We start from the raw sequence: 53,267 nt of genomic DNA, 5'->3' as shown, positions 1-53,267 counted from the left end.
ACGTCACCAAGTCCACGGAGGGCCGGGGGCGATTCGCTATCGGTGCTCAGGCGAAACTCTCCGCCCTGGACGGTGCCTCATTCCTCGTGGAGCCGCTGGCCCCCCTGGGGGTGGGAATGGCCGGCAAGCTCGCCGTTCGGATCGGCAAGGATCGGCCCGGGCGGGTGCGACCTCACGGCGGGAGCTGGCGGAAGTCGGACCGCACTCAGGCCGTCGCCGTCGCCCTGATCGACTCGACGGACCCGGGGCGGATCGCGTTCACGCTGGAAGCCCCGGCGCGGGAAGTGGCCCCCGAGGTGCACGCCGCCCAGGTGGACGCCGACCGACGTGCCGCCGTCCTGGCATGGGTCCGTGACTGCCCGAGCCCGCCGAGCCTCAACAGCATCTGCTCAGCCGTTCCCGGGCGGAAGCAGGACACGACCGCCACGGTCCGCGAACTCGTGGAAGCGGGGCAGCTGCTCACCTCTCCCGGTCCGAATCGCTCGACCCTCCATCACCTCCCCGCCTGATGGTTCCCCGAGTGGTTCCGGTTCCCGTCCTAAAGAGACGGGACCGGAACCACTCACGGGAACCACCTCCCGGTGGTACCGGAACCACTGGGAACCACCGGGAACCACTTAGGCACCTCCAGACGGCCCCGAGCATCCCCGCGATGCCGGGGCCGTCGTCATCCCCGGAAAGGACATTCGCCCATGAGTGACACCGCCCCGACCGCCACCACCGACCGGCCCAGCGACCTCGACAACATGCGCCAGCAAGTGCGCTTCCACATGGACCGCGCCGAGCGTTTCCGCATCCGCGCCGAGAAGGCCGAGGCCGAACTAGCCCAGCTGAAGAAGGAGCCCCACCCGTGAGCACTTCCTCCCGGCCTACACCGAAACACGCCGCCGTCACCGCACTGGAACGCATAGCCGCTGAACTCTCGTACCTGCGGAATGAGTGCGACAGCATCCGCTACGCCCTCGACCGATCCCGGGAGCGCCCATGAGAGCCCGCCCCACGTACACCGATGCCGACGTCCGCCGGTTCGTAGCCCTCGCCCGTGGTGGCCGGGACTCCCGGCGCGAGCGTCACGCGGCCATGCGACGGCACCCGGCCGGTACCGCCCTGGACACGGGTACTCGCGTGCTCACCGGCCCGGCGCCGATTCCGCGTGACTGGCCCGAGCTGCACAACCCCGAGCCCGTCACCACGCGCCCACGGCCCACCCTGACCGCCGCGGACGGCACCGCCGAGCCGCCCCTCCCCGCGTCCGATCCCAGCGAACCGGGGGACCAATGAGGCTGCTCCGTTTAGACGCCGTGCGCCCCTGGCAATGGCGCATCGGCACCCGCACCGAACCCGGTGTCGGCCTGTTCTACCAGGGCCGATTGGTCGGCCACCTGAATACCGCTGAGGCCCGGCAGATCGCCGACGCCCTGCACGACGCCGCCGACGCCGTAGAGACCCCCGCCCCTGACACCAACCCCGAGGACTGAACACCATGACTGAGAAGCAGATCCCCACGCCCGCCGACCTGGAGCGCATGGCCCGTGAGCACGGGTTCCGCCCCCGCGTCGCGGAGACCCCCGAGCCCGCGCCCGAGCTGACCGCCGAGCTGCGCCGCGAGATGTTCGCCGCCTACTTCACCGCCGACGCCGCGAAGGCCGGCTTCGACGGTGAAGCCCTGGCCCCGTACTTCAACCCGGCATCGTTCGCCGGTGAGGATGGACGGCTCGACCGGGAGAAGGTGCGCGCGTTCGTGGCCAGCATGCCCGCTGCCGCCCAGGGCCCCGCCTGGTGAGGGCGCGCCCCGGATCGTCCATCGCCCGGGCCATGACCGCCGGAGTGCCGGGCGCAATGCCTGGCCCCGGCGCCAACGCTGCCCGGGATGCCCTAATCCAACGGCGGATCGCAGACGGCTACGCCCGCCAGGCTGCCACCCGTGAAGCCGAGCATGAGCGCGCCCAGGCCGAGACCCCAGCCGAGCGTGCCGCCCGTGTGAAGGACCAGTACGCCGAGCAGCTGGACCGTGCCGCTGAGCAGAAGCGGGCCACGCGCGCATGGGAGGCCGTGCACGGGCCGACCCCGACCGGACTGCCCGAACGTGCGCCCGGCTCTGTGGAACGCGGCCGCGCCCTGTGGGCCGACCAGCAGCGCAAGCACGCATGAGCCCCGACCGCCCGACCACCATCACCCCGACGTCCGAGGAGGACACGTTGACCACCACCACGCGCACCAAGCGCACCACCAAGACCGCCCCCGAGTTCCCCACCGCCGAGGACATCGCGGGCGCCGTCCATGAGCACGGCGCCGAGGAACGCCGCGACCAGGAGGCCGCCGAGGCCATGCACCGGCTCGCGCGCAAGGCCCACATGAGCGCCACCGATCCCGAGCCGGACGTGACGGCCGCCTATGAGGACGCCCGCGTGTCCGGCGACTGGGACGCGTTCGAAGCCGTCATCCGTGAGCACGTCGAATGGACCGAGCGGGACAACAAGCGTCTGCGCGTGGTCCGTGCTCTCACGGACCGCACCCGCCCTGTGGACCCTGAACGGCGCATCGCACTGCGCGCCGACGCCGGACGGCTCACGCTGGACTACCTGGCCCAGACGCTGCCCTCCATCCTGGCCGCCGCCCAGGCCCTCGACCTGGCCGGCATGCCCGCCTCTGCCGAGGCCGTGCTGAACTCTGGCCCGGAGATGGTGGAACGGTTCGGCAAGGCCCGCGCCGTCGTGGACGCCTACTCTGCGCTGCGTCGTGCTCAGGCCGTCGCCGTGCGGAACATCGCCGCCCGCGAAGTGGGCGGCGGAACGGACATGGGCGTGAGCACCACGGGGCAGTTCCGTGACGCAATCCACCTGGACGCGACATGGCTGAGCAACCGCCGCAACGGCATCACGCTGCTGAACAAGGACGCCACCCGCAACCATGTGCGCCGGTTCGCCCCGGGCGCCGAAGAGTTCTTCGACAACGCGCCCGACCCGCTGTTCGGTTCCATCACCGCGGACGGCTTCCCGGCCGAGTGCAAGACCATCCCCGCCCGGGCCGCATGGCTGAAGAAGTGGGCCGGGCGACTGGAGTTCTTCGTCCCGGACTTCGACCAGCTGCACCTGCTGCACCGGGCGTACTCCGAGGCCCTGGACGTGCGGAACTGGAAGGACCGGCGCGGTCTGGTGGTCCAGGGCGACATCAACAAGACGCCGCTTCCCGATGACGTGGACCTCACGGCGCTGGTGAACCTCACCTACGTGCGCCCTGACTGGGACGCCACGCCCGCCGAGGACGTCGCCCAGGTGGCCGACGCCGCCCAGGCCAACGCCCGAGCCGCCCGCCTGGCCCAGCATCCCGGCCTGGTCAACGACTGATCCCACCCGTTGCATGGGGCCGCGTGGTCGAGAGACTGCGCGGCCCTGTGTGGCCTTGTGAGGCACGCAGACGAGACAGACGACTAAGACCACGGCGGCACGGAGAACGCGCGCCAGAGGTGGCACGCAGGGGCGCTGGCCGCTGCTGCATAACTATGCATGCCCCCGTCCACCCCCCTGCCCCGGGGCCCCTTCTTTCCCGCCTCTGTCTGTGGCTGGCTGTGTGCCGGGTTCAGCCCATTTCGCTAGGACACGTAAATATGCCGACTTTGACCTGTCTGATGTGCGGGAACCGCATCATCCCGGCCGGCATCGGACGCCCTCCACGGTGGTGTTCCGACCCCTGCCGATACCGCGCGCACAACCGCCTACGTCACCTGCGCGTCAAGCTCGCCAGGGCCCATTCGGACGGCCTGGAGCGCCGGGCCGCCTACCTCACTGAATGGATCGACCGATTGGAGACCACCAATGCCTAACTACCCGAAACCGCAGAACCGCCGATCCCGTCAGCGACCCGGACCGGAGTTCCGCGAGCTGGAGATCGTCCCGTCCGCTCAGCCGGACCTCCCGCCGCGTGATCGGCCCTGGAGCGCGGCCACGCTGCGGTTCTGGGAGCGTCTGGGGGAGTCCTCCATCGCGCCCGAGCTGACTGCAACGGAGTGGGACATTCTCATGCTGGCGGCTGCGGCGTATGAGGAGATGTGGACGGAGAACAAGCTCACGCGGATTGACGGGTTCATGTCCATCATGGGCCGGTTCCCGTTCACTCCGCGCGACCGGCTGGCCCTGCGTGTGCAGGCGCTCACCGGCGTTCAGATGGAACAGCGAGTGCAGGACGGGATGGACCGCGCCCATGAGTCGCAGAAGGTCCGGGCTCGCGCGTCGTATGCCGGGCTGCGGACCACGAGCAACGGTCGGCAGTAGGTGCGACGGCGCCCCCAGCATGAAACGGGATCGCTGGGGGCGCCTAGCGCGGCCCACACGGAGGGGGGTTGGTGGGCGGCGCTGTGGCTCACGGTAGCTGGGGCCATGCACCAGACGCCACGGCCAGGCCCCAACCTGATGGCCGACTTGACACGCTCCGCTACCGTAGAAGTTGCAGGGTTGTACAACGACAACGACAACGACAACGACGGAGGGCGATTGGTGGGCACGTGGCCTAAGCACTCCAAGAAGGAACTGGAGCAACTGCTCGAACTGTTCGACTCGTGCGGATGGCGAGTCACTAAGGGCAAGAAGTACTACAAGGTGTACTGCCCGTGCGGAGATCACCAGACGACCGTCCATCTGTCACCCAGCAACCCAAACTACGAGCTCGACAAGCGCAAGTGGTTAGAGCGTCAACCCTGCTACTCCGGGAGGAACTCGTGAAGATCATCAGCTTCCACACTACGTTTGCCTTTCACGGCCCGCAGGACCGCGACTGGCTCGACCAGCAGACTGACGCGCTGGCGGACGCCCTAGTCGACATGGAGGGCACACCCGGGCACGCGGGCCTTCGTGATTCCTCGGTGTCCGTTGACTTCGCCCGCTGCATGGTGGAAGTCGACCTCACCGTAGAGCACGCAGGCTTGGAGGAGGGCGCCGCATTGGCTCAGTCCTGCCTGAATCGTGCCCTCACCCGCATCTCGAATGGTCCCGAGATGGACCGCGAGACGACCGCCCAGCACGCAGATCTGGTGGCTGTCTGACACCTAAAACACCGCGGCCCCGGCCCTCCCATGCGGGAGAGTCGGGGCCGTTTCGTCGTTCAGGGGGTGCGGACACACTCCGCCCCCGCCGGGGTGACTACTGCTCACGTCACCGCCAGGGGTGTGCAGAGTGTGCAGACCCTAGAGGGGCGTCGGCAGTACCGACACCCCGAGGGTGTCACCACTGCTGACGCCCTCAGCAGCCCTCAACCCCTCCGAGGACGTACACACTGTGGACGCCCCCAGGGGTCCGCACTGAGCGCGTACCCCTGGGCACGGCAAGGCCCGCCCCGTTGCCGAGGGCGGGCCGTTGTGCCGTTCAGGCTGCTTTCCGGTAGTCCGCCGCCTCACGATCCCAGCGCCGCACACGCTCCGCTAGGTCATGCCGCCCGGCGCGCTGGAGCCGCTTGTGCAGCGCCCCGAGGCTGGGAGCGCCGACCCGCTGGATGGCCTCGTGGACGCCGTTTCCAGCCGAGAGCAGGAACTCCACGTCCTCCACAACCGCGCGCGTCTCAGGCGTCACGACTGCCGCCCCTCACGGTACGTAGCCACAACCTCAGTCAGCGCCGCCGCGCTGATCCCGTTCTCATCCGCCGCCTGAAGGAGATCGGTCACGAGCAGACGGCGGCGGGAAGCAAGCTCACGGGCCACCCGCTCAACCTCCGGCGTGGCCAGCATGTCCAGCTCGCGCGTGACCGTGAAGATGCCCTCAGCGAGCTGGCGCGCCTGGGCCGGGGTGACGTCAACGCCCTCGCGCCCGCCCTCCCCGAGCCCGGCCAGGGCGACAGTGATACCGCGGCCCTCGTTCCAGGTGGTCATGGTGTTCTCCTTGTTCGGTGGCCGTGGTGGCCGGTTGGTGCTGCTGGTGCTGTTCTAGTGGTGGGGGGTGGCCGTTGCAGGCGGGGCAGGTGCCCTCACCTCTCAGGCAAGAGCGGAGGGCCCAGGGGCCGCCTTTGCTTGGTCCCTCACGCCGTCACTAACCCGCCGCCCCCGTCCACATCCGCGACATGCGCACGCCGAGTAGACCCCCCACCATCGGCAGGGTGTCTCGTGGTGTGCCCTGGTCCGTCCGTGCACTGGACGTTCCCAGCCCTGGCAGTTCAGGGCCGTTCGGGGTGGATAGTTTCGACTGCGCCGGAGCCTTTGGATCAGGTAGGCCGGCTGTCCCGCCTGGATAGTCACGCTGTGACCTCGTGCCGCCCACCGTCACGACGGCGGACAGGACGCGGCCCCGCGTGCGGGGGCCGTTCGGTCACATCGGGCCGGTCCAGATGGAGGGCAGGAACAGCACGGCAAAGCCCGCCGCCGTGAGCGTCAGAGAGACGGCACCACGGGCAACGGGCTGGAGGTGGTGAGAGAGGGGGCGGGTAGGCTGGGACATGGCGACACGCTCTTTCGTGTGGTCCGCGCCCCGGACGGCTGCAACCGTGCCGGGGCACTCGTTTACGGGTGGACCGGACCACTAGGGGACTAGCGGTCCGGGCTACTCATAAACGCCCATGTCAACGAGGGATTGACGGAGATTCCCCCCGTCTCCGCGAGGAAGGGCCGGGAACCGCGTGTTCCCGGCCCTTTTCGCGTCGAAGGACCCTCAGGCCCCGTGGCCCTCGCGGCGCTCCCGCATGCGGCGCAGGAGCTCGAACGCCTCCGGGACTGTGAGCTCCGAATGGGTGGACAGCTGCACGGCCGCGGACTCCAGGTTCCCATCCCGCACCATGGCGGCCAGCTGATCGCGCAGCCACGGCGGGAGGTCACGGGAGGAGACGCGCACGGATCCCTCGCCGCGCAGCACCTCCACCTCGAACGGCTGTTCCTCCGGCGCGGGATCGCCCATCCACTCGGTCGGGATCGTGAGGGGTTCCGCGCCGGCCGACGCCTCCGCGGGTGCCGGGACGGCGTCGGCGGAGCCGTCCGCCTCGCGCGGCGCCCCGGACGCCGCGCCCGGGGCCGCGGCGTGGGACCCAGCGCCGCCGCCGGCCTTGTCCGGGCCCTGGGTCTCCCCGACCCGGCGGGGTGCCCCACCCCTCTGCGTCCCGCCCCTCTCCTGGGGGGCAGACTCGGGCACCACGGGCTCGTCCCCACCTGCGGACGGCGTCGAGGCGTCCGGGCCGTCGATGTCCTCGAGCCCTGCGGGCGGGCGCGTCGGGTAGACCTGCGGGTAGGCGGCCAGGGACTGCACGTCCAGGACGGCGTCCTTCAGGCTCCGGCCGGTGATGCCCCGGTAGGCGCGGATGGCCTCCATGACGCGGCTCTGGGCGATGTGCCCGTAGACGGCGCGGTGGCCCCCCTCGTCGAGCAGGGACACGGCTTCCCTGGCCCGGGCCTCACTCGCCTCCGCCCGCTGGGTGGACGCCGGCGCGGCCGTCCTCCCGCTGTGGGCGCTGCGCGCCATCCGGTTGCCGACCGCCAGCGTGAGCACGCCGATCGCCAGCACGGCCAGGGCGGGAACGAGGTATTCCATGCCCGTCAGTCTAGGTCGGCGCTCCGGGGCCCCGGCGGCCGAAGAGCCCGCCGCGGCGAGGGGTCACACCTCCGTCACAGTTCCCGGGGAATCGCCCGCCGGGGCCCTCGGGTGTGCCTAGGGTGGACAGGCGGCCGCTGGACGGCCGCGGCACCGCGCGCGCGACCTCGCCCGCCCCGAACAGCAACGACACCACCGGCAGCACCGGCCACCACGCAGGAGATCACCATGCCCCTTCCCCCTTCGTCCCTCACCGAGCGCTCCGGGTCTCGGCGGCACCGCGTGTGGGGTGCGACGGCGGCCCTGGCCCTGCTCCTGAGCGGCTGCTCCGCCCCCCAGAGCGACGGCGCCTCACCCGGCGGTCCGGCTGCTCAGGGCGGCGATGCGTCCGCCTCGGCGACGACCGGCACGGGGCCGAGCGCGGACTCGAGTGCGGCGTCGTCCTCGGAGGCGGAGACCGAGGGCCCCTTGGCGGCCCGGTCCAACCCGGACGTGCCGATGCGCGCATACGGCGCGGACGAGCGCCCTCCGCAGTTCGTCCTGTTCTCCTTCGACGGCGGCAACCAGGACGCCCGCTGGAAGTCGTTCATGGAGACCGCGGACGAGGCCGGCGCCAAGTTCACCGTGTTCCAGTCCGGCATCAACCTGGTGGGCAGTGCGAACAAGGAGATCTACAGCGCCCCGGGCAACGAGCCCGGCGTGGTGCAGACCGAGTTCGGCGGACCGGAGGCCGAGGTGGCCCAGCGCGTGGAGAACATCAACGAGGCCCACGCCCGCGGCCACGAGATCGGCACCCACTACAGCGGCCACCTCTGTGCCTCGGCGGAGTACGGCGCGAACAAGTGGTCCACCGCCGAGTGGGAGCAGGAGATCGGGACGTTCTACGAGTTCCTGGACGACCCGCGCCGCGTGAACGGCTACGGGGAGGACTTCCCCGAGCTCGAGGTCGAGGCGGAGGACGTCAAGGGCGGCCGCCTGCCCTGCCTGGACGGGGAGTGGGACGCGCTCGTGCCGGTCTGGAAGGAGCACGGCCTGGAGTACGACACGTCGCACTGGGAGCGCAAGCCCGGGGTGGCCTGGCCCTACCAGAAGGACGGCATCTGGGAGTTCGACATGCCCACCGTCTACTCCCCCGTGCTCGCCGAGGAGGGCAAGAAGTACCCCATGGTCCTGGCCATGGACTACAACTTCTGGATGGACGGCAACGGCGGCAAGGAGGTCCCCGCAGACAAGGAGCGCCTCGGCAGATTCCAGCGGGAGACCTACCTGTACGTGTACGAGTCGGCGTTCAACGGCAACCGCGCCCCGCTCGTGTTCGGCAACCACTTCAACACGTGGAACGACAACACGTTCAACCCCGCGGTGGACCAGGTCATGCGCGAGGTCTGCCAGAAGGAGGACACGTACTGCGTGACCTACCAGCAGATGGTGGACTGGCTCGAGCTGCAGGACCCGGCCGTGCTCAAGCAGTGGCAGGAGCAGGCCCGCTCCGCCGACGGCACGGACGCCGCCGGCCGCGGCAGGTGACCGTCCGCCGCACCCGCCCGGCCCCGGCTCATCGAGCCGGGGCCGTCTCGTCTCCGCGCAGGACGACGACGGCGACCACGGTGGCGGTGAGCACGAGCGCCACCACCATCACCACCGTCCCGGGCCAGCCGTGGGCCTCGTGGAACACCCCGCCCAGCCAGCCGAAGAGGCTCGACCCCGCGTAGTAGGCCAGGTTGTACAGCGAGGTGGACTGCGCGCGGCCCGTCACCGCGGCGGTGCCGGCCCATGCCGAGGCCACCGAGTGCGCCGCGAAGAACGCCCCGGTGGCCAGCACCAGTGCGGGCACGAGCACGAGCGGGTGGGGCACCAGGGTGAGGGCCACGCCCACGGCCATCGCCGTCGTCGCCGCGACCAGGACCCGCAGCCGGCCATGCCGTGCGGCCAGCCGGCCGGCCCACGGCGACGCCCAGGTGCCGGCGAGGTAGGCGAGGAACACGAGTCCCACGGCCGAGGGGTCCCAGGAGAACGGCGGGGCCAGGAGCGTGTAGCCCACGTAGTTGTACAGGGCCACGAAGCCGCCCATGAGCAGCAGCGCCTGCGCGTACACCGCCACGAGCGCGGGCGCGTGCAGGTGCGCACGGACCGTGCGGGTGACCTGCCGCACGGAGGTGCGGGAGGGGACGAAGCGGCGGGCCCGCGGGGTGACCCAGAGGAACCCCAGGGTGCACAGCACGCCGACCGCGCTCACCGCGAGCATGCCCGCGCGCCACGAGGCCGCCTCGGCGACGGGCAGCGCGATGAGCCGGCCGGACAGGCCGCCCAGCGTGGTCCCGGCGATGTAGGTGCCCGCCGCCGCGGTGACCGCGCGCGGAGCCACCTCTTCCGCGAGCAGCGCCACGGCGAGGCCCGCGACGCCGCCGTGCGCCATCCCCTCGAACAGGCGCAGCACCATCATGGCCTCGAGCGAGGGGGCCAGCCCGCTGGCCACCGCGAGCGCGCTCGCGCCGGCGAGCGAGACCACCATGACCGGTCGACGGCCCCACCGGTCGCCCGCGAGCGACCACGGCACCACGGAGACGGCCAGGCCGAGGGTGGCGGCGGAGACGAGCAGCGCCGCCTCGTGGGCCGGCACGCCCAGGTCGGCGCTGACGAGGGGGAGCAGGCCCTGCGGCGAGTAGAGCTGGGCGAACGTGGCCACGCCGGCCAGGAAGAGGCCGAGCAGCAGCCGACGGTAGGCGGGCGTGCCAGGCGAGAGCGGCTCCGGGGCTTCCGGCGGCGGGCCGCCCGGCACGCCGCCGGAGCGCGGGAATCGGTTTGCGGAGGCCACCAGCCCACTGTATCCAGGGGTCCACTACCATCGGTCGGGTGACTACTTCCTCTGGACCCATCGACCTGCGTGACTCCTTCAAGGCCTATGACGTGCGCGGCATCGTGGGCGAGACCATCACGGCGGAGTCCGTCCGAGCCGTGGGCGCAGCCTTCGTGGACGTCCTCGAGCTGGCCGGGCAGACCGTGCTGGTGGGCGGGGACATGCGCCCCTCCTCTCCCGAGTTCATGGACGCCTTCGCGGCCGGCGCCACGGCTCGCGGCGCGAACGTGCTGCTGCTGGGCCTCATCTCCACGGACATGCTGTACTACGCGGCCGGCGTGAAGCAGGCCGCCGGCGTGGTGTTCACGGCCTCGCACAACCCGGCCGAGTACAACGGCATGAAGATGGCCAAGGCCGGCGCGGTGCCCGTCTCCTCAGACACCGGCCTCTACGAGATCCGCGACGTGGCCCAGCGCTACCTGGACGGCGGCGAGATCCCCGCGGTGGAGGCCCCGGGCTCCGTGTCCGAGCAGGAGATCCTCGGCGCCTACGCCGAGTACCTGCGCTCCCTCGTGGACCTGCGGGGCATCCGCCCGCTGAAGGTCGTGGTGGACGCGGGCAACGGCATGGCGGGACGCACGACTCCGGCGGTCCTGGGGGACACGCTGCTGCCGGGCCTGCCGCTCACCATCGAGCCGCTCTACTTCGAGCTCGACGGCACCTTCCCGAACCACCCGGCCAACCCGCTGGAGTCGGAGAACCTGCGCGACCTGCAGGCGGCCGTGACGGACCGCGGCGCGGACCTCGGCCTGGCCTTCGACGGAGACGCCGACCGCTGCTTCGTGATCGACGAGAACGGCGACCCCGTGTCCCCGTCCGCGGTCACCGCCCTCGTGGCGCGCCGCGAGATCGCCCGCGCGAAGGCGGACGGGGAGGAGACCCCCGTGATCATCCACAACCTCATCACCTCCCGAGCGGTGCCCGAGCTGGTGGAGGCCGACGGCGGCCGCGCCGTGGTGACCCGTGTGGGCCACTCCTTCATCAAGGCGGTCATGGCGTCCGAGGGCGCCGTGTTCGGCGGCGAGCACTCCGCGCACTACTACTTCCGTGACTTCTTCAACGCGGACACCGGCATGCTGGCCGCGATGCACGTCCTGGCCGCCCTGGGCGAGCAGGAGCAGCCCCTGAGCGAGCTGGCCGAGGAGTACGAGCCGTACTTCGCCTCGGGCGAGGTCAACTCGAAGGTGGAGGACAAGGACGCCGCCGTGGCCGCCGTGCTCGCGCAGTTCGCCGCGGGCGCCGAGGACGGCGGCGACGCCGGCCAGGCCACCCACGGGGACTTCGCGGGCGTGGCCACGCGCGTGCTCCGCATGGACGGCACCACCGTCTCCGCGGCCGACGGCTCATGGTGGTTCAACCTGCGCCCCTCCAACACGGAGCCGTTCCTGCGCTACAACGGCGAGGCCCGGACCCCGGAGACCATGGAGGCCATCCGCGACGCGGTGCTGGAGATCGTCCGCACCGAGCGCTGACGGACGGCGGGCGGACCGCCCTCCACGGGCCCGAGGGGGCCGGACCATCCGGTCCGGCCCCCTCGGCGTGTCAGCCCTCGTCACGTCGGGTCCCGGCGAATCAGCCTCCGCCGCCTCAGCTCTGTCGAATCAGCCGGACTGGGCGAGGACGAAGGGCAGCACCCCCTGGGCACCGGCCTCGCGCAGCACCCGCGTGGCCTCGGCCAGCGACCACCGGGAGTCCACGAGGTCGTCCACGAGCAGGACGGGGCCGACGTGCCCCGCCTCAGGCGCCGTGCGGAGCATGTGGGCCATGGCCTGCGGGACGGCGAAGCGGCCGTGGACCGAGGCCAGCCGGTAGGCGCTGTTGCCGCCCGGGCCGGCCGTCGGGCCGCCGCCCACGAGGTCGAGGGTGCCGAGGAACGGCAGGCGGCCGATCCGTGCGACCCCCTCGGCGAAGGAGCCCACGAGCTGTGGCCGCCCCCTCGAGGGCATGGCCACCACCGCGATGGGGCGGTCCTGCCAGCCCCACCCGGCGAGGACCCCCACGGCGCCCTGCAGCACGTTCTCCGGCACCGGGGCATCCGGCGCGGCGAGCAGCTCGCGCAGGACTCCGCCCCAGCCCAGGTCCGTCAGACGCGCGAGGGCGCGCCCCTCCTCCGCCTGCGCGCCGGCGGCCATGCGGCCCGTCACCGGCACGCCCAGCCGGTCCATCCCGGAGGGCCACATGCGGCGCGGCTCGAGGGGGACGCCGGCCCGGTGCAGGGCGTGCTCGGCGCGCTCCCGAGCGGCACCGTCCGAGCCCGTGGGGTACCACGGGCCGGCGCAGACGTCGCACCGCCCGCACGGCGCGGCCGTGGGATCGTCCAGGGTCCGCGCCAGGAACTCCATGCGGCACGTCTGCGTCGTCTGGTAGTCCAGCATGAGGCGCTCCTCCGCACGGCGGGCCTCGGCCACGCGGGCGTAGCGCTCGCCGTCGTAGGTCCAGGGGCGGCCCGTGGACCGCCAGCCGCCGCCCACGCGCTCCACCGCACCGTCCACGGCGAGCACCTTGAGCAGCAGCTCGAGGGCGGTGCGCTTGATGCTCACGGCGGGCTCCAGCGCCGCCACGGACATCGCCCCGCCGTCCGCGGAGAGCGCCGCGAGCACCGTGTGGGCCTGGGCCTCGTCCGGCATGGAGGCCGTGGCGAAGTACTGCCAGATCTGGCGGTCCTCCGCGCCGGGCAGCAGGAGCACGTCCGCGTGGTCCGTTCCACGGCCCGCGCGGCCGACCTGCTGGTAGTACGCCACCGGGGAGCTCGGCGCCCCGAGGTGCACGACGAACGTGAGGTCCGGCTTGTCGAACCCCATGCCGAGCGCGGACGTGGCCACCACCGCCTTCACGCGGTTGGCCTTGAGGTCCTCCTCGATGCGGGCGCGCTGCTCCGGGTCCGTGCGGCCCGTGTAGGCCACCACCTCGTGGCCGGCCTCGCGCAGCACCCGCGCCGTGTCCTCCGCCGCGGAGACCGTGAGCGCGTAGACGATGCCTGAACCCGGCAGCTCTCCCAGGTGGGCAAGCAGCCACGCGAGGCGGGCCGCGGGGTTCGGCAGCCGCAGCACGCCGAGGCGCAGCGAGGCGCGCGCCAGCGGACCGCGCAGCACGAAGACGTCCTGCGCCGAGTCCACGCCGAGCTGCTCCACCACGTCCTGCACGACGCGCGCGTTGGCCGTGGCGGTGGTGGCCAGCACGGGCACCGCCCGGGGTCCCTGGGAGGGCAGCTGTCCGATCAGGTCGCGGATGCGCCGGTAGTCCGGCCGGAAGTCGTGCCCCCAGTCGGAGATGCAGTGGGCCTCGTCCACCACGAGCAGGCCCATGCGGGCCACGAGGTCCGGCAGCTGCTCCTCGCGGAAGCGGGGATTGGTCAGCCGCTCCGGGGAGATCAGCAGCACGTCCACCTCGTCCGCCGCGAGCTTGGCCCGGACCTCGTCCCACTCGGTGGAGTTCGCGGAGCTCACGGACACGGCCCGCACGCCCGCGCGCGCCGCCGCCGAGACCTGGTCCCGCATGAGGGCCAGCAACGGGGAGACGATGAGCGTGGGGCCGGCGCCCCGCGCCCGCAGCAGCAGGGACGCCACGAAGTACACGGCGGACTTGCCCCAGCCGGTGCGCTGCACCACCAGCGCCCGCCGGCGGTGCGCCACGAGCGCCTCGACGGACTCGTACTGGCCCTCCTTGAACTCGGCGTCCGGCCGGTCCACCAGGCGGCGCAGGACCTCCAGGGCCTGGGAGTGCAGCTCCGGGTCCGCCGCGGGCTCACGCCGCGGGCCGCCCGGGGCGGCGACGGGAGGGAGGGGCGGGCCGGCGTCGTGCCTGGGGGAGGTCATGGCGCCAGTATGCCAACGGAGGCGGACAGGATGAGGCGGGCGCCGGGACGCCGGGGACGCAGGCCTCCCGTGGGGCGCCTGTGCAGGAGCGTGCCCCCCGATGGGAGAATCGGCGCCATGAAGTTGAACGCGTTCACCGACGTGAGCCTGCGCGTCCTCATGGTGCTCGCCCGCGCCGAGGGGCGCCAGCTGACCAGCCAACGGATCGCGGACGAGATCCACGTGCCGTACAACCACGTCATCAAGGCCGTGGCCGAGCTGCGCCGCCGCGGGACCATCCAGGTGGCCCGCGGCCGGCTGGGCGGCGCCCGGATCACGGAGGCGGGGCTGGACCAGCGCGTCGGAGAGCTCGTGCGCGACCTGAGCCCCCGCGCCGAGGTCCTCGACTGCGCCGGCCACGAGACGGGCGTCCCGTGCCCGTTCGCGGCGGACTGCCGACTGCGGGAGGCCCTCGCTCGCGCCCGGGAGGCCTTCATGGCCGAGCTCGACCTCCTGACGGTCCGTGACCTCGTGCGTCCGGGCGGAGCGGGCGCCGCGGGGCCGGTCTCCCTGGGCCTGCCCGCGATGGGATCCCACGCGGCCACGGTGTAATCTTGCATCGACAATGCACATATAAGGCTCCCGAGGAGACCCCCATGCTGTCCGAGAAGTCCCGCCCCGTCATCGAGGCCACCGCCGCCGTCGTCGCCGAGCACATGCCGGAGATCACGCCGAAGTTCTACGCCCACATGTTCGAGGCCCATCCGGAGCTGCTGGACGGGCTGTTCTCCCGCGCCAACCAGCGCAGCGGCGAGCAGGCCCAGGCCCTGGCCGGCTCGATCGTGCGCTTCGCGGTGCACCAGCTCGAGCACCCCGACTCCCTGCCCGAGGCCGTGCTCGCGCGGATCGCGCACAAGCACACCGCCCTCGGCATCACCGAGGACCAGTACCAGATCGTCTACGAGAACCTCTTCTGGGCCATCGCCGACGTCCTCGGCGACGCCGTGACCCCCGAGGTCGCCGAGGCCTGGACCGAGGTGTACTGGCTCATGGCCGACGCCCTGATCAAGCTCGAGAAGGGCCTCTACGCCAAGCAGGCCAACGACAAGATGTGGCTCGACTGGAAGGTCGTCTCCAAGGAGCCCACCGGCAACGCCGCCGTGACCTTCCGCTTCGAGCCGGCCGACGACACCCCGCAGACCCCCGGCGAGGCCGGCGGCTTCGTCTCGGTGCGCGTCAAGGTGGCCGACGGCCTGCGCCAGGCCCGGCAGTACTCGCTCTCGGACCACGCCGCCTCCACCACCGAGCGCGTGATCACCGTGAAGCTGGACGAGGCCGGCGAGGTCTCCCCCACGCTCATCAACGCGGTGGAGGTCGGGGACGTCGTCGAGCTGTCCAACCCCTACGGCGAGATCACCCCGAAGGACGACTCGGCGCCCCTCATGCTCGCCACCGCGGGCATCGGCATCACGCCGGCCGCCTCCATCCTGAGCTCGCTGGCCGAACAGGGGTCCGACCGCGAGGTCGTCGTCCTGCACGCCGATGCCTCCCTGGAGTCCGTGGCCCTGCTCGGGCAGCTCACGGAGTCGCTCTCCGCGCTGCCGAACGCCCAGGCCCACCTGTGGCTCGGCGTGGCCCCGGAGCAGGCGCCCGAGGGCATCACCGTCCACGAGGGCCGCATGGACCCCTCCGAGATCGAGCTCCCCGCCGGCGCCGAGGTCATCCTCTGCGGCCCGCTGGCCTTCATGCAGGCCACCCGCTCCGCGCTGATCGACGCCGGCGTGCCGGCGACCGGGATCCGCTACGAGATCTTCGGCCCGGACCTCTGGCTCGCCGTCTGAGCGGAGCCGCCCGCAGGACGACGTCGGCCCCCCACCTCCTTCTTCGCGGAGGTGGGGGGCCGACGTCGTCGGTGGCGGGGCTCAGAGCGCGAAGCGTGCCTTCTGGGCCTCGTAGCGCTCGCGGATGGAGGCGGGCAGCGAGTCGCCGAAGCGCTCCAGCCACTCCTCGATGAGCTCGGACTCCTTGGCCCACTCCTCACGGTCCACCTTGAGGGCGTCATCGAGGTCCGCGTCGGACACGTCCAGGCCGGTCAGGTCGAGGGACTCGGGGGTGGGGGTGAAGCCGATCGGGGTCTCCACGGCGTCGGCCTTGCCCTCGAGACGCTCCGCGACCCACTTGAGCACGCGGGAGTTCTCACCGAAGCCGGGCCACGCGAAGCCGCCGTCGCGGTTGCGGCGGAACCAGTTCACGAGGTAGATGCGCGGCAGCTTCTCCGCGTCGGCCTTGCCGGACTCCTCGATCCAGTGGGCCAGGTAGTCGCCGGCGTCGTAGCCGAGGAACGGCAGCATGGCCATCGGGTCGCGGCGCACCACGCCCACAGCGCCGGCGGCGGCCGCGGTGGTCTCCGAGGAGAGGGTGGCGCCCTTGAGGATGCCGTCCTCCCAATCGAAGGCCTCCGTCACGAGGGGGACGGTGGTCTTGCGGCGGCCGCCGAAGAGGATCGCGTCCAGCTTCACGCCGGCCGGGTCCCGGTACTCGTCCGCGAGCATGTCGGTCTGCTCGATCGGGGTGCAGAAGCGCGAGTTGGGGTGGGCTGCCGGGGTGTCGGACTCGGGCGTCCAGTCGTTCCCGCGCCAGTCGGTCAAGTGCGCGGGCACCTCGTCCGTCATGCCCTCCCACCACACGCCGCCGTCGTCCGTGAGGGCGACGTTGGTGAAGATGGAGTTGCCGCGGGCGATCGCGCGCATGGCGTTCGGGTTGGTGGACCAGCCCGTGCCGGGGGCCACGCCGAAGTAGCCGGTCTCGGGGTTGATCACGCGCAGCTCGCCGTCGTGGCCGGCGCGGATCCACGTGATGTCGTCGCCCAGGGTCTCGGCCTTCCAGCCCTCGATCGTGGGGTCGATCAGCGCGAGGTTGGTCTTGCCGCACGCGGAGGGGAAGGCGCCCGTGATGTGGAAGGCACGGCCCTCGGGGTTGGTGAGCTTGAGGATCAGCATGTGCTCGGCCAGCCAGCCCTCGTCCCGCGCCATCACGGAGGCGATGCGCAGCGCGTAGCACTTCTTGCCCAGCAGGGCGTTGCCGCCGTAGCCCGAGCCGTACGACCAGATGGAGCGCTCCTCGGGGAAGTGCACGATCCACTTGGTGGCGTTGCACGGCCACGGCACGTCCTGCTCGCCGGGGGCGAGGGGGGCGCCCACGGAGTGCACGGCGGGCACGTAGAAGGCCTGCTCGCGGGACATCTTCTCCAGCACGTCGGTGCCGATGCGGGCCATGATGCGCATGGACATCACGACGTAGGCGGAGTCGGTGATCTCCACGCCGTACTTGGGGTCCTCGGCGTCGAGGTGGCCCATGACGAACGGGATCACGTACATGGTGCGGCCGCGCATGGAGCCGCGGAAGGCGTCGTCGAGGATGCCGTGCATCTCGGCGGGGGCCTTCCAGTTGTTGGTGAAGCCCGCGTCCTCCTCCTTCTCGGAGCAGATGAACGTGCGGTCCTCCACGCGGGCGACGTCGGCCGGGTCGGAGAACGCGGCGAACGAGTGCGGGAAGAGGTCGTCGTTCAGCTTCGTCAGGGTGCCGGCCTCGACGAGCTCGGCGGCGAGGCGGTCGTACTCCTCCTCGGAACCGTCCACCCAGTGGACCTCGTCCGGCTGCGTCAGCTCGGCGATCTCGGCGACCCAGTCGCGCAGCTGGGCGTAGTCCGTGGGCGCGTCCTGCACAGCACGCTCCGCGAAGGTGGGGGTGGCGTTGTCAGCCATGGAGAGTCCTCCCGTAGGGGTCCTGTACCGTTCCGTCCCACCACAGACGTGCACACCGATCATGGTGCGCCACGCCGTTGTGGTCGCACGGTCTTGGGGCCATGGTACCCGAGGGGCCTGCGGCGAGGCCGCCCAGGGCGGCCTCACCCGAGGGCGGCCCGGCCGCCCACGGGGCCCGTTTTGCACGTGCGGGGGAAGGTGTGTATAGTTCTACGAGTTCGATCCGCTCCAGCGGAACGGAAGATGCGCCCATAGCTCAGCTGGATAGAGCGTCTGTCTACGGAACAGAAGGTCAGGGGTTCGAATCCCTTTGGGCGCACCACAGGGAAGGCCCCCGCTCCTCGGAGAGCGGGGGCCTTCGTCGTCCCCGAGAGGTCCAGCGACGTCGGGGCCCGCTCCGGCGGCGTCAGCGGCCCGGCACCACGAAGTGGGTGAGGGCGGCGTCGCGCCCGTCGAGCTCGGCCCACGGCTTGTCGACCCGGAAGACCTGCAGCCCCAGCGTGGGGTAGTGCTCCGTCATGGCCAGCGCTGCGTCCTGGTCCGAGTCGAGGCTCATGAGGCGCATGCCGAGGTTCTGCACCCACGGCATGTGACCCACGACTAGGAGGCAGCGGACGCCCTCCTCGGTCTCGTTGACGATCGAGAGCGCGCGGGCGGCGTCGGCCTCGTAGAGCCGTCGGTCCAGATAGGGGGTGGGGGCGAGCTCGCCGAGCTGCTCGCACACCCACACGCAGGTCTGCCGGGTGCGCAAGGCGTCCGAGCAGACGATGCCGTCCGGGACGAGCCCGTTCTCCCGGAGCCAGCGGCCGGCGGCGGGCGCCTGCTCGTGCCCGCGCGCGGCGAGCGGGCGGTCGTGGTCGTCCGCCCCCTCGGGCCAGCCGGCCTTGGCATGCCGCAGGACGATCAGGGTCTTCGCGTCGGAGCCGCCCATGGCGCCGCGGTCAGATGGAGTACTCGGGAGCGGCCCACACGACGACCTCGGGGTGCCGGTAGAAGCGGTAGCCCTGGCCGCGCACGGTGCGCACGGTGTTGGCCAGGCGGCCGAGCTTGGCGCGGAGGCGGCGGATGTGGACGTCGATCGTGCGCTCGTTGGGGACCTCGTCCGAGGTGCGCCACAGCGCCTCGAGCAGCTCGTCGCGGCCCACCGTGCGCTCCCCATTCTCCACGAGGTAGTTGAGCAGCTCGAACTCCTTGAACGTGAGGTTCAGCGGCTCCCCGTCCAGCTGCACCTCGCGACGGGACAGGTCGATCAGCACGCCGGGCTGCCGCGTGGACACCGGGGCGGGCGCCTGGGCCAGGTCGGGGCGCAAGGCGCCCTGCACGGTGGGGTCGCCCAGCACCTGGCGGACCACCTCGAGGTCGTCGCCCTCGGCGCCGGCCGGGGCCAGGGCGACGGCGGCGTGGGACTGGGAGCCCGGGACGAGCGACTCGACGTAGTGGCGCAGCTCGTTGGCGAGGCGGGTGAGCGAGGTGCCGGCGGCCGAGGCCGCGAGCTCGTCCATGCCCACGTAGATCACGAAGCCGCGGGCCTCGTTCTCCCGGGCCACCGCCTGGGGACCGGGGACGCCGTTGGGCGCGAGCACGGGAGTCGGATCGGTCTGTGCGGGGAGCGGGCCCGGCGCGGGCGTCCCGGCGAGGCGGAGGTCGCCGCGGCCTGCCGCGCCCCGCACCCGGTGGCCCGGGGTCCGGCGCTGCGCGTTGCGCACCGAGACATGCACGTATCCGGCGGACTCACTCATGACCGTCACTCCTCAGTCGGTTCCCCGCCTGCTCGCGAGAACGCGGGCGGGATCGTCATATGACGACTATGTGACGTCGCCCGGCGATCTGGCAAGTAACACTGATTGATTCGTCTCGCATATCGGACGCTCTGGATCCATTTGTGTCTGAGATCACCATTCGTCGCCCTGCATAACCCCGCCGTGTCATTTTCGACCCGACGCCGCCCCCATCGAGGGCATCGCATATGTATGCCGCATCTTCTCCCAGCCGGCTCCCAGTTCAGATCGCCCACGTCGGGTTGCCTCCGACGTCGCCCCCCGCCCGTCCATCTGGTGGACGACACATTCGACATGGTGGTCACCGAAAGCACGAGACCCCCGCCGGAGCGGGGGTCTCGGGGAGCGGGCTGCAGCGCCGGGACCGGCGGTGCAGCCGGTTCACTCGGCCAGGCCGTAGAGGCGGTCTCCCGCGTCGCCGAGTCCCGGGACGATGTAAGAGCGCTCGTTGAGCCGTTCGTCGAGGGCCGCGAGGTAGAGGTCCACCTCCATGTCGCCCAGGGACTCCTCGAGACGCGCGATGCCCTCCGGCGCCGCAAGCAGGCAGAGGCATGTCACCCGTGCCGCACCGCGCTCGTAGAGGAAGCGGATGGCCTCGACCAGGGTCCCGCCCGTGGCGAGCATCGGGTCCAGGAGGAAGACGTGGCGTCCGGTCAGGTCGGCGGGCAGGCGCTCGGCGTACGTGACGATGTCGAGGGTCTCCTCGTTGCGCGCCATGCCCAGGAAGCCGACCTCCGCGGAGGGCGCCATCTTGACCATGCCCTCAAGCATGCCGAGGCCCGCGCGCAGGATGGGCACCACGAGGGGACGCGGGCGGGCCAGGCGGGTGCCCGTCGTCGTGGTCACGGGCGTCTCGATCGTCACGGGCTCCACCGCGACGTCGCGCGTCGCCTCATAGCCCAGGAGCATCACCAGCTCCTCGGTGAGCTGGCGGAAGATCATCGAGGGGGTCTCCCGCTTCCGCAGGACGGTGAGCTTGTGGGCGACGAGGGGGTGGTCGACGACGTGAACGCGCATGCTCCCACGCTACCGTCCCCCGTACGCTGGAGCCGTGCCCTCCTCCGTGTCCTCCGTGTCTGCCCCCGCGCCCACCTCTGCGCAGGAGCACGCCTGGATGGGCCTGGCCCTCGGGGTCGCCCGCGCCGCCGGCGAGGCCGGAGACGTCCCGATCGGCGCGGTCCTCGTGGCCGGGGACGGGACCGTCCTCGCGGCGGGGGGCAACGAGCGCGAGCAGCACCACGACCCCACCGCCCACGCCGAGGTCCTGGCGCTGCGCCGCGCGGCCGAGGCCCTGGCGGCCTCGGGCGGCGGCGACGGGTGGCGCCTCACCGACTCCACCCTCGTGGTCACCCTCGAGCCCTGCCCCATGTGCGCGGGGGCCTTGCTGCTCGCCCGCGTCCCGCGCGTCGTGTTCGGGGCATGGGATCCCAAGGCGGGCGCGTGCGGCTCCGTGCTGGACGTGGTGCGGGACCCGCGCTTCAACCACACGGTGCAGGTGCGCGGCGGCGTCCGCGCCGCGGAGTCCGCCGCCCTGCTGCGCGGGTTCTTCGCCGCGCACCGGGAATGAGCGGATGGCCGGGCACGGCCGGCTCCGGGGCCGACGACGACGACGGCCCGCGGCCGGTTTGGGCGCGTCGCGGCCGCTCGGGTAGAGTGTCCCAGTCTGGTGACGTGTCCGAGCGGCCGAAGGTGCAGCACTCGAAATGCTGTGTACGGTAACCCCGTACCGTGGGTTCAAATCCCACCGTCACCGCCAGATGTGAAGGCCCCGAGTCCCGCGTGATCCTGCGCTGACCGGGGCCTTCGTCATGCACCCACATCGGGCGCACAGACTGTTCACGGGCCGTTCCCCGCCCTCCACTAGAGTGCGCGGCGTCACCGCCGCTCCCTCACCGCCCTGGAGGCCCCCCTTGTCCCCCACCACCGATCCCGCCGCGGGCCCCACCCCGCCGGCGAACGCCTCATCCCTGGACCGCCGTGCCCCTCACCTGCGCTACCCGTGGGCGCCGCTCGCAGCGGTCGCCTCCGCCCTCGTGTCCCTGCTCGCCCTCTTCCTGCCGGCCGCGAGCGTGAGCCTCTTCGGCGGCCGGATCAGCCAGAGCTTCCTGGAGGCGAGCGCGGACGAGGCCGGGATCATCCTGGCCCTGCTGCTGCTCACCATCGCCCTGTGCGTGGCGGCCTTCCTGGTCTCAGCGGCGTGGGCGCGCATCGCCGCCGGCGTCCTGGCTGTCCTCACCGGCCTGTTCCTGATGGTGGACGGCTTCGCGAACATCGGGAGGGTGGCCGGCCACGGCGCCAGCCCCGGCATCGGCCTGGTGCTCATGGGCCTGGCCGGCCTCGCGCTCGCTGCCGCCGGCGTCCTGATGTTCCTGGCCCGCAGGGGCGGCACACCCGGCGAGCGGGCGAAGGTCACGCAGCGCGTCGACTGACGTCACCGGGTCGTACGACCGGGGTCGGGTGCCTGGCGCGTCCGGCCCCGGTGCCATCATGGACCCCATGTCAGTGAAGGTGCTCGCCGTCGGCAAGAAGCATGAAGCGTGGGTCTCGGACGGGATCGCACGCTACGAGCGGCGCCTCAAGAGGCCCTACGACCTCACGTGGCAGCTCCTCCCCCACTCCGCGCGGCAGGAGGACGCGGCCCGGACCGAGGAGTCGGACCGCATCCTGGCCAAGGTCGGCGGGGACGAGCACATGATCCTCCTGGACGAGCGCGGCAATGGCTTCGACTCCCCCGGCCTGGCCCGGCACCTGCGGGCGCAGTTCGACGTCGGCGCACCCGTCACGCTCGTGATCGGCGGCGCGTACGGGGTGGACCAGCGCGTCCACGCGCGGTCCGACCGCGTGTGGTCCCTCTCCGGCCTCGTCTTCCCGCACCAGCTCGTGCGCCTCATCCTGGCAGAGCAGGTCTACCGCGCGCAGGAGATCTCCGCCGGCCGGCCGTACCACCACGCATGAGCGGCACCGAGGGGGCCGGGACGCCCGCCCCGAGCACCGCCGCCGTCCTCTCCCGCTTCAGCGAGCCCACCCGCGCGTGGTTCACGGGTGCCTTCGAGGGGCCGACGCCGGCGCAGGTGGGCGCGTGGGACGCGATCTCCTCGGGCCGCCACGCCCTCGTGATCGCCCCGACGGGCTCCGGCAAGACCCTCTCCTCCTTCCTCTGGGCGCTGGACTCGTTCGTGCGCGAGCCCGCGGACCCGGAGGTCTCCGCCACCCGCGTCCTCTACATCTCCCCGCTCAAGGCGCTCGGCGTGGACGTGGAGCGCAACCTGCGTGCCCCGCTGATCGGCATCACGCAGACCGCACGCACCCTCGGCCGGGCAGTGCCGCAGGTGCGCGTGGGCGTGCGGTCCGGGGACACCCCCGCGGCAGAGCGGCGCCGTCTGCTGCAGGACCCGCCGGACATCCTCATCACTACGCCCGAGTCCCTCTTCCTGATGCTCACCTCGAAGGGTCGCTCGGCCCTGGCCGGCGTGCGCACCGTGATCGTGGACGAGGTGCACGCCGTCGCCGGCACGAAGCGCGGCGCCCACCTGGCCGTGTCCCTCGAGCGCCTCGATGCGCTGCTCGAGAGGCCCGTGCAGCGCATCGGCCTCTCCGCCACGGTGGAGCCGGCCTCCGAGGTCGCCCGCTTCCTCGGCGGCGTGCAGCCGGTCACCATCGTGCGGCCCGCCTCGGCCAAGCAGTGGGACCTCGCGGTGAGCGTCCCCATCCCGGACATGACCGACCTCTCCGCCCCCTCGGGTGCCCAGGACACGGGTCCGGGATCCTCTCCGGCGGGCGCCCCGGGCGGGGCCGACGGGGGCGCGGCGATGGGCGGCTCCATCTGGCCGCACGTGGAGGAGCGGATCGTGGACCTGGTGTCCGAGCGCCGCTCCACCCTGGTGTTCGCCAACTCCCGCCGCCTCGCCGAACGTCTCACGGGTCGCCTCAACGAGATCTGGGAGGCCCGCCAGGAGGCGGCCGCCGCCGCGGACCTGCCCGACGCCGTCCCGGGCTTCCGCGAGCCGGCCCAGGCGGGCGACGTCGTCGCCGGATGGCTGGCGCAGCGGGACGCGGCCCCCGCGACGCCGCGCACCCCGGTCCACGGACCCGCCCAGGTGGCCGGGCAGACCGGCACCGGCTCGGGGACGGTCTCCGACTTCGCCCGCGCCCACCACGGCTCCGTCTCCAAGGAGCAGCGCGCCATCGTGGAGGAGGCGCTGAAGACCGGGCAGATCCGCTGCGTCGTGGCCACGAGCTCGCTCGAGCTCGGCATCGACATGGGCGCGGTGGACCAGGTGATCCAGGTGGAGTCGCCGCCGTCGGTGGCCTCGGGCCTGCAGCGCGTGGGCCGCGCGGGCCACCAGGTGGGAGAGGTCTCCCGCGGCGTGTTCTTCCCCAAGCACCGCGGGGACCTCGTCGACACCGCCGTGGTCGCCGAACGCATGGTGGCCGGGTGCATCGAGTCCCTGCGCGTCCCCGCCAACCCGCTGGACATCCTGGCCCAGCAGACGGTGGCCGCCGTCGCGATCGAGGACGTGGAGGCCGAGGCCTGGTTCGACCTCGTGCGCCGCTCCGCCCCGTTCTCGGCCCTGCCGCACTCGGCCTACGAGTCTGTGCTGGACCTGCTCGCCGGCCGCTACCCCTCGGACGAGTTCGCCGAGCTGCGCCCGCGCATCCTGTGGGACCGCGAGGAGGGCACGCTCTCCGGCCGCCCCGGCGCCCAGCGTCTGGCCGTCACCTCCGGCGGCACCATCCCGGACCGCGGCCTGTTCGGGGTCTTCCTGGCCACGGACTCCTCCGGCGCGGGCGGCGGCCGGGACGGCGCGGCCGCCGACGGGGACACCGGCGAGTCCGCGGCGAAGTCCTCGGCCGGCTCCGCGCGCTCGGGCGGGCGCCGCGTCGGCGAGCTGGACGAGGAGATGGTCTACGAGTCCCGCGTGGGCGACGTGATCCTGCTCGGCGCCACGTCATGGCGGATCGTGGACATCACCGCCGACCGCGTGCTGGTGCTCCCCGCCTACGGCCAGCCGGGCAAGCTCCCGTTCTGGCGCGGCGACGCCGCCGGACGCCCCGCCGAGCTCGGCGACGCCGTCGGGCGCTTCCGCCGCGAGGTGGACGCGGACCCGCAGTCCGCGCCCGCCCGCCTCGAGGCCGCGGGCCTTGACCCCTGGGCACGGGACAACCTGCTGGCCTATCTGAAGGACCAGCGCGAGGCCACCGGCACGCTGCCCACGGAGATGACCCTCGTGGTGGAGCGGTTCACGGACGAGCTCGGCGACTGGCGCGTGGTGCTCCACTCCCCCTTCGGCATGGCCGTCCACGCGCCCTGGGCGCTCGCGGTGGGCGCCCGGCTGGCCCAGCGCTACGGCCTCGAGACCGGCTCCGGCGCCGCGATGGCCGCCGATGACGGCATCGTCCTGCGCATCCCCCTCATGGACACGGAGCCGCCGGGCGCAGAGCTCTTCGAGTTCACGGCGGAGGAGCTGGACGAGATCGTCACGGCGGAGGTCGGCGGATCCGCGCTGTTCGCCGCCCGCTTCCGCGAGAACGCCGCCCGCGCCCTGCTGCTCCCCCGCCGCAACCCCGGCCGGCGCTCGCCCCTGTGGCAGCAGCGCCAGCGCGCCGCCCAGCTGCTGGACGTGGCCCGCAAGTTCCCGCAGTTCCCGGTGATCCTGGAGACCGTCCGCGAGGTGCTCCAGGACGTCTACGACCTCCCGGCCCTCAAGGACGTCGCCGCCCGCCTCGCGTCGCGTGCGATCCGCATGGTCGAGGTCACGACGACGGCGCCCTCGCCCTTCGCTCAGTCCATCCTCTTCGGGTACGTCGCCCAGTTCATCTACGAGGGCGACTCCCCCCTGGCCGAGCGCCGCGCGGCGGCCCTGTCCCTCGATCCGGCGCTGCTGTCCGAGCTGCTCGGCACGGAGGAGCTGCGGGAGCTCCTGGACGCGGACGTCATCGCCGGCGTCGAGGCGGAGCTGCAGCGGCTCGCCCCGGACCGGCGCGTGCGCGGGGCCGAAGGCCTCGCTGACCTGCTGCGGCTCGTGGGCCCGCTCACCGTGGTGGAGGCGGCGCGGCGGACGCTGCCGGAGGTCGAGGCAGGGGCGGCGGACCCTGAGCCGGCCGCCGGTGAGACACCCGCGTCTGAGCCGGACTCCGCCGCGCACGAGGCCGCCGTCGCCGGGATGCTGGACGAGCTCGTCCGCGCCAACCGGGCGTTCCGCCTGCGCCGCGAAGGCGGGGAGGTCTACGCGGCGGTCGAGGACGCGGCCCGCCTGCGCGACGCCCTCGGCGTGCCGATCCCCATGGGCGTGCCGGTCACGTTCCTGGAGCCGGTCGAGGATCCCCTCGGCGACCTCGTGGGCCGCTACGCCCGCACCCACGGGCCCTTCACGGCCGCCGAGGCGGGCGCGGCGCTCGGACTGGGCGGCGCCGTCGTGCTGGGGGTGCTGCAGCGCCTGGCCTCCGAGCGCCGCGTCAGCACCGGCGCGTTCCGCCCGGACGGCGCGCCCGGCGCGACGGGCCTGGACGCCGAGTGGTGCGAGTCCGAGGTGCTGCGCCGCATCCGCCGCCGCTCCCTCGCCGCCCTGCGCGCCGAGGTGGAGCCGGTGGAGCAGGCCGCCTACGGCCGGTTCCTCGCCGACTGGCAGCACCTGCGCCCCCGCCCCGGGCACCCGTCCCCGGCGTCGCTCGAGGGCGTGGACGGCGTGGCCGTCGCCCTGGACCAGCTGGCCGGCATGCCCCTGCCCGCGAGCGCGTGGGAGTCCCTCGTGCTGCCGGCGCGCGTGCGGGACTACGCGCCCACGATGCTCGACGAGCTGCTCTCCACGGGCGAGTACGTGTGGTCCGGGACCGCGGAGGCCGCCGGCAACGACGGCTGGGTGGCGATCCACCCTGCCGACGCCGTGGACCTCACGCTCCGCCTTCCCGAGGCCCAGCAGGGGCCCGCCCCCGCGGACGCCGCGCTGCGCGAGCGGATCCTCGCGGTGCTCGGCTCGGGCGGCGCGTGGTTCTTCCCGCAGCTCGTGGAGAGGGTGCTGGCCCTCGGTGCCGAACAGGGGGCTGAGCCGGTCCGTGGCCCCGCGGTGCTCGAGGCCCTGTGGGCACTCGTGTGGGAGGGCAAGGTCGGCAATGACACGTTCGCCCCCGTCCGCGGACTGCTCTCGCTCGGCAAGACCGCGCACCGCACGGGGAGGCAGTCCCCGCGGGCGCGAACCGCTCGCACGGGCGGTGCGGGCCGCGGGCTGGGCAGTCGGCTGGCGGGGGTGCGCGGGCGCGGCCGGTACGCGGGCCTCGCAGCCGGCGACGGCGCGGCGGGGTCGGCGAGCGCGGGCATCGCCCCCGGCGTGGGCGGGCTCTCCGCCGCGGAGCAGGCGCGCGCGGCCGGCCGCTGGTCCCTGCTGCCGGAGGCGGAGCGGGACCCCACCGTCCGCGCCCACGCCACCGCCGAGCTGCTGCTGGACCGCTACGGCGTGATCACGCGCGGCTCCGTGGTGGCCGAGGAGGTGCCCGGCGGCTTCGCGGGGCAGTACCAGCTGCTCACCCGCATGGAGGACGCCGGCCAGGTGCGCCGCGGCCACTTCGTGGAGGGCCTCGGCGGCGCCCAGTTCTCCACGGGCGCCGTGGTGGACCGGCTGCGCGGCTTCCAGCGCGCGCAGGAGGAGGGCGGGGACGACGACGGCGCGGACGGTCCCGGCGCGATCGGCGGTCCGCCCTCTGGCTGGGTCAGCCCGCTCGGACCGCCGCCCGGCCGCCCGGCCGTCAACCCCCATGCCCGGCCGGAGGAGCCGGACCCACCGGCGCTGGCGCTCGCGGCCACCGATCCCGCGAACCCCTACGGCGCGGCCCTCGACTGGCCCTCGGTGCCGCCGGGCCCGGGCGGGGTGGTCCCCACGGGGCACCGGCCGGGCCGGAAGGCGGGCGCCGTCGTCGTGCTGATCCGCGGCCGGCTGGTGCTGTACATGGAGCGCGGCGGCAAGACCCTGCTGTGCTTCACGGAGCACGCCGCGGAGTTGCGGGCCGCCGCGGCGGCGCTCGTGTGGGCGCTGCGCACCGGGAGGACGGAGCGGCTGAGCCTCGAGAAGGTCAACGGCGCGCCCATCCTCGGGACGCCCCTCTCCGGGGCGATGCTCGACGCGGGGTTCTACTCGTCGCCGTCGGGCATCCGGTACCGCAGCTGAGGCAGGCCGTCGTGGGGAGGCCCCACCGCAGCCGCGGCGCGTCATCATGGCGTCACGCGGGAGGCGTGGCGGCTCGGGCGGCGGGCGCACGACAGCACCGGGCGGCGCCGGGTAGGTTCGCGCCCATGAGCGAGAACCCGAGCACCGCCGAGGACACCCTGACGCACGACCCCGCGAGCGGACTGGCCGGCACGGATCCCGTGGCCCCGTCCGAGCCGGACGGCCCGTTCGGCGCCGACCCCGAGGCCGAGCTCCTCGGCGAGTCCATGCCGCACCCCTCCGAGCCCTCCGTGACGCCGTTCCTCATGTTCGAGGGGGACGCCGGCGCCGCCATGGACGCCTACCTCACCGTGTTCGTGGAGCACCTGCCAGTCACCGAGGTCCGCCGCGACCTGTTCGACGACTCGACGCCCCGCGGCGCCGAGTGGGCGGGCAAGGTCTCGCACGGCGAGCTCGAGATCGCGGGCCAGCGGCTGCGCTTCTTCGACTCGTTCACCCCGCACGGCTTCTCCTTCACCCCCTCGATCAGCCTCTTCGTGGAGCTGCCGGACCCCACGGCGGTGAACGCGATCCACGACGCCCTCGTCTCCGGCGGCGGCGCCGACCTCATGCCCCCGGACGACTACGGCTTCTCCCGCCGCTTCGCGTGGGTGGCCGACCGCTTCGGCGTGACGTGGCAGCTCAACGCGGTGTGAGCGCCGCCGTCGTGGCGGTGGCCTGACATGCCCGAGGGCGACTCCCTCGTCCGCGCCGCGCACCGCCTGCGCCCCCTGCTCGCGGGACGGGTGCTGCGGCATGCTGACCTGCGCGTGCCCCGGCACGCCACCGCGCGCCTCGAGGAGTGGACGGTGGCCGAGGTGCGGCCGCTGGCCAAGTACCTGCTGATGCGGCTCACGCCACCCGCCGAGGACGACGGCGCCGCGCCCCTCACACTGATCTCCCACCTGAAGATGGAGGGGCGCTGGCTCGACTCCGGCCTCGACGCGCCCTGGGGCGCGCCCGCGTGGCAGGTGCGGTGCGTGCTGGAGACGGACGAGCACCGCGTGATCGGCGCGCAGCTGGGCCTGCTCGAGCTCGTCCGCACGGATCGCGAGCACACGGTGGTGGGCCACCTGGGCCCCGACCTGCTCGACCCCGGGTGGGCCGACCCCGCCACCGCCGCGGCACTGCTCGCCGAGGGCGTGCGCCGCCTGACCGAGCGGCCCGGGCGTCCCGTGGGGCTGGCCCTGCTGGACCAGCGCCTCGTCTCCGGGATCGGCAACATCTACCGCTGCGAGACGCTGCTGCTCGCCGGGATCGACCCCCACCGCCCGATCGGCGAGGTCGACGACGTCCCGGGACTCGTCCTGCTGGCCGGGGACCTGCTGCGCGCCAACGTCCCGCCGGCGTCGCCGGTGATCGGTTCACAGCGGGCCACGACGCATGTCCGCCGCAACGAGTCCCGGCCGTTCGCGATCGAGGTCCTCGACGGACCGCCTCGCGGCCGGCAGCCGAGCTACTGGGTCTACGGCCACGATCGCTTCCCGTGCCTGCGCTGCGGCGGGCGCGTGCGCAAGGAGGACTACGGTTCCCCCGAGGACGCCGAGCGGCAGCTGTGGTGGTGCCCGAACTGCCAGTGGTGACTACGGTGGTCACATGGCTGACCCGTTTCCCCAGGACCCGGAGGGCGCCACGGTCGCGCTCGTGCTCGCCGGCGGCACCGGCGGGCGTCTCATGCCGCTGACGCAGGCCCGTGCCAAGCCGATGGTCCCGCTCGCGGGCCAGTACCGGCTGATCGACGTCGCGCTGTCCAACCTCGCGCACTCGGGGCTGCAGGACGTGTGGATCGTGGAGCAGTACCGCCCGTTCACGCTGAACCAGCACCTGGCCGGCGGCCGCCCCTGGGACCTCGACGGCACGCGCCACGGCCTGCGGATCCTGCCTCCCGCGCAGGGCCGCGCCGAAGAGGGCTTCTCCCGCGGCAACGGCCACGCGATCGCCCAGCAGGTGCCCGTCCTCGAGCAGTTCGGGGCGAGCACCGTCGTCGTGATGTCCGCGGACCACCTCTACCAGCTGGACCTGCGCCCCGTGCTGGCCGAGCACGCGGCCTCGGGCGCGGAGCTCACCGTCGTGACCACCCGGACGGACGAGGACCCCTCCCGCTTCGGCGTGGTCCAGGCCGACGACGACGGCGCCGTCACCGCCTACGACTACAAGCCCGAGGACCCCGAGGGCTCGCTCGTGGCCACGGAGGTGTTCGTGTTCGACGTCGCGGCGCTCTCCGAGGTGGTGGGCGAGCTCCTGGCCGCCGAGGACGAGGCCGGCACCAAGGAGGACGGCGAGACCGACGAGGACGGCGATCCGGTCGGCGGCTCGCTCGGCGACTACGGGGAGAGCATCATCCCCGCGTTCGTGGACCGCGGGCGGGTCCGCGAGCACCGCCTCGAGGGCTACTGGCGGGACATCGGCACGCTCGACGCGTTCTTCCGGGCCCACCGCGAGATCCTCGACGGCACCGGGCTGGACCTCACCGCCGAGGGCTGGCCGCTGCTCACCAACGCACGCCAGTCGCCCCCGGCGTGGGTGGCCCCCGACGCGCGAGTCACCGGCTCACTGCTCGGCCCGGGCTGCCGCATCGCGGGCGAGGTCGTGGACTCCGTGGTCGGCCCGGGCGTGGTGGTCGAGGCCGGCGCCACGGTGCGCGGATCCCTTCTCCTCGGCGACGCCACGGTCCCCTCCGGCGCGGTGCTGGACACGGTCATCGTCGACGTCGGCGGGCACGTCCCGGCGCGCGAGGTGTTCGGAAAGGCTGAGCCGGCCGACGAGGTCGTGGTGCTGGGCCCGCGCGACCGCTCCCCCGAGAGCGGCGACGAGACCACCGGCACCGGCTCCCCCGTGAAGGGCTGACTGCGCGGGCCCGTCCACCCGGCCTGGAATGATGGGGCCGTGGCCGTGACCTCCCCCCTTCCCCTGCGCGACGGCGTCAACGCGACCCGACTGCGCCTGCCCTCCTCCGGGCCCTGGGCGAGCGTGCAGGAGTACGTGCTGGACCGCTTCGGCCACGTGGACCCGGACGGCATCCGGCGGCGCTTCGCGGCGGGCGAGGTCGTGGCCGTGGACGGCGCGCCCATCCCCGCGGACACCCCGCTCGGCGCGCACGAGGACCTCTGGTACTACCGCGATCTGCCGGACGAGCAGCCCCTGCCGGTCGCCCACGAGATCCTCCACGCGGACGAGCACCTCGTGGTGATCCACAAGCCCCACTTCCTGCCCACCACGCCGGGCGGGCGCTTCATCCAGGAGACCGCGCTGGTCCGCCTGCGCAACGAGCTCGGCCTCGACGACCTCGTGCCCCTGCACCGCCTCGACCGGGCGACGGCCGGCGTCGTCATGTTCTCCGCCAACCCCGCCACGCGCGGCGCCTACCACCTGCTCTTCGAGCGGCGCGCGGTGGCCAAGCGGTACGAGGCGGTCGCCGTGCTCCCGGAGTCGCCCGCGGACCCCGACGACGACGCGGCCCGCCCCGACGACGACCCCCGCCTCACGCGGTTCCCCCTGACCATCCGCAGCCGCATCCGCAAGGACAGGGGGATCCTGCGGTCGGTGGTCGAGGAGATCCCGGCGGCGGCCTCGGGCCGGGCCGCCGGGGCGCCGGTGCGCACGAAGAAGTCGAACGTGGCCCACGCCGGGGCCAACGCGGAGACGCGCGTGGAGGTGCTGGGCGTCGGACGCTCGGCGGGCATGCTCGCGGGGCGGCGTGTGGTGCACCTCGGGCTCACCCCGCGCACGGGGCGGACGCACCAGCTGCGGATCCACCTCGCGTCGCTGGGCCTGGGCATCGCCTTCGACCCGTTCTACCCCGAGCTGCTGGACGCCGCGCCGGACGACCTCGCCCGCCCGCTCCAGCTGCTCTCTCGGTCCCTGAGCTTCACCGACCCGGTCACGGGCGAGCCGCGCACCTTCGCCTCCCCGGCACAGCTCCAGGAGCGTCCGCGATGACGGCCATGACCGCCCTGGCGGCGGCCTCCGCGGAGACCGGACCCGCGGACCTCCTGGACCGCCTCGGCGCGTGGTTCCACCCGCTCACGGCGCTGCTCGTGGCCCTCGACGCGCCCGTCCCGCCGGTGCCGTCGGAGATCCTGGTGATCGGCTCGGGCTCGCTCGCGCTGGCGGGCCGGGTCAGCCTGTGGGCGTCCGTCCTCGCCGCGTGGCTCGGCTGCTGGGCGGGCGACATCGGCCTGTACGCGCTCTTCCGGCACGGGCTGGCCAGACGCCTCGACCGCTGGGCGTGGGGCCGCTGGGTGCACCGCGGGATCCGCTCCCTGCTGGTCAAGGCCGGGCCGGCCACGGGCCTCGCGGGGCTGTTCGTGCTGCGGTTCGTCTCCGGCGGGCGCACCGCCTCCATGGCCGCGGCGGGGATCGCGGGCATCCGGTGGCCCGTGTTCCTGTGGCTCTCCGGCCTCGGCTCGCTGACCTGGAGCGTCTACATGGTGGGGCTCGGGTGGGTGTCCGGTCAGACCACCGGGCTCCCCTGGTGGGCGTCGGCACTGGTGGGGGTGGCGTTGGGTACCCTTGCAGGGATGATCATCGCGGGGATCGTGGCATGGCGCCGACGATCCGGGAAGGGGGCAGCATGACCGGCGCGTCTCCCGAGCCCGCGGAGTCCTCCGAGAGCCCTCGCTCGCGCCCGCGGCACGCGCTCGCCGCCCCCGGGGAGATCTCCCGCCGGCAGATCAAGCGCCACGCGCGCGCCCTGCGCGGCACGCCGACGCGCCCGGAGACGCCCGCCCAGCGCACCACTCGTGAGGGCCGCCGCGCGGACGTCAACGCCGCCATGGACAGCCTGCGCGCGGAGGGCTCGCCGGCGGGCCAGCGCTCCCACGGAGACCTGCGTGCCATCCTCGACCGGATCGGCGGCCAGGACCTCGCCCGCTTCACCACGCCCCTCGTGGGGACCCTCGGCCACCGCCCGGTGGAGCCCGAGGCGGCCCCGACGGTCGACCCCGGGCGCGCGGCCGAGGCCCTGGCGCTGGAGAAGGCCGAGGAGCAGGAGCGCCGTCGCCGCGCCGCCGAGCTCGCCCGCCGCCGCAAGGGGGAGCAGCGGGCCCGCCGGCAGCGGGAGGCCGAGCGCCAGCGCCGCGCGAGCGCCGAGCAGAAGGCCCGCCAGGCCGAGGAGGCCGCCCGCCACCGCCAGGAGCGGGAGGAGAGGCGCCGCCGCGAGGCGGAGGTGGCCGCCGAGCGCGCCCGCGTCCAGGCCGAGCGTCGCGCCCGGGAGGAGGCGGAGGCCGCCGAGCGTGAGCGCCGGCGCGCCGAGGCCGAGCACGCCCGGCTCCTGGCGGAGGAGGAGCGCCGGCGCCACGCGGCACGCGTGGAGGCCGAACGCCTGCGCCGCGAGGCCGACGAGCGCGAGCGCGCCCGCCAGGACGCCGCGGCCGCCGAGGAGGCCGAGCGCCGCCGCCGCCGCGCGGAGGAGGAGCGTCTGGGCCGGGAGGCGGAGGAGGCGCGCCGGCGCTCGATCGAGCGCGCGCGCCGCTACGCCGGGCACTCCGCGGACCGCGCCCTGAGCCAGGCTCGCCTGCTCGCCGACCGCGAGCGCCACCTGGGCGACCAGCAGGCCCTCGAGGAGGCGAGCCGGCTGCGCGCCCACCAGGACCGGGAGTCGCAGGCCCTCTACCGGGCGGCGCGCGAGCTCGAGGGCCCGGAGATCATCCCCGTGGCGTCCCAGCGGCCCTTCCTCGCCCACCCGGACGAGGACGTGACGGACGAGGAGCTGTTCGCCCGCGCCCGCGTCGCGCTGCCCGAGTGGCGCCGCCGGGACCGCCTGAGCACGAAGGCCGAGGCCATCCGCTCGGCGGCCGCTCCTGCGCCGGCACCCGACGGCCCCACGACCGCGGCGATCCCCCTGATCCCGTCCTACACTGCGCCCCTGGGTGCGCCCGAGCCGCGCCGCGCGGCGACGGCCAAGGACCGCCGGCGGCAGGCCGGCCTGACGCTCGCGTGGCTGGTGTTCGTGCTCGCCGGCGCGTGGGGCCTGGGCCTGTTCGGCCGCCTCCCCGGGCTGGACGCCCTGGACTTCGGCTCCTACCGCGCCGCACACGACGGCCGCTACGGCTTCACCACCACCGTCTTCTCCCTGTATCCGCTGCACCCGCTCGTGTGGCCGGGGCTGTGGGCGGCGGTGGGTGTGCACGTGCTCCACCAGTGGGCCCCCGGGCAGGCGGCCTCCTCACGGCAGCGGGAGGTCGGCTGGCCCCTGGCCGGCGCGCTCCTGGCCGTCAGCACGTGGTTCCCGCTCGCCGTGCTCGTCCCGTGGGGGCTCGAGGTGCTGGTGTGGCTGGTGGCCCTGGCGCTGATGGTGCGCGTGATCCGGCGTCTCACGGACCGGCCCGCGCGCACGGGCGCGGAGCGGGTGGTCACCGACGGCGCCGCCGGTCTGCTCGCCGGTGTCCTGCTGGCCGGCCTGCCCACCACGCTGGGCTCGGCGCTGAACGCGTGGGGCGTGGCCCTGACGTGGTTCCCCACTGAGCTCTTCGCCACCCTCCTGCTGCTGGCCGTGCTGGTCCTCGGCCTGCACCTGGCGCTGACGGATCGCGGCCGCATGGGGGTCGCGCTGGGCATGGGCTGGACCCTGCTGAACCTCGGCCTCCCGCGCCTGCTGCCGCCCCCGCTCGGTGCCGAGCAGAGCGCCTGGGTCGGCCTCACCGCCGTGTTCGGGGCCCTCGCCCTCGTGCTCGCCGTCGCCGTGCGCCGCTCGTGGGTGCGCCAGGTGGAGCGGGACGCGGGCCTCACCCCCTGAGCCCCGACCGGCGTCGCGCGGCCGGTCGACGGCGCAGCGCGGTGTCCCCCGTGTGCTCAGGGCGCGTCACCCTCACGGCGCGGCGTGCACCGGGACCCAGCGGCCGCCGTCTCGCCGCAGGACGTCCAGGCGCCCCGTGACGGCGACGCCGGACACCGCCTCCGCCATCCGCGCGCCGACGCCCACGGCCTCGGCGTCCTCCCCCGCGCGGTGCGAGGCGGGGACGGTGAAGCGCAGCACGATGCGCGGCACTCGGGAGACGACCTCGACGTCCTTCGCGGCGAGCACGTGCGTGGCCTGCACGGCGGCCTCGGCGAGGTCCATGACCTCCTCGGGGCGATGGCCGGGGCGGAGGTCGCCGATCTGCAGACGGGTGCGGTAGGAGGGCATGCCGCCAGGGTAGCGAGGCGGCGCCGCACGGCCTCCGGGGTCCGGGGTCCGGGGGCCCTCGTAAGGTGAGGCCATGACCGACGCGACCTCTCCCGCCCTGCCCGCGATCCTCGAGCCGCTGACGATCAACGGCGTCGAGGTGCGCAACCGCCTGATCCTGCCGCCCATGTGCATGTACGCGTGCGAGGCCCGCGACGGCGTCCCCCACGGCTGGCACTTCCAGCACCTGGGGGCACGGGCTGCGGGCGGCTTCGGGATCGTGGTGGCGGAGGCGACGGCGGTGACGCCCGAGGGGCGCATCTCCGCGTGGGACACCGGCCTGTGGAACGACGAGCAGCGGGACGCGTGGGCGCCGATCGCCGCGTACGTCGCCGCCGAGGGCGCGGTGCCCGCGGTCCAGCTGGGCCACGCCGGAGCGAAGGCCTCCACCGTGCCCATGCACCCGGGCGTGCCCGCGGGCGAGCCGATCATGGAGGGCCCCGACGCGTGGGCGACCCTCTCGCCCTCGGGCGTGCCCGCCACCTCGATGCCGGCGAACGTGCGCGCCATGACCGAGCAGGACGTCGCGGGCACCGTGCGCGCCTTCGCGGACGCCGCCCGTCGCGCGGACGAGGCCGGGTTCGGCGCCGTGCAGCTGCACGCCGCACACGGCTACCTCATCCACCAGTTCCTCTCCCCGCTGACCAACACCCGCACGGACGGGTACGGCGGAGACTTCGAGGGGCGCACGCGGTTCCTGCGCGAGCTCGTGGCGGCCGTGCGCGAGGTGTGGCCCGCGGACAAGATCCTGGGCGTGCGGATCTCCGGCTCCGACTGGGTGGAGGAGGGCTGGGGCATCGAGGAGACGGTGCGCCTGGCCCGGATCCTCGAGGAGGAGGGCGTGCACTGGATGGACGTCTCCTCCGCGGGCCTGGGCGACCGGTACCACGGCCCCAAGGGCCCGGGCTACCAGGTGCCCCTGGCGCGGGCGGTGAAGGAGGGGACGCAGCGGATGGTGGTGTCCGCCGTCGGCTCCCTGACCACGCCGCAGGAGGTGGAGGAGGTGCTCGTCTCCGGCGCGGCGGACGCCGTGTGCGTGGGGCGGGCGGCCCTCGCGAACCCGAACTGGCCGGTCGAGGCGGCCCTCGAGCTGGGGGCGAGCGCGGAGCAGGCCCCCATGGCCCGGCAGTACTTCCGCGCGACGTGGGGCCCGGGTGCGCACTGAGCCGCGCCGTCGTCGTGCCCCTCGCCGAGGGCGGAACGCGCCGGCCCGACGTGCCCCGAGCCCGGAACTCCGGTAGAACAGAGCCATGAGCGTGCGCACCCCCGACCCGAATCCGGGATGGCTGTCCGAGGAGGACCTCTACGAGGCCCGCCGACGGCTGCCCATGGTCTACGTGGAGGCGATCCCGGTGCGCCTCGACGCGCTCGGCTACGTCTCCGAGATCGGCCTGCTCTACGTGGCCGACGACGAGGGCCGCTTCCAGCGCACCATCGTCTCCGGCCGCGTGATGTACCGCGAGACGATCCGCGCCGCGCTCATGCGCCACCTCGAGAAGGACCTGGGCCCGCTCGTGTTCCCGCAGCTGCCGCCGTCGATCGTGCCGTGCACCGTGGCCGAGTACTTCCCTGCGCCGTCCGAGACGGGGCTGACCGACGACCGGCAGCACGCCGTCTCGATGGTCTACGTGGTGCCGGTGACGGGCGAGTGCAGCCCGCGCCAGGACGCGCTGGAGCTGACGTGGCTCACGCCGGACGAGGCACTGAGCGAGGACGTGCAGGCCGAGTTCATCGGCGGCCGCGGGAACCTGCTCCGCCAGGCGCTCGCCCACGTGGGCTGGGGGCGATGAGCGTGGCACCGGTCAGCGGCGGCTACCTCCGTCACCTCAAGGCCCAGGAGGTCCAGCCGGGCGACTCCTTCCTCACCCGCCGCGGCGAGCCCGCCCCGGCCGTGGCCTCCGTGCGCACCGTGCGGGACGACTTCGGCACGCCCGCACTCGTGATCGCCACCCTGGAGGGCGGCCGCGAGGTGAGGATCGCCCACGGCTCCGTGATCCGGGTGCGCACCGAGCGCCCCGAGGAGCGCAAGGCCGCGGCGGACACGGCCTTCTCCCCCGTGGACGCGGGCTCCCCCGAGTCCCGGATCGTGGCCGTCGGCCAGCGCCACCTGGACGACCCGGAGCTCGTGGCCACGGCCGCCCGCCTCTCCCACGGGCTGAACCTGCGCTCCGGATCCCAGCTCGAGGACCTCTTCGACATGGCCGCGCGCATGTACCTGCTGCACGAGGACGTGGAGGGCGCGCTGGCCACGCTCGGCCTGCTGACGAACCTGCCGTGGGACGGGGCCGTGGGCCGCTGGAAGTCCATCCAGGCCGCCCTCGCCCTGGCCGCGCAGATCCTGCGGGAGGAGGGCGAGCACATCACCGCCGCCAACCTCGGCAAGCGCCTCCTGGAGGCCGACGAGGTGCCCAGCGAACCCGGCCGCGCCGCCCGCGTGCTCGAGGTGCGCCAGCGCCAGCTCAACGCCCCGCCGCTGTACGAGCGGGAGATCTCCAAGGCCCTGCAGGCCCGGGACGCCGCCGCCGAGTTCCAGTGGCGCAGGGCCCGGTTCGCCCAGCTGCTCTACCTGCGGGCGCGCGGCGGCTCCGAGACCCTCACGGACGCGGACCTGGACTCGCGGATCTCCCGGGAGCTCGGGACGCTGCGTGAGCTGGCCCGCACGGTGGAGTCCAAGGCGGCGGCGGGACGCTGAGCGGGGCGTGCCCGGCCTCGTGGTCCCGGTCCGACGGGGCGAGGGTGACCGTCGACGGGAACGGGTTGACGTCGGCCCGGCGCACACAGGGCTCCCTTCGGGAGGGTCCGAGTGGGAAGAGAGCACCCGGGCGTCCGCGCGCGGCCGCGCAGCCCCGATTCCTGCGGGCGGCGTGAGACCGCGCGCAGGAGCATAGGCGCCACGCCACGCTCAGCACCGTTGTGGCGCTATGCTCCCGCCATGACTGGCCCCTCCCGCGCCCGGCTGCGCCCCCTGCGCTCCGCTGACGCCGCCGCCGTCCTCGCGGCCTTCCGCTCGGACCCCGTGGGCATGGCCCGGCAGGGGGAGGTGACGGACGAGGCCTCGGCCGAGGAGTACGTCCGACAGCTCCTGGACGCGCCGACCGTGGACGCAGCCGCCGTCATGGACAGCGCCACGGACACCCTGGTGGGGCTGGTCACCGTGGCGCGGGACGAGACGAACCGCGCCGGCTGGTTCGCCTACTGGCTGCACGCGGACTGGCGCGGCGACGCGATCATGGCGTGCGCGGCCGCCACGGTGGCGGACGCCGAGCTCGCCGAGGGCGGTCTCGAGCGACTCGAGCTCGGGCACCGCGCGAACAACCCGGCCTCGGGGGCGGTGGCCCGCGCCGCCGGGTTCCGCCACGAGGGCACGCAGCGCGGCCACTTCCTGATCGACGGCCAGCGCCATGACGTCCACCTCTACGGCCGGCTCGTCTCGGACCCCTCCCCCGAGCTGCGGCCCCTGCCCTGGGCCGACGACGCCCGCCCCTGGCGCTGACGGGACGCGGCCCGCGAGGCAGAGGGACACGCGCGGCGTCCCATGACGACGACCCGGCGCAGACCCGCCCGCGGCCGGTTAGTCTGCTCCGATGACCTCCACCCCGCAGCGCCCCTTCCTCCTGGTCCAGACGCGCCCCGAGGTGGACGCCGCGCTGGCCGAGGCCGAGGCCGTGCAGCGCCTCGGGGGCTTCGCGGACGGACAGCTGACCGCGATGCAGCTGGGCCGCGATCTCGGCGCCGCACCCGACGCCCGCCCCGACTGGGGTGACCTCCTGGCCCGGCACGCCGGCGTCATCCTGCCCGGCAGCCCCTACACCACCTCCGACCCCGAGGACACGAAGTCCGCGCTGCAGCGGCGCGTGGAGTCGGAGCTCGCCCGGATGCTCGAGGTGGTGCTCGCCGGGGACCGTCCGTTCTTGGGCTGCTGCTACGGCGTCGGCACGCTCGGGCGTCACGTGGGAGCGCTCGTGGACGGCACGTACGGCGAGTCCGCAGGGCCCGTCACGGTCACCCTCACGGACGAGGGCGCGGCAGACCCCCTCCTCGCGGGGATGCCGGCCGACTTCACCGCCTACGTGGGCCACAAGGAGGCCGTGACGCAGCTGCCGGAGGGCGCCGTCGTGCTGGCGTCCGGCGTTGCGTGCCCGGTGCAGATGTTCCGCCTCGGCGAGCACCAGTACGCCACGCAGTTCCACCCCGAGCTCGACCAGGCCGGGCTCCTGGAGCGCCTGCGGATCTACGCGCACCACGGGTACTTCGCCCCCGAGGAGTCCGATGCCACGTTCGCGCGCATCGCCGCGACGACCGCGCCCGAGCCGCCGCGGATCCTGGAGAACTTCCGGCGCGCCTACGAGGGCTGACGGGCCCGACGTCGGGACGGCCGGGTCACACCCAGCCGCGACGGGCGGCCTGCACCCCGAGCTGGAAGCGCCCCTCGGCGCCCATGCGCCGTGCGAGCTCAGAGACGCGCCGCTGCACGGTGCGGCGGGAGACCTCGAGCGATCGGGCCATGCCCTCGTCCGTCATCCCGGTGCTGAGCATCGCGAGCAGGCGGCGGTCGTGGGGGTCGAGCGCGCCGTGGTCCCCCGAGGAGACCGGGAGGGCCAGCTCCCACTGCTGCTCGAACAGACGGACGAGGGCGTCCACGAGCAGGGCGCCGCGCACCACGAGACCCTCCCCGGAGCCGGGGCTGGGGCCGACGAGTCCCACGAGCGCGACGGCGTCGTCCGCGATCAGGAGCTTGAACGGCAGGTGCGGCATGACGCGCCCCGTCTCGCCCGGCGTGGACCCGATCAGCTCCCATCGCTCGGGCGGTTCGCCGCGGAGCGAGTCGCCCTCGTAGATCACGCGCCACTTCACGCCCCGCGCGGAGGAGCGGGACTGCGCGGACTCGGGCAGCGGGTCGGCGTGGAAGTAGGGCCCGCGGTCGAAGCCGCGCACGGTGTGCCGCGCCGTGCGCGCGATCCCGACGGCGGCCTCCACGATCTCCGCGGCCCCCACCACCACGTCCAGCGACTCGCGCCCCGCGCCGGCACGACGTCGGAACTCGGCGTGCAGGGACTCGGCCGCCTCGCGCAGGGCGTCGGCCCGTGCCTGCGCTCGGTTCGCCTCGGCCGTCAGCGGCCGGTGCGGCGACTGGACCGCAAGGGACCCGTCGTCGTGCCGCCGGACGAGCCCGAGCGCCTCCAGGTGCGCGAGCGCGGCGGCGTCCACGTCATCGGTCCGGGTCTCGGGCCGCGCGAGGAGCGCGCGGAAGGCGGCGAGCTCCTCGGGGTCGAGGGCGGGGGGAGCGGCGTGGCGCAAGGGCGTCATGGCACGTTGACGCTACCTCACAGGGGTGCGTGATGCACCTCACGGTGGTGGGATGGCGGGAACGTCGCCCAGGCGCCGTCCCGTCACTCACGGAGGATCCTCATGACCCACTCGCCCACTCGTCGCCACCGCGCCCTCGGGGTGACCTCGGCCCTCGCCCTGGTCCTCTCCGGCGCCGCCGCCGCCGGGGCCGCCCCCGAGCAGGGCTCGGCCGCCCCCGATCCCGACGCGGTCACCGCCGTCACCGGGGCCGCGGCGGACACGTCCCGCACCGCGCCCGCCCCCGAGACCTTCGAGGACGGCGCCTACGTCGTCGTCCTGGCGGAGGCCCCCGTGGCCTCCTACGACGGCGGCACCGAGGGGTACGCCCCCACCCGCCCCGGCAAGGGCAAGGGCCGGGACAACGGCTTCAACCCCAAGAGCGCGAACGCCCGGGCCTACGCCAAGCACCTGACGAAGAAGCAGGACACGGTCCTCGAGCGCACCGGCGCCGGCGCCCCGCACACCCGGTACACCACCGCCCTCAACGGATTCTCCGGCACGTTCACCGCGCAGGAGGCTGCGGCCCTCGCCGCCGACCCGGCCGTGCTCGCCGTCGTGCCGGACGAGATCCGCCAGATGGACACCGTCTCCTCCCCCGACTTCCTCGGCCTCACGGGCAAGAAGGGCGTGTGGGCGGGGCTCCTGGGCAAGAAGGGCGATCAGGCGCAGGCCGGCCGCGGCGTCGTCGTCGGCGTGATCGACAGCGGCATCCGCCCGGAGGCCGCCTCCTTCCAGGACCGCGGCCACCCCGCCGCCCCCGCGGACTGGGCCGGCGGCTGCGAGACCGGTGACGCGGAGGCGTTCCCCGCCGACTCGTGCAACGACAAGCTGATCGGCGCCAAGTACTTCGTGCAGGGCTTCGGCGCCGCCCGCCTGGCCGAGGTCGAGACCCTCTCCCCGCTGGACGCCGGCGGCCACGGCACCCACACCGCCTCCACGGCGGCCGGCAACAAGGACGTGACCGCCACGGTGGACGGCCTCGAGCGCGGCACCGTCTCCGGCATGGCCCCGGGCGCCCACGTGGCCGCCTACAAGGCCTGCTGGGAGGGCGTCACCGGCGGCGGCTGCGCCACCTCGGACACCGTGGCCGCGATCGACGCGGCCGTGGCCGACGGCGTGGACGTCGTGAACTTCTCGATCTCCGGCACGAGCACCAACGTCGTGGACCCGGTGGAGGTGGCCTTCATGAACGCCGCCACCGCCGGCGTGTTCGTCGCGGCCTCGTCCGGCAACTCCGGCCCCACGGTCTCGACGACGGCGCACCCCTCGCCGTGGATCACCACCGTGGCGGCCTCGAGCCACGCGGTCTACGAGCACACGCTCGTGACCGGCGACGGCCAGCGCTTCATCGGCTCCTCCGTCACCGCCCCGCTGCCCGCCTCCACTGCCCTGGTCTACGCCGGCGACATCGCCGCCGCGGGCGCGGACCCCGCGAAGGCCGCCCTGTGCCTGCCGGGCACCCTCGACTCCGCGAAGGCGGCCGGGAAGATCGTGGTCTGCGACCGCGGCGAGAACGCCCGCGCCCAGAAGTCCACCGTGGTCAAGGACGCCGGCGGCGTCGGCATGGTGCTCGTGAACGTCACCGACGCCGGCCTCAACGCCGACCTGCACGCGATCCCCTCCGTGCACCTGGACCACACGGACCGCGATGCCCTGCTGGCCTACGTGCGGGCCGGGAACGCCACCGGCCAGATCCTGGCCACGAACGAGGGCACCACCACCCTGGTCCCCGAGGTCGCGGGCTTCTCCTCGCGCGGCCCGTCCCTGGCCGCCGAGTCGGACCTGCTGAAGCCGGACATCTCCGCCCCCGGCGTGGACGTGCTCGCCGCATACTCGCCGGAGGAGGCGGGCGAGGACTTCGCCTACGTCTCGGGCACCTCGATGTCCTCCCCGCACATCGCGGGCCTCGCCGCGCTCGTGAAGCAGGGACGCCCCGAGTTCAGCCCCATGGAGATCAAGTCCGCCATGATGACGACGGCGCGCGACCACGCGTCCGAGACGTCCCCGTTCGCGGGCGGCGCGGGCTTCGTGGACCCCACGACGATGATGGACCCGGGGCTCGTGTTCGACTCGGACCGAGAGGACTGGTTCGACTACCTCGCCGGCCAGGGCATCACGTTCGCGGCCACCGGCGAGCCGGTCTCCGAGAACCCGATCGACGCCTCGGACCTCAACGTCCCCTCGATCGCGATGGGCGAGCTCTACGGCTCGCAGACCGTGACTCGCACGCTCACCAACGTGGGTCGCTCCAACGGCGAGTGGACCGCGCACGTGGAGGGCCTCGAGGGCCTCGACGTCTCCGTCTCCCCACAGGTCATCAAGCCGCGCCGCGGGGCCGACGCGGACGTGGACATCTCCGTCACCGCCGCGGGCGCTCCCGCGGGCGAGTGGGCCACCGGCCACATCGTGTGGACCGGCCCGGCCGAGCAGCGGGTGCGGATCCCCGTGGTCGTGCGCCCCGGCGTCGCCGACGCCCCGGCCACCGTGACCGTGGAGCGGGACGCCGACTCGCTCGAGCTGCCGGTCGTCTCCGGCGTGGACGGGACCTTCACCACCCGCGTGAACGGGCTGACCCGCGGCGAGGAGCACACCGGCACCACGGTGCGCCGCCCGTTCTTCGACAAGGCCGACGCGGCCCTGACCGCTCACGACTTCGCGTACCCGCGCGGCTACCCCACCGTGCGGATCGAGGCCGAGACCGCCGCGCCCGACGTGGACCTGGACGTCTACGTGACGAGCTCGTGGTCCGGCTACCCCGTGGCCCGCTCCACGACGCGCGGCACCGGCACGGAGGTCTACCAGGGCCGGATCTACAGCTCGGCCCCCGAGCACCAGGTCCACGTGGTCGCGAAGCCGGGCGCGGACGGCCTGCCCTCCGACGCGCCGATCGACTACACGCTGCGGGTGTTCTTCCCGCAGGAGGGCGGCGGCGACAACGGCGTGCTGACCTTCGATCCGGCCTCCGCCGCGGTGAAGCCCGGAGAGACGCACGTCTTCCACGGCACCCTGGAGACCGACGGGGTCAGCCCCTACATGGGCACCGTGGACATCCTGCACGACGGCAGGGTGGTGGACACCACCACCGTGCGCGTGCAGTGATGCGCGGATGAGGCGGGCCCGCCGGCGAGAGCCGAGCGGGACCCCCGGAGACGAGGCGGCCCCCTGACGGGGGCCGCCTCTTCCGTGCCATCCCTTCCGTACCGTGGAGGCCATGACCGCGAACGACGTCCCCCCGTCCTCCCTGCCCTACGTCCCCGGCCCCGCCGTCCGCGCGGCGCTGACCCCCACGCAGGCCGTGGACGCCCTCGAGGCGGCGCTGCGCTCCGGCGTCGATCCGGAGCACGACGCCCCGCGCACCCGCCTGGACACCGCGCACGGCCAGCTGCTGCAGATGCCCTCGACGGCGGGCACGGACACCGGCACGAAGCTGCTGACCGTCTCCCCGGACAATCCCGCGCGGGACCGGCCGCTCATCCAGGGCGTCTACGTCCTCTTCGGCGGCGAGGAGCAGTCCCCGCGCGCGGTGATTGACGGGCTCGAGCTCACCAACCTGCGCACCGCGGCGGTCTCCGCGCTGGGTGTCCGGCTGATGGGGACGACGGCGCCGCGTCACCTCGCGGTGTTCGGCACCGGGGTGCAGGCGTGGGAGCACGCCGTGGCGTTCGCGGACGTGTTCACGCTGGAGCGGATCACGGTGGCCGGGCGGAACCGTCTCAAGGCCGAGGCCATGGCCGCACGGATCGAACGGGAGCTGGGCGTCGACGCGGACACCGGCGGCGCGGAGGCCGCCGCCGAGGGCGACGCGGTGGTGTGCGCCACGTCCGCGACCCGGCCCTTCTTCGACGGCGACCTCGTGCGGGACGACGCCGTCGTCGTCGCGATGGGCGCCCACACCCCGGACGCCCGAGAGCTGGACGACGTCCTCATGGGGCGCGGCTTCGTGGCCGTGGAGTCCCGGGACTCCGCCCTGCGGGAGGCCGGGGACGTGCTCCTGGCGATCGAGGCCGGCGCGCTGCGCGGGATCGAAGACGTGGCCACGCTCGCCGAGCTCGCGGCGGGGACGGCGCGTCGGCCGGCGGGCAAGCCCGGCGTGTTCGTGACCACGGGCATGCCGTGGCAGGACCTCGCGGTGGCCGTCGCCGTGGCCGAGCGCGCGGGGGCCTGAGCAGCCGCCCGCGCCGCACGCCGCCACTACGCTGAGACGCATGTCCGTCACCCCCGCACCTGCCTCCCGAGGGCGCCGCGCGCCGTCGTCGCCCGCCGCCGCGAGCGCCCCCGCCCATCCCACGCACTTCGGGTTCGAGGTGACCTCGCGCCTGGAGTCCGGGGGCGTCGACGGCGCCCCGCTGGGCCGCACCGGCGTGATCAGCACCCCGCACGGGCAGATCCAGACCCCGGCGTTCATCCCGGTGGCCACGCAGGCCACGGTCAAGGCCGTGCTGCCGGAGTCCATGAAGGAGCTCGGCGCGCAGGCCCTGCTGGCCAATGCCTACCACCTGTACCTCCAGCCCGGTGACGACCTCCTCGACGAGGCCGGCGGGCTGGGCGCGTTCATGAACTGGCCCGGCCCCACGTTCACGGACTCCGGCGGCTTCCAGGTGATGTCCTTGGGCTCCGGGTTCAAGAAGGTCATCGACATGAAGGGCCCGGACGCCCCGGCCGGCCAGGGCGCGGACGACGCCGTCGCCCCCGGCAAGGAGCGCCTGGCCAACGTGGACGACGACGGCGTGTGGTTCACGTCCCACCTCACCGGCGACAAGCACCGGTTCACGCCCGAGGTGTCACTGCAGATCCAGCACAACCTCGGGGCGGACATCATGTTCGCCTTCGACGAGTTGACCACCCTGCACAACTCCCGCGGCTACCAGGAGGAGGCCCTCGAGCGGACCCGCCGGTGGGCCCAGCGCTGCCTTGACGAGCACGCCCGCCTCACCGGGGTCCGTGCCGACCGGCCGTACCAGGCGCTGTTCGGCGTGATCCAGGGCGCGCAATACGAGGACCTGCGCCGCAAGGCCTGCCGGGACCTCTCCGCGATGCGCACGGAGTTCCCCGCGGCCGGGGAGCTGGACGCCGCGTCGAACGGCTTCGACGGCTACGGCGTGGGCGGGGCGCTCGAGAAGGAGAACCTCGGGACCATCGTCGGCTGGTGCGCGCAGGAGCTGCCCGAGGACAAGCCGCGACACCTGCTCGGGATCTCCGAGCCGGACGACCTCTTCACGGCCGTGGAGAACGGCGCGGACACGTTCGACTGCGTCTCCCCCACCCGCGTGGCCCGCACCGGCGCGTTCTACACGCGCGACGGCCGGTTCAACCTGCCGGGCGCGAAGTACAAGCGGGACTTCGGGCCGCTCGACGCCGAGTGCGACTGCTACGTGTGCGCGAACTACTCGCGGGCCTACATCCGCCACCTCATGAAGGCCAAGGAGATGGTGGCGCACACACTCGTCTCGATCCACAACGAGCGGTTCACGGTCTCCCTCGTGGACCGCATCCGCGCGGCCATGCAGGACGGGACGCTGCCCGATCTCAAGGCCGAGACCCTCGGCCGGTACTACGCCCCGAAGGGCTGAGGGGTGCCGGGTGCGCCGGCACGCTGCGGCGGGCGCGAGCCAGCACGCTGCGGCGGGCGCGAGCCAGCACGCTGCGGCGGGCGCGAGCCAGACGTTTCTGCTGTTCTGAGGGGGCTGTCACGACCGATTCGTCTGGCTCGGCGACGCTCGGACGCGTGGGAGACGTGAGCCAGACGATTCAGCGGCTCCTGCACAGAGCCGCCGACTCGGCTCGCCCTCCACGGCCCTCGCCGTCGCGGCGCCGGGTCCGCCCATGGAAAGAGAGGGTGGCGGCATGGTCGCCCCTCCTCCGCACGACGACGCCACCCTCAGCCCCGTCTTCCCGGTCGCCGCGGGGCTGCAGGCCGGTCTGACGGCCTCGCAGCTGCGCGGCCCCCGGTTCGACGCCCCGCACCACGGGCTGCGGCACACCGCCGGGGGTCAGCCCTCACTGGCCGACGTCGTCCGCGCCCTCCAGCGGACGAACCCCGGCACCGCGGCCACCCACGCCACCGCCGCTCGCCTCTGGGGGATGTGGCTGCCGCGGCAGTGGGAGCGCGGCCCCATCCATCTGGCGCGCACGCGGGCCGAGGGCGGGGCGCCGCGCCGCAGCGGCGTCGTCGGGCATGAGCTGCACCCGCAGGACCCCGTGCTGGTGCGCTCGGGGGTGTGGATCACGACGCCGGCCGCCACCTGGGCGGCGCTGGCGCAGCTGGGTCTGCCGTTGGACGACGTCGTCGCCGCCGGGGACAGCCTGCTGCAACGGGCCGACGGCCCGGCGGGCCGGCGTCGTCCCGGCGAGCATCCACGGTGCACCGTGCGTGATCTGGAGGCGGAGGTGCTGCGGGTGCGCGGCAGGCGAGGGACGCGGACCCTGCGAGCGGCCCTGCCGCTGCTCAGGGACGGCGCGGATTCGAGGGCCGAGACGCTCCTGCGACTGGCGCTGACCGACGCGGGTGTGCCGGAGCCGGAGGTGAATCCGCTGCTGATGCTGAGCGACGGGTCCACCGTCCGGCCGGACCTGGTGTGGCGGGAGGCTCGCGTCTGCGTGCAGTACGAGGGCGATCATCACCGGACGGACCCGCAGCAGTGGCGCCGTGACATCGAGCGCGACCGCCGGATGCAGGCCGAGGGGTGGATCGTGCTGCGCGTGGCCGCCAGCGTCTTCACACGGCGCGGCCTCGACGCCCTGCTGCGAGACCTCGCCGCCCACCTGCGGCTCCCTCTGCCGGCGTGAGCCAGACGAATCGGCCGCCGAGCCAGACGAATCGGCGGCAGGGGGGCGTGCGTACCAGCAGAAATCTCTGGCTCACGCCGCCCCCCGCTCGCGTCATCTCACACGAACGCGCCGACCCCCGTGATCTCGCGGCCGATGATCAGCCCCTGCACGGTCTCGGTGCCCTCGTAGGTGTGGATCGCCTCGATGTCCGCGAAGTGGCGGGCCACCTCGTTCTGGATGAGGATGCCGTTGCCACCGAGCAGGTCGCGCGCGTTCGCGGCGATGGACCGCGCGGCGCGCGTCGCCGAGTACTTGGCCAGGGACGCCATCGGCCCGGTGAGCCGGCCCTCGTCTTCGAGCCGGGTCGCGCGCAGCACGAGCAGCTGCACCTGGGTGAGCTGGGAGAGCATCTCGGCCAGGCGGGTCTGCACGCTCTGGGCGGCCGCCAGCGGCCGGCCGAACTGGACGCGCTGCCCCGCGTAGTGCACCGCCGCCTCGTAGCAGCCCACGGCCTTCCCGAGGGCGGACCACGCGACGCCCACGCGCGTGGCGAAGAGGACGCGGGAGGTGTCCTTGAAGGAGCGGGCCTCGGGCAGGACGTCGGCGTCGGGCACGAACACGCCGTCGAGGGTGATGTGGGCCTGGTCGATGGCCCGCAGCGCGACCTTGCCCTTGATGACCTCGGCCGTGTAGCCCTCGGACTCCTGGCGCACGATGAACCCGCGGACCTTCTCGTCCTCGGCGCTGCGCGCCCACACGACGGTCACGCCGCCGGCGGCCCCGTTGCCGATCCACTTCTTGTGCCCGTGCAGCCGCCAGCCGCCGTCGACGCGCTCGGCGCGGGTCTCCAGCGAGACGGAGTCGGAGCCGTGGGTCGGCTCCGTGAGGGCGAAGGCGCCGTAGAGCTCGCCGCGCGCCATGGCCGGCAGGTGCTCGGCACGCTGCTCCTCGCTGCCGCACAGCTGGATCGAGCGCATGGCCAGACCGCCCTGCACGCCCGTCATCGTGGCGATCGAGCCGTCCAGCCGCGAGAGCTCCATCATGGCCAGGCCCGCGGCCACGCGGGACACGTCGGGCAGCCCGGCGACGGGCACGCCGTCGCGCAGCAGGTCGGCCTGCCCCAGGCGGGCCACGAGGTCCAGCGGGTACTCGTGGCGGTCCCATGCCTCCCGGATCCGGGGCAGCACGTCCGGCTCGAGCGCGAAGGCGCGGGCCCGACGCCACACGTCCTTCTCGGCGTCGGAGACGTCCGCGAGCGCCAGGTAGAAGTCGGTGTCCAGCGGCGTGGCGACGTCGTACTCGGGCTCGACGGTGGGCAGGGTCTCGGTCATGGTGGCCTCCCGGGCGGGGTCGGAGAGATGGGTGTGTCTGTCATCACCCTACACCGACTGACACGCCATCTCACAGAATCAGACGCAGTCTCACCCCCTCTCCTCGTCCGTGGCACCATGGCCCGCATGACGACGCCCGCCGAGGACACCCTCACCGCCCTGATCCACCTGCTGGACCGCGAGGGCTACGACGCCGTCACGGCCGACCAGCTCGCCCGCCAGGCCGGCATGAGCCGGGCCAGCTTCTTCCGCCACCTCGGCGGGAAGGAGGAGGTGGTCTTCGCCGACCACGCAGCGCTGCTCGCCCGCCTGGACGACTTCCTGCGCGGCACCTCCCTCGGCGTGCGGGAGGCCCTCGAGGAGGCGGTCCTCCAGGTCTTCCGGCACCACACCGCCGATCCGGACCGCGCCCGGGCGCGCTCTCGCCTGCTGCGCGGCTCCCAGGCGCTGCGCACGCGCGAGCTGCTCACCTCGCACCGCTACACGGAGCTGTTCTCTGACTGGCTCGCCTCGGCCCTGCCGGACACGCCCGCGCGCGGCGGGGTCGCCGTCGGGCTGGCGGCGGCCGTGGTGGCCGTCCACAACCGCGCCCTGCGGGCGTGGCTCCACGCCCCGGCCGACGACGCCGAGTCCGGCCTGCGCACAGACCTCGCGGAGGTCATCGCGCGGCTCACGGCCGAGCCGGCCGAGGCAGAACGGACGCTCGCCGCCGTGCGTCGGCTCCTGGTCTGAGACCGGGCTCTCAGCGGCCGGCGACCTGCGCGTTCTCCGCCCCGAACGCGGGCGGGTAGCGGGACTCGCCGGCCGGCACCTCGGCCCCGTCCTGGAGCGTGAGGACCTGCAGCGCCTCGGGCTGCCGGGCGAAGGCCGCGCGCACGCCGTGCTCGGAGGCCCGGTGGAAGCCGAACTTCGCGTAGTACTCGGGCCAGCCGTAGACCACCACGACCGCCTCGCCGTCGGCCTGCGCCTTCTGCAGCAGGGCGTTGACGAGCGCGGTGCCGGCGCCCTCGCCCTGATGCTCGGGCAGGACGCCGTGCGGGGCGAGGGCGAGCACCTCGGCGTCGTCGATGTGGGCCCGGACCAGGGTGCCGTAGCCCATCGGGTCCGACTGCAGGTCCGTGCCGGGGATCGCGGCGGTCATGGCCACGAGGGAGTACTGGGGCAGCCAGCCCTCCGCGCCGCCGGCGAGCTCCTCGACGAGGTCGGCCTCGGCCGTGGACGCGAAGGCGAGCTCGGCGATCTGGCGGACGGCGCGGCGGTCCGCCGGATCGTCGTGATCGGCCTCGCGGGTGGACCAGCGGTGGCCGAGATCCTGGCCGGCAGGGACGTGGGCGGCGCGGTGGCCGGGGGTCTGGGTGCTGTTCTGCTCGGCGCTCATGCGCTCACCGTAGCCAGGGTGTGACCCCGGATACAGAGACGGCGCCCTGCGTCACGCTCGTGACGCGGGCGCCATCGCCTCCTCCGGCCGGGGCGGGCTCAGTCGATCTGCAGCTCGCCCATCGGGCCGAAGCCCTCCGCACCGACCTGCTCGGAGATGATCTGGGGCGTGCTCGCCAGCAGCGGCCGCATCGCGTCCAGGCCCTCCTGGAAGTGCGGGGACGCGACGTGGGCCTGCGCACCCTCGTCCGTGAACCCCTCGAGCAGGAAGTACTCGTTGGGGCCGCCCTCCACCGGGCGGTACCACTCGAAGAACAGGTTGCCGGGCTCGGAACGCACGTCCGCGGTGTACTTCGCGACGGCGTCCATCCACTCGTCGGCACGCTCGGGCTGGACGGTGAACTTCAGGTTGATGAGGATCATCTAGTCTCCTGGGCCATCTTTCCGGCCTGATGGCGCGGATTCAAGCGGATTCGTCTGGGTGGAGCTACCTCCACGGGTGTTCATGACTGCTCATAAGATATCATGAGACTAGTCACCTGCAACACCTAGAGACTAGTCACGGAGGGCGCATGGCGAAGGCACCCGCGAAGCTACCCACGGGCATCGACCGCCTCAGGTCGGGCAAGTACCGCGCGCGCATCTACGTGGACGGGCGCCAGCACACGCTGGGGAGCTTCCACACGCTGGGGGACGCCCGGGCCGCTCTCGACATCGCCCGAGGGGAGAAGGCGCGGGGGACGTTCACGCCGCCCGATCAGCAACGGGTCAAGGCGCGGGAGAAGAAGGCTGCCCCTCGTGGGGGCGTCACCGTCGCCGACGTGGCGGCGGAATGGCTGGCATGGGGCGAACGGGTCGGGCGCACCCGCCGGACCATAGAGGCATATCGCCACCGTCTCGACCTCTACATCCTCCCGGCGTTCGGCCCTCGCCCCATCGCAGACGTGACGGTGCACGACGTGGACGCCTGGCATGAGGATCTCGTGAACACGCGTGGGCCGGGTGCAGCACGCGCCGCCTATCTCGCCCTCTCTGCCTTGTTCACCTATGCCCGGGGCAAGGCCCGCGAGCAACGGCGCGACTTCACTCCCTATGTCTCCGAATCGCCCTGCCAGGTTCACGGCGCGGCGGCACATACCGCCGTCCGGAAGGTGGATCGGGAGGTGGCGACGCCGGAAGAAGTGGAAGCCCTCGCCTCATACATGCCGCCCCAGAACGAGCTGGCCGTGCTGCTGGCCGCGTGGTGCGGGCTACGGCGGGGGGAAGTCCTCGCCCTGCGCCGGAAGCACCTGGAGGTCGTGGGGGACGGCGACGACGCGCAGTGGTGGATCAAAGTGGAGAGGCAGCTACAGCGTGAGCGGGGCGGGGGTGTCTATGAGACCTCTCCCAAGTCTGAAGCGGGAGCCCGATACGTCCCAATCCCGCCGCGCCTCATTCCCCTCGTGCAGCGCCACCTGGACGACGACGCCGGACCAGGCCGGGACGGGCTGCTGTTCCCTCGCCGTCGCCGTGGTGCAGACTTCACCGCCCCGGAGACGTTCGCCTACCGATTCCGTGAGGCCGTCAAGGAGTTCAATGCCGACCGTGCCGCCGACGATCTGCCCACCCTGGACGGCTTCACCTTCCACATGCTCCGGCACACCGCGCTCACCCGCATCGGGGAGCGGGGGGCGACTCTCGAAGAGCTGCGGGCTTTTGCCGGCCACGCCTCATGGAAAGTCGTTCAGCGATACCAACACGCCTCACGCGACCGCCTGGCCGCGCTGGCCCGCGAACTCTGATTGGAGCACTGCCCCGTGAACGTCACTGCTGAACAGGTGTTCGCCCTCCTGCCCGCCGACCCTGCCGAGCGCCGGGAGCACGCGGCAGTGGTCTACCGCTGCAAGCGCGCGGGCTGCGTCATGGCCGAGGTCTACACCGCCCCCGGATTCACCCTCATTCACCAAGGCGAGTTCAAGGTGAGCCCGGCCCTAGACTCTGCCACCTCGACCCCCGAGGCCCGAGAGACGAAACAGGATGCGCGGGGGCGGTGGGAGGCGCGGACCTACTTTCTGCATGAGGCCGTGAATCCGGTGTTCTACTGCCGCCACATCTTCCATCTGTCCCTCCCGAACGAGCGGATCGAGGGGGACGTGAAGCGGCGCGCCGGGGCCGTCCGGCTCGACAAGGCCGACGCGGCATTCCCCCCGCCCACGGGCACCGCCGATCGCGCCTGAATGGACATGCCGCGTCACACTGTGTACTCTGACCGCGTAAGGCCCGCATTGTGATAGTGCGAACCCGGAAGGCGGCACCCCGGAAGAACCCTTGAAAGGGGCTTCCTAGCCATGCCTGTCCCGTCACTGTCGCACGCGGGCCGTTCTGCGTCCTGCACCCTTGAGCCGCACCTGACGCTCGCCGAAGTCGCCGAAATCACCGGCACCAGCCTGCCCACCGTCCGGCGCTGGGTCGCCCGGGGCGAGCTGCCGGCCTACCGTTTCGGCGCCCGTTCCCTGCGCGTCGATCCCGCCGACCTGCGCGCCATGCGGAAGCCGGTCACCCCCCTCGCCGAGATGCGGGGAGCTGATGCCCGTTGAGCGCCCCCACCGATTCCGCGCCGACGCTCGAACGAGCGACTAAGGCAACGCAGCTGGACCGCCGCCCCATCGCCCCCCGCGAGCTGGTGCAGCACGTCCGAGAGGCCCACGGGCTTCCCCGCCGCCGTGCCGAGTGGATCGCGCGCCAGTGCTACCGCGACCCGCGTACCGCCGCCGCCTACCTCCCCCTGGGATGGGTGGAGATGCTGCACCCGACCGTCACGACGTACCGCCGCCGCATTCCGCGCATGGTCGGCACGGGAGAGACGGGCCGGATGGATTTCCCCGGGGGTGCTGCCGCGTGAACCTGGACATGAAGAAGGGCCGCCCCGTCGCCCACGGAGCGGCCCCCTCGAAGAAGATCACCACCGTCATTCTACCCCGACCCGCCGACCTTTTGAACGGCGTTTTCGTGGTCCTCGTGGCCCGACAGAGCGCCGGAGAAGTCCGCTATCGCCGTTCGGTCTACTTCAACCTTCCCGCCGCCCAGCGCGCCCAGGATCGGGCCGTCGAGCGCGGACAGGCCGCGTCCATCACCCTGTGCAGGTTGACCCCGGTCCACGAGTTCGACGGCGGGTGGGCCTCTTGAGCGCCGCACTGATCGACGCCGCCCGTGAGCTGCACGCCCACGGGGTGAACGTGATCCCCGTCCGCGACGACGGCAGCAAGGCCCCGGCCCTGCGCGCCTGGCAGACGCACGCCACGACCGAGGATGACCTCGTGCAGTGGTTCGGCGGGGATGAGCCCCGCTACCGGGCTCTGGGGGCCGTCTGTGGGGCGCCCTCCGGTGGTCTGGAGCTGCTGGAGATTG

52 protein-coding genes and 2 tRNA genes are annotated in these 53,267 nt (G+C 73.4%); 41 read left to right on the top strand and 13 right to left on the bottom strand.

Annotation, left to right across the window (positions count from 1 at the left end):
* From KZX60_RS10250 to KZX60_RS10210, 9 genes are all read left to right on the top strand, one after another.
* The coding region (locus KZX60_RS10250; protein ID WP_248118115.1) for a hypothetical protein at nucleotides 1–509 on the top strand (509 nt) is incomplete at its 5' end.
* Nucleotides 510–692: 183 nt separating this feature from the next.
* A complete protein-coding gene (locus tag KZX60_RS10245) occupies nucleotides 693–854 on the top strand; it encodes a hypothetical protein (protein WP_248118113.1) in 162 nt (53 codons plus the stop codon).
* Between the two features lie 130 nt (nucleotides 855–984).
* Nucleotides 985–1,281: a hypothetical protein gene (locus KZX60_RS10240; RefSeq protein WP_248118112.1), complete on the top strand. Its 297-nt coding sequence runs from the start codon at nucleotides 985–987 to the stop codon at nucleotides 1,279–1,281.
* Complete coding sequence (locus KZX60_RS10235; protein WP_248118110.1) at nucleotides 1,278–1,478, top strand: hypothetical protein; 201 nt, start codon at nucleotides 1,278–1,280, stop codon at nucleotides 1,476–1,478. Before KZX60_RS10240 ends, KZX60_RS10235 begins: the two co-directional genes overlap by 4 nt.
* Before the next feature lie 5 nt (nucleotides 1,479–1,483).
* Entirely contained in the window at nucleotides 1,484–1,783 is a 300-nt protein-coding gene (locus tag KZX60_RS10230; protein ID WP_248118107.1) for a hypothetical protein, read from the top strand.
* Nucleotides 1,784–1,815: 32 nt separating this feature from the next.
* Complete coding sequence (locus KZX60_RS10225) at nucleotides 1,816–2,151, top strand: hypothetical protein (protein WP_248118105.1); 336 nt, start codon at nucleotides 1,816–1,818, stop codon at nucleotides 2,149–2,151.
* On the top strand, nucleotides 2,148–3,347 hold the full coding sequence (locus KZX60_RS10220; RefSeq protein ID WP_248118103.1) for a hypothetical protein: 1,200 nt from the start codon (nucleotides 2,148–2,150) through the stop codon (nucleotides 3,345–3,347). The genes KZX60_RS10225 and KZX60_RS10220 overlap by 4 nt, the downstream gene beginning before the upstream one ends.
* A 468-nt stretch (nucleotides 3,348–3,815) precedes the next feature.
* Nucleotides 3,816–4,271 carry a hypothetical protein gene (locus KZX60_RS10215; RefSeq protein WP_248118095.1) on the top strand — a complete coding sequence of 152 codons (456 nt, stop codon included), beginning with the start codon at nucleotides 3,816–3,818 and terminating at the stop codon, nucleotides 4,269–4,271.
* A 443-nt stretch (nucleotides 4,272–4,714) separates the two neighbouring features.
* Nucleotides 4,715–5,038 carry a hypothetical protein gene (locus tag KZX60_RS10210; protein ID WP_248118093.1) on the top strand — a complete coding sequence of 108 codons (324 nt, stop codon included), beginning with the start codon at nucleotides 4,715–4,717 and terminating at the stop codon, nucleotides 5,036–5,038.
* A 519-nt stretch (nucleotides 5,039–5,557) separates the two neighbouring features.
* On the opposite strand, the gene KZX60_RS10205 is transcribed toward KZX60_RS10210, so the two are convergent.
* Both KZX60_RS10205 and KZX60_RS10200 read right to left on the bottom strand, forming a co-directional pair.
* Nucleotides 5,558–5,857, bottom strand: coding sequence for a hypothetical protein (locus KZX60_RS10205; protein ID WP_248118091.1), 300 nt, complete (start codon nucleotides 5,855–5,857; stop codon nucleotides 5,558–5,560).
* 772 nt (nucleotides 5,858–6,629) lie between these two features.
* Nucleotides 6,630–7,499, bottom strand: coding sequence for a hypothetical protein (locus tag KZX60_RS10200; RefSeq protein WP_248118089.1), 870 nt, complete (start codon nucleotides 7,497–7,499; stop codon nucleotides 6,630–6,632).
* A 228-nt stretch (nucleotides 7,500–7,727) separates the two neighbouring features.
* Between KZX60_RS10200 and KZX60_RS10195 the strand changes: the two genes are divergently transcribed.
* Complete coding sequence (locus KZX60_RS10195; RefSeq protein WP_248118087.1) at nucleotides 7,728–9,026, top strand: hypothetical protein; 1,299 nt, start codon at nucleotides 7,728–7,730, stop codon at nucleotides 9,024–9,026.
* Nucleotides 9,027–9,054: 28 nt separating this feature from the next.
* Here KZX60_RS10195 and KZX60_RS10190 read toward each other — a convergent pair whose 3' ends face one another.
* Nucleotides 9,055–10,185, bottom strand: coding sequence for an MFS transporter (locus KZX60_RS10190; RefSeq protein ID WP_248118121.1), 1,131 nt, complete (start codon nucleotides 10,183–10,185; stop codon nucleotides 9,055–9,057).
* A 167-nt stretch (nucleotides 10,186–10,352) separates the two neighbouring features.
* On the opposite strand from KZX60_RS10190, the gene KZX60_RS10185 reads away from it, so the two are divergent.
* Nucleotides 10,353–11,828 (top strand): phosphomannomutase/phosphoglucomutase, encoded by a 1,476-nt coding sequence (locus tag KZX60_RS10185; protein WP_248118085.1) that lies wholly within the window; start codon nucleotides 10,353–10,355, stop codon nucleotides 11,826–11,828.
* Nucleotides 11,829–11,957: 129 nt separating this feature from the next.
* Here the strand turns inward: KZX60_RS10185 and KZX60_RS10180 are convergent, their stop codons facing one another.
* A complete protein-coding gene (locus KZX60_RS10180) occupies nucleotides 11,958–14,171 on the bottom strand; it encodes a RecQ family ATP-dependent DNA helicase (RefSeq protein WP_248118084.1) in 2,214 nt (737 codons plus the stop codon).
* Between the two features lie 117 nt (nucleotides 14,172–14,288).
* On the opposite strand from KZX60_RS10180, the gene KZX60_RS10175 reads away from it, so the two are divergent.
* A complete protein-coding gene (locus tag KZX60_RS10175) occupies nucleotides 14,289–14,762 on the top strand; it encodes an Rrf2 family transcriptional regulator (RefSeq protein WP_248118083.1) in 474 nt (157 codons plus the stop codon).
* A 44-nt stretch (nucleotides 14,763–14,806) separates the two neighbouring features.
* Entirely contained in the window at nucleotides 14,807–15,991 is a 1,185-nt protein-coding gene (locus KZX60_RS10170) for a globin domain-containing protein (RefSeq protein WP_248118082.1), read from the top strand.
* A gap of 81 nt (nucleotides 15,992–16,072) precedes the next feature.
* Here the strand turns inward: KZX60_RS10170 and KZX60_RS10165 are convergent, their stop codons facing one another.
* Nucleotides 16,073–17,914 carry a phosphoenolpyruvate carboxykinase (GTP) gene (locus tag KZX60_RS10165; protein WP_248118081.1) on the bottom strand — a complete coding sequence of 614 codons (1,842 nt, stop codon included), beginning with the start codon at nucleotides 17,912–17,914 and terminating at the stop codon, nucleotides 16,073–16,075.
* A gap of 245 nt (nucleotides 17,915–18,159) precedes the next feature.
* Between KZX60_RS10165 and KZX60_RS10160 the strand changes: the two genes are divergently transcribed.
* Nucleotides 18,160–18,236 (top strand) — tRNA-Arg (locus tag KZX60_RS10160).
* An 84-nt stretch (nucleotides 18,237–18,320) separates the two neighbouring features.
* Here the strand turns inward: KZX60_RS10160 and KZX60_RS10155 are convergent.
* The 3 genes from KZX60_RS10155 to upp form a co-directional block, all read right to left on the bottom strand.
* Nucleotides 18,321–18,845 carry a histidine phosphatase family protein gene (locus tag KZX60_RS10155; RefSeq protein ID WP_248118080.1) on the bottom strand — a complete coding sequence of 175 codons (525 nt, stop codon included), beginning with the start codon at nucleotides 18,843–18,845 and terminating at the stop codon, nucleotides 18,321–18,323.
* A 10-nt stretch (nucleotides 18,846–18,855) separates the two neighbouring features.
* Nucleotides 18,856–19,653: a winged helix-turn-helix domain-containing protein gene (locus tag KZX60_RS10150; protein WP_248118078.1), complete on the bottom strand. Its 798-nt coding sequence runs from the start codon at nucleotides 19,651–19,653 to the stop codon at nucleotides 18,856–18,858.
* A gap of 420 nt (nucleotides 19,654–20,073) precedes the next feature.
* Nucleotides 20,074–20,709: a uracil phosphoribosyltransferase gene (upp, locus tag KZX60_RS10145; RefSeq protein ID WP_248118076.1), complete on the bottom strand. Its 636-nt coding sequence runs from the start codon at nucleotides 20,707–20,709 to the stop codon at nucleotides 20,074–20,076.
* Here upp and tadA point away from each other — a divergent pair.
* From tadA to KZX60_RS12020, 11 genes are all read left to right on the top strand, one after another.
* Complete coding sequence (gene tadA, locus KZX60_RS10140; RefSeq protein ID WP_282442796.1) at nucleotides 20,708–21,259, top strand: tRNA adenosine(34) deaminase TadA; 552 nt, start codon at nucleotides 20,708–20,710, stop codon at nucleotides 21,257–21,259. The genes upp and tadA overlap by 2 nt on opposite strands.
* Before the next feature lie 98 nt (nucleotides 21,260–21,357).
* Nucleotides 21,358–21,448 (top strand) — tRNA-Ser (locus tag KZX60_RS10135).
* A 154-nt stretch (nucleotides 21,449–21,602) separates the two neighbouring features.
* Nucleotides 21,603–22,121, top strand: a complete 519-nt coding sequence (locus tag KZX60_RS10130; protein WP_248118074.1) for a hypothetical protein — start codon at nucleotides 21,603–21,605, stop codon at nucleotides 22,119–22,121.
* Between the two features lie 67 nt (nucleotides 22,122–22,188).
* On the top strand, nucleotides 22,189–22,647 hold the full coding sequence (locus KZX60_RS10125) for a 23S rRNA (pseudouridine(1915)-N(3))-methyltransferase RlmH (protein ID WP_248118072.1): 459 nt from the start codon (nucleotides 22,189–22,191) through the stop codon (nucleotides 22,645–22,647).
* Nucleotides 22,644–27,851 (top strand): DEAD/DEAH box helicase, encoded by a 5,208-nt coding sequence (locus tag KZX60_RS10120; protein WP_248118070.1) that lies wholly within the window; start codon nucleotides 22,644–22,646, stop codon nucleotides 27,849–27,851. Before KZX60_RS10125 ends, KZX60_RS10120 begins: the two co-directional genes overlap by 4 nt.
* A 125-nt stretch (nucleotides 27,852–27,976) precedes the next feature.
* A complete protein-coding gene (locus KZX60_RS10115; RefSeq protein WP_248118068.1) occupies nucleotides 27,977–28,546 on the top strand; it encodes a VOC family protein in 570 nt (189 codons plus the stop codon).
* A 27-nt stretch (nucleotides 28,547–28,573) separates the two neighbouring features.
* Complete coding sequence (locus KZX60_RS10110) at nucleotides 28,574–29,473, top strand: DNA-formamidopyrimidine glycosylase family protein (RefSeq protein WP_248118066.1); 900 nt, start codon at nucleotides 28,574–28,576, stop codon at nucleotides 29,471–29,473.
* A 13-nt stretch (nucleotides 29,474–29,486) separates the two neighbouring features.
* Nucleotides 29,487–30,737 (top strand): sugar phosphate nucleotidyltransferase, encoded by a 1,251-nt coding sequence (locus KZX60_RS10105; RefSeq protein WP_248118064.1) that lies wholly within the window; start codon nucleotides 29,487–29,489, stop codon nucleotides 30,735–30,737.
* 39 nt (nucleotides 30,738–30,776) lie between these two features.
* Entirely contained in the window at nucleotides 30,777–31,829 is a 1,053-nt protein-coding gene (locus KZX60_RS10100) for a pseudouridine synthase (RefSeq protein WP_248118062.1), read from the top strand.
* Entirely contained in the window at nucleotides 31,826–32,467 is a 642-nt protein-coding gene (locus tag KZX60_RS10095) for a VTT domain-containing protein (protein ID WP_248118060.1), read from the top strand. Before KZX60_RS10100 ends, KZX60_RS10095 begins: the two co-directional genes overlap by 4 nt.
* Nucleotides 32,464–34,626, top strand: coding sequence for a hypothetical protein (locus tag KZX60_RS12020; RefSeq protein WP_282442795.1), 2,163 nt, complete (start codon nucleotides 32,464–32,466; stop codon nucleotides 34,624–34,626). The genes KZX60_RS10095 and KZX60_RS12020 overlap by 4 nt, the downstream gene beginning before the upstream one ends.
* 72 nt (nucleotides 34,627–34,698) lie before the next feature.
* Here the strand turns inward: KZX60_RS12020 and KZX60_RS10085 are convergent, their stop codons facing one another.
* Nucleotides 34,699–35,016, bottom strand: coding sequence for a hypothetical protein (locus KZX60_RS10085; RefSeq protein WP_248118058.1), 318 nt, complete (start codon nucleotides 35,014–35,016; stop codon nucleotides 34,699–34,701).
* A 73-nt stretch (nucleotides 35,017–35,089) separates the two neighbouring features.
* Between KZX60_RS10085 and KZX60_RS10080 the strand changes: the two genes are divergently transcribed.
* The 5 genes from KZX60_RS10080 to KZX60_RS10060 all read left to right on the top strand — a co-directional run bounded on the left by KZX60_RS10080 (nucleotide 35,090) and on the right by KZX60_RS10060 (nucleotide 39,410).
* Entirely contained in the window at nucleotides 35,090–36,220 is a 1,131-nt protein-coding gene (locus KZX60_RS10080) for an NADH:flavin oxidoreductase/NADH oxidase (protein WP_248118055.1), read from the top strand.
* 85 nt (nucleotides 36,221–36,305) lie between these two features.
* A complete protein-coding gene (locus KZX60_RS10075; RefSeq protein ID WP_248118053.1) occupies nucleotides 36,306–36,845 on the top strand; it encodes an NUDIX hydrolase family protein in 540 nt (179 codons plus the stop codon).
* A complete protein-coding gene (locus tag KZX60_RS10070; protein ID WP_248118051.1) occupies nucleotides 36,842–37,747 on the top strand; it encodes a DUF6707 family protein in 906 nt (301 codons plus the stop codon). Before KZX60_RS10075 ends, KZX60_RS10070 begins: the two co-directional genes overlap by 4 nt.
* A gap of 240 nt (nucleotides 37,748–37,987) precedes the next feature.
* Entirely contained in the window at nucleotides 37,988–38,548 is a 561-nt protein-coding gene (locus tag KZX60_RS10065) for a GNAT family protein (RefSeq protein ID WP_248118049.1), read from the top strand.
* A 91-nt stretch (nucleotides 38,549–38,639) separates the two neighbouring features.
* Nucleotides 38,640–39,410, top strand: a complete 771-nt coding sequence (locus KZX60_RS10060; RefSeq protein WP_248118047.1) for a glutamine amidotransferase — start codon at nucleotides 38,640–38,642, stop codon at nucleotides 39,408–39,410.
* 25 nt (nucleotides 39,411–39,435) lie between these two features.
* Here KZX60_RS10060 and KZX60_RS10055 read toward each other — a convergent pair whose 3' ends face one another.
* On the bottom strand, nucleotides 39,436–40,362 hold the full coding sequence (locus tag KZX60_RS10055) for a LuxR C-terminal-related transcriptional regulator (protein WP_248118045.1): 927 nt from the start codon (nucleotides 40,360–40,362) through the stop codon (nucleotides 39,436–39,438).
* Nucleotides 40,363–40,464: 102 nt separating this feature from the next.
* Between KZX60_RS10055 and KZX60_RS10050 the strand changes: the two genes are divergently transcribed.
* The 4 genes from KZX60_RS10050 (at nucleotide 40,465) to KZX60_RS10035 (ending at nucleotide 47,190) form a co-directional block, all read left to right on the top strand.
* Nucleotides 40,465–43,503 carry a S8 family serine peptidase gene (locus KZX60_RS10050; RefSeq protein WP_282442794.1) on the top strand — a complete coding sequence of 1,013 codons (3,039 nt, stop codon included), beginning with the start codon at nucleotides 40,465–40,467 and terminating at the stop codon, nucleotides 43,501–43,503.
* A 112-nt stretch (nucleotides 43,504–43,615) separates the two neighbouring features.
* Entirely contained in the window at nucleotides 43,616–44,569 is a 954-nt protein-coding gene (locus KZX60_RS10045; RefSeq protein WP_248118043.1) for an ornithine cyclodeaminase family protein, read from the top strand.
* A 40-nt stretch (nucleotides 44,570–44,609) separates the two neighbouring features.
* Nucleotides 44,610–45,974, top strand: a complete 1,365-nt coding sequence (gene tgt, locus KZX60_RS10040; protein ID WP_248118041.1) for a tRNA guanosine(34) transglycosylase Tgt — start codon at nucleotides 44,610–44,612, stop codon at nucleotides 45,972–45,974.
* A gap of 274 nt (nucleotides 45,975–46,248) precedes the next feature.
* The gene (locus tag KZX60_RS10035) at nucleotides 46,249–47,190 is read left to right on the top strand and encodes a very short patch repair endonuclease (RefSeq protein ID WP_248118040.1); all 942 of its coding nucleotides are present in this window, start codon (nucleotides 46,249–46,251) and stop codon (nucleotides 47,188–47,190) included.
* 98 nt (nucleotides 47,191–47,288) lie between these two features.
* Here KZX60_RS10035 and KZX60_RS10030 read toward each other — a convergent pair whose 3' ends face one another.
* A complete protein-coding gene (locus tag KZX60_RS10030; protein ID WP_248118038.1) occupies nucleotides 47,289–48,503 on the bottom strand; it encodes an acyl-CoA dehydrogenase family protein in 1,215 nt (404 codons plus the stop codon).
* A gap of 126 nt (nucleotides 48,504–48,629) precedes the next feature.
* On the opposite strand from KZX60_RS10030, the gene KZX60_RS10025 reads away from it, so the two are divergent.
* Nucleotides 48,630–49,235, top strand: a complete 606-nt coding sequence (locus KZX60_RS10025; RefSeq protein WP_248118036.1) for a TetR/AcrR family transcriptional regulator — start codon at nucleotides 48,630–48,632, stop codon at nucleotides 49,233–49,235.
* A gap of 10 nt (nucleotides 49,236–49,245) precedes the next feature.
* Here the strand turns inward: KZX60_RS10025 and KZX60_RS10020 are convergent, their stop codons facing one another.
* Together KZX60_RS10020 and KZX60_RS10015 are read right to left on the bottom strand one after the other, a co-directional pair.
* The gene (locus KZX60_RS10020; RefSeq protein WP_248118034.1) at nucleotides 49,246–49,881 is read right to left on the bottom strand and encodes an N-acetyltransferase; all 636 of its coding nucleotides are present in this window, start codon (nucleotides 49,879–49,881) and stop codon (nucleotides 49,246–49,248) included.
* A gap of 98 nt (nucleotides 49,882–49,979) precedes the next feature.
* Nucleotides 49,980–50,303, bottom strand: a complete 324-nt coding sequence (locus KZX60_RS10015; protein ID WP_010079505.1) for a putative quinol monooxygenase — start codon at nucleotides 50,301–50,303, stop codon at nucleotides 49,980–49,982.
* 149 nt (nucleotides 50,304–50,452) lie between these two features.
* Between KZX60_RS10015 and KZX60_RS10010 the strand changes: the two genes are divergently transcribed.
* The 6 genes from KZX60_RS10010 to KZX60_RS09985 form a co-directional block, all read left to right on the top strand.
* Nucleotides 50,453–51,661 carry a site-specific integrase gene (locus tag KZX60_RS10010; RefSeq protein ID WP_248118032.1) on the top strand — a complete coding sequence of 403 codons (1,209 nt, stop codon included), beginning with the start codon at nucleotides 50,453–50,455 and terminating at the stop codon, nucleotides 51,659–51,661.
* A 36-nt stretch (nucleotides 51,662–51,697) separates the two neighbouring features.
* Nucleotides 51,698–52,096 carry a hypothetical protein gene (locus tag KZX60_RS10005; protein ID WP_248118030.1) on the top strand — a complete coding sequence of 133 codons (399 nt, stop codon included), beginning with the start codon at nucleotides 51,698–51,700 and terminating at the stop codon, nucleotides 52,094–52,096.
* Nucleotides 52,097–52,207: 111 nt separating this feature from the next.
* Nucleotides 52,208–52,456 (top strand): helix-turn-helix domain-containing protein, encoded by a 249-nt coding sequence (locus tag KZX60_RS10000; protein WP_248118028.1) that lies wholly within the window; start codon nucleotides 52,208–52,210, stop codon nucleotides 52,454–52,456.
* A complete protein-coding gene (locus KZX60_RS09995) occupies nucleotides 52,453–52,761 on the top strand; it encodes a hypothetical protein (RefSeq protein ID WP_248118026.1) in 309 nt (102 codons plus the stop codon). The genes KZX60_RS10000 and KZX60_RS09995 overlap by 4 nt, the downstream gene beginning before the upstream one ends.
* Nucleotides 52,758–53,045: a hypothetical protein gene (locus tag KZX60_RS09990; RefSeq protein ID WP_248118024.1), complete on the top strand. Its 288-nt coding sequence runs from the start codon at nucleotides 52,758–52,760 to the stop codon at nucleotides 53,043–53,045. Before KZX60_RS09995 ends, KZX60_RS09990 begins: the two co-directional genes overlap by 4 nt.
* On the top strand, nucleotides 53,033–53,267 hold a 235-nt coding region (locus KZX60_RS09985; RefSeq protein WP_248118022.1), incomplete at its 3' end, for a bifunctional DNA primase/polymerase. The genes KZX60_RS09990 and KZX60_RS09985, both read left to right, overlap by 13 nt.

The sequence above is a fragment of the Micrococcus sp. EYE_212 genome, assembly GCF_023147585.1.
Classification (GTDB): domain Bacteria; phylum Actinomycetota; class Actinomycetes; order Actinomycetales; family Micrococcaceae; genus Micrococcus.
The sequence above is the reverse complement of the archived record's forward strand: the minus strand, read 5'-3'. Positions and strand labels throughout refer to the sequence as shown.

Excerpts from the sequence above, each read along its gene's own strand:
- KZX60_RS10245 (WP_248118113.1), top strand. The coding sequence starts at position 693 with ATGAGTGACACCGCCCCGACCGCCACCACCGACCGGCCCAGCGACCTC.
- KZX60_RS10240 (WP_248118112.1), top strand. The coding sequence starts at position 985 with ATGAGAGCCCGCCCCACGTACACCGATGCCGACGTCCGCCGGTTCGTA.
- KZX60_RS10235 (WP_248118110.1), top strand. The coding sequence starts at position 1,278 with ATGAGGCTGCTCCGTTTAGACGCCGTGCGCCCCTGGCAATGGCGCATC.
- KZX60_RS10230 (WP_248118107.1), top strand. The coding sequence starts at position 1,484 with ATGACTGAGAAGCAGATCCCCACGCCCGCCGACCTGGAGCGCATGGCC.
- KZX60_RS10225 (WP_248118105.1), top strand. The coding sequence starts at position 1,816 with ATGACCGCCGGAGTGCCGGGCGCAATGCCTGGCCCCGGCGCCAACGCT.
- KZX60_RS10220 (WP_248118103.1), top strand. The coding sequence starts at position 2,148 with ATGAGCCCCGACCGCCCGACCACCATCACCCCGACGTCCGAGGAGGAC.
- KZX60_RS10215 (WP_248118095.1), top strand. The coding sequence starts at position 3,816 with ATGCCTAACTACCCGAAACCGCAGAACCGCCGATCCCGTCAGCGACCC.
- KZX60_RS10205 (WP_248118091.1), bottom strand. The coding sequence starts at position 5,857 with ATGACCACCTGGAACGAGGGCCGCGGTATCACTGTCGCCCTGGCCGGG.
- KZX60_RS10200 (WP_248118089.1), bottom strand. The coding sequence starts at position 7,499 with ATGGAATACCTCGTTCCCGCCCTGGCCGTGCTGGCGATCGGCGTGCTC.
- KZX60_RS10195 (WP_248118087.1), top strand. The coding sequence starts at position 7,728 with ATGCCCCTTCCCCCTTCGTCCCTCACCGAGCGCTCCGGGTCTCGGCGG.
- KZX60_RS10180 (WP_248118084.1), bottom strand. The coding sequence starts at position 14,171 with ATGACCTCCCCCAGGCACGACGCCGGCCCGCCCCTCCCTCCCGTCGCC.
- KZX60_RS10175 (WP_248118083.1), top strand. The coding sequence starts at position 14,289 with ATGAAGTTGAACGCGTTCACCGACGTGAGCCTGCGCGTCCTCATGGTG.
- KZX60_RS10170 (WP_248118082.1), top strand. The coding sequence starts at position 14,807 with ATGCTGTCCGAGAAGTCCCGCCCCGTCATCGAGGCCACCGCCGCCGTC.
- KZX60_RS10165 (WP_248118081.1), bottom strand. The coding sequence starts at position 17,914 with ATGGCTGACAACGCCACCCCCACCTTCGCGGAGCGTGCTGTGCAGGAC.
- KZX60_RS10155 (WP_248118080.1), bottom strand. The coding sequence starts at position 18,845 with ATGGGCGGCTCCGACGCGAAGACCCTGATCGTCCTGCGGCATGCCAAG.
- KZX60_RS10150 (WP_248118078.1), bottom strand. The coding sequence starts at position 19,653 with ATGAGTGAGTCCGCCGGATACGTGCATGTCTCGGTGCGCAACGCGCAG.
- tadA (WP_282442796.1), top strand. The coding sequence starts at position 20,708 with ATGCTCCCACGCTACCGTCCCCCGTACGCTGGAGCCGTGCCCTCCTCC.
- upp (WP_248118076.1), bottom strand. The coding sequence starts at position 20,709 with ATGCGCGTTCACGTCGTCGACCACCCCCTCGTCGCCCACAAGCTCACC.
- KZX60_RS10125 (WP_248118072.1), top strand. The coding sequence starts at position 22,189 with ATGTCAGTGAAGGTGCTCGCCGTCGGCAAGAAGCATGAAGCGTGGGTC.
- KZX60_RS10120 (WP_248118070.1), top strand. The coding sequence starts at position 22,644 with ATGAGCGGCACCGAGGGGGCCGGGACGCCCGCCCCGAGCACCGCCGCC.
- KZX60_RS10115 (WP_248118068.1), top strand. The coding sequence starts at position 27,977 with ATGAGCGAGAACCCGAGCACCGCCGAGGACACCCTGACGCACGACCCC.
- KZX60_RS10110 (WP_248118066.1), top strand. The coding sequence starts at position 28,574 with ATGCCCGAGGGCGACTCCCTCGTCCGCGCCGCGCACCGCCTGCGCCCC.
- KZX60_RS10105 (WP_248118064.1), top strand. The coding sequence starts at position 29,487 with ATGGCTGACCCGTTTCCCCAGGACCCGGAGGGCGCCACGGTCGCGCTC.
- KZX60_RS10095 (WP_248118060.1), top strand. The coding sequence starts at position 31,826 with ATGACGGCCATGACCGCCCTGGCGGCGGCCTCCGCGGAGACCGGACCC.
- KZX60_RS12020 (WP_282442795.1), top strand. The coding sequence starts at position 32,464 with ATGACCGGCGCGTCTCCCGAGCCCGCGGAGTCCTCCGAGAGCCCTCGC.
- KZX60_RS10085 (WP_248118058.1), bottom strand. The coding sequence starts at position 35,016 with ATGCCCTCCTACCGCACCCGTCTGCAGATCGGCGACCTCCGCCCCGGC.
- KZX60_RS10080 (WP_248118055.1), top strand. The coding sequence starts at position 35,090 with ATGACCGACGCGACCTCTCCCGCCCTGCCCGCGATCCTCGAGCCGCTG.
- KZX60_RS10075 (WP_248118053.1), top strand. The coding sequence starts at position 36,306 with ATGAGCGTGCGCACCCCCGACCCGAATCCGGGATGGCTGTCCGAGGAG.
- KZX60_RS10070 (WP_248118051.1), top strand. The coding sequence starts at position 36,842 with ATGAGCGTGGCACCGGTCAGCGGCGGCTACCTCCGTCACCTCAAGGCC.
- KZX60_RS10065 (WP_248118049.1), top strand. The coding sequence starts at position 37,988 with ATGACTGGCCCCTCCCGCGCCCGGCTGCGCCCCCTGCGCTCCGCTGAC.
- KZX60_RS10060 (WP_248118047.1), top strand. The coding sequence starts at position 38,640 with ATGACCTCCACCCCGCAGCGCCCCTTCCTCCTGGTCCAGACGCGCCCC.
- KZX60_RS10055 (WP_248118045.1), bottom strand. The coding sequence starts at position 40,362 with ATGACGCCCTTGCGCCACGCCGCTCCCCCCGCCCTCGACCCCGAGGAG.
- KZX60_RS10050 (WP_282442794.1), top strand. The coding sequence starts at position 40,465 with ATGACCCACTCGCCCACTCGTCGCCACCGCGCCCTCGGGGTGACCTCG.
- KZX60_RS10045 (WP_248118043.1), top strand. The coding sequence starts at position 43,616 with ATGACCGCGAACGACGTCCCCCCGTCCTCCCTGCCCTACGTCCCCGGC.
- tgt (WP_248118041.1), top strand. The coding sequence starts at position 44,610 with ATGTCCGTCACCCCCGCACCTGCCTCCCGAGGGCGCCGCGCGCCGTCG.
- KZX60_RS10035 (WP_248118040.1), top strand. The coding sequence starts at position 46,249 with ATGGTCGCCCCTCCTCCGCACGACGACGCCACCCTCAGCCCCGTCTTC.
- KZX60_RS10030 (WP_248118038.1), bottom strand. The coding sequence starts at position 48,503 with ATGACCGAGACCCTGCCCACCGTCGAGCCCGAGTACGACGTCGCCACG.
- KZX60_RS10025 (WP_248118036.1), top strand. The coding sequence starts at position 48,630 with ATGACGACGCCCGCCGAGGACACCCTCACCGCCCTGATCCACCTGCTG.
- KZX60_RS10020 (WP_248118034.1), bottom strand. The coding sequence starts at position 49,881 with ATGAGCGCCGAGCAGAACAGCACCCAGACCCCCGGCCACCGCGCCGCC.
- KZX60_RS10015 (WP_010079505.1), bottom strand. The coding sequence starts at position 50,303 with ATGATCCTCATCAACCTGAAGTTCACCGTCCAGCCCGAGCGTGCCGAC.
- KZX60_RS10010 (WP_248118032.1), top strand. The coding sequence starts at position 50,453 with ATGGCGAAGGCACCCGCGAAGCTACCCACGGGCATCGACCGCCTCAGG.
- KZX60_RS10000 (WP_248118028.1), top strand. The coding sequence starts at position 52,208 with ATGCCTGTCCCGTCACTGTCGCACGCGGGCCGTTCTGCGTCCTGCACC.